This window comes from Kitasatospora sp. NPDC085879 (genome assembly GCF_040686255.1).
Taxonomy (GTDB): domain Bacteria; phylum Actinomycetota; class Actinomycetes; order Streptomycetales; family Streptomycetaceae; genus Kitasatospora.
This window is the reverse complement of the sequence record NZ_JBFBJZ010000011.1, coordinates 1-57429: the sequence shown is the minus strand read 5'-3', so window position 1 is coordinate 57429 and position 57429 is coordinate 1. Positions and strand designations below refer to the sequence as shown.

The 57429-nt window shown below is 72.2% G+C and carries 48 protein-coding genes, 1 pseudogene and 1 riboswitch (1 of these 50 only partly in view); of the genes and pseudogenes, 19 read left to right on the top strand and 30 right to left on the bottom strand.

The features are described 5' to 3' along the window. Both AB0P35_RS11325 and AB0P35_RS11320 read right to left on the bottom strand, forming a co-directional pair. Positions 1-977 carry the 5' portion of a ribonucleotide-diphosphate reductase subunit beta gene (locus tag AB0P35_RS11325; protein WP_095875455.1) on the bottom strand. 19 nt of this gene lie to the left of the window's left edge, so 977 of the gene's 996 nt are visible here — the first part of the coding sequence; it begins with the start codon at positions 975-977; the stop codon falls past the left edge of the window. A gap of 29 nt (positions 978-1006) precedes the next feature. Further along, positions 1007-3397 (bottom strand): ribonucleoside-diphosphate reductase subunit alpha, encoded by a 2391-nt coding sequence (locus AB0P35_RS11320; protein WP_363509608.1) that lies wholly within the window; start codon positions 3395-3397, stop codon positions 1007-1009. Positions 3398-3605: 208 nt separating this feature from the next. Next, positions 3606-3749: riboswitch (cobalamin riboswitch) on the bottom strand. 167 nt (positions 3750-3916) lie between these two features. Here AB0P35_RS11320 and AB0P35_RS11315 point away from each other — a divergent pair. The 9 genes from AB0P35_RS11315 to AB0P35_RS11275 all read left to right on the top strand — a co-directional run bounded on the left by AB0P35_RS11315 (position 3917) and on the right by AB0P35_RS11275 (position 15293). After that, positions 3917-5026, top strand: a complete 1110-nt coding sequence (locus AB0P35_RS11315) for a LamG domain-containing protein (protein WP_363509482.1) — start codon at positions 3917-3919, stop codon at positions 5024-5026. 260 nt (positions 5027-5286) lie between these two features. Then, positions 5287-6060 carry a glycosyltransferase family 2 protein gene (locus tag AB0P35_RS11310; RefSeq protein WP_363509480.1) on the top strand — a complete coding sequence of 258 codons (774 nt, stop codon included), beginning with the start codon at positions 5287-5289 and terminating at the stop codon, positions 6058-6060. Then, complete coding sequence (locus tag AB0P35_RS11305) at positions 6057-6707, top strand: hypothetical protein (RefSeq protein ID WP_363509478.1); 651 nt, start codon at positions 6057-6059, stop codon at positions 6705-6707. The genes AB0P35_RS11310 and AB0P35_RS11305 overlap by 4 nt, the downstream gene beginning before the upstream one ends. 43 nt (positions 6708-6750) lie before the next feature. After that, positions 6751-7839 (top strand): glycosyltransferase family 4 protein, encoded by a 1089-nt coding sequence (locus AB0P35_RS11300; RefSeq protein WP_363509476.1) that lies wholly within the window; start codon positions 6751-6753, stop codon positions 7837-7839. After that, positions 7836-10130, top strand: coding sequence for a DUF6541 family protein (locus AB0P35_RS11295; protein ID WP_363509474.1), 2295 nt, complete (start codon positions 7836-7838; stop codon positions 10128-10130). Before AB0P35_RS11300 ends, AB0P35_RS11295 begins: the two co-directional genes overlap by 4 nt. Continuing rightward, positions 10127-11305, top strand: a complete 1179-nt coding sequence (locus AB0P35_RS11290; protein WP_363509472.1) for a glycosyltransferase family 4 protein — start codon at positions 10127-10129, stop codon at positions 11303-11305. Before AB0P35_RS11295 ends, AB0P35_RS11290 begins: the two co-directional genes overlap by 4 nt. A gap of 39 nt (positions 11306-11344) precedes the next feature. Continuing rightward, positions 11345-12841 (top strand): lipopolysaccharide biosynthesis protein, encoded by a 1497-nt coding sequence (locus AB0P35_RS11285; RefSeq protein ID WP_363509470.1) that lies wholly within the window; start codon positions 11345-11347, stop codon positions 12839-12841. Then, a complete protein-coding gene (locus AB0P35_RS11280) occupies positions 12838-14139 on the top strand; it encodes a polysaccharide pyruvyl transferase family protein (RefSeq protein ID WP_363509468.1) in 1302 nt (433 codons plus the stop codon). Before AB0P35_RS11285 ends, AB0P35_RS11280 begins: the two co-directional genes overlap by 4 nt. Beyond that, positions 14139-15293 carry a glycosyltransferase family 4 protein gene (locus AB0P35_RS11275; RefSeq protein ID WP_363509466.1) on the top strand — a complete coding sequence of 385 codons (1155 nt, stop codon included), beginning with the start codon at positions 14139-14141 and terminating at the stop codon, positions 15291-15293. Before AB0P35_RS11280 ends, AB0P35_RS11275 begins: the two co-directional genes overlap by 1 nt. Before the next feature lie 22 nt (positions 15294-15315). On the opposite strand, the gene AB0P35_RS11270 is transcribed toward AB0P35_RS11275, so the two are convergent. Both AB0P35_RS11270 and AB0P35_RS11265 read right to left on the bottom strand, forming a co-directional pair. Further along, positions 15316-16527 (bottom strand): cellulase family glycosylhydrolase, encoded by a 1212-nt coding sequence (locus AB0P35_RS11270; RefSeq protein WP_363509464.1) that lies wholly within the window; start codon positions 16525-16527, stop codon positions 15316-15318. Between the two features lie 35 nt (positions 16528-16562). Continuing rightward, positions 16563-17057 carry a GNAT family N-acetyltransferase gene (locus tag AB0P35_RS11265; RefSeq protein ID WP_095873223.1) on the bottom strand — a complete coding sequence of 165 codons (495 nt, stop codon included), beginning with the start codon at positions 17055-17057 and terminating at the stop codon, positions 16563-16565. A 308-nt stretch (positions 17058-17365) separates the two neighbouring features. Here AB0P35_RS11265 and AB0P35_RS11260 point away from each other — a divergent pair, with 308 nt between their 5' ends. Continuing rightward, the gene (locus AB0P35_RS11260) at positions 17366-18334 is read left to right on the top strand and encodes a helix-turn-helix domain-containing protein (protein ID WP_363509462.1); all 969 of its coding nucleotides are present in this window, start codon (positions 17366-17368) and stop codon (positions 18332-18334) included. Between the two features lie 91 nt (positions 18335-18425). Here the strand turns inward: AB0P35_RS11260 and AB0P35_RS11255 are convergent, their stop codons facing one another. Then, on the bottom strand, positions 18426-18986 hold the full coding sequence (locus AB0P35_RS11255) for a heme-binding protein (RefSeq protein ID WP_363509460.1): 561 nt from the start codon (positions 18984-18986) through the stop codon (positions 18426-18428). 273 nt (positions 18987-19259) lie between these two features. On the opposite strand from AB0P35_RS11255, the gene AB0P35_RS11250 reads away from it, so the two are divergent. Beyond that, positions 19260-20588 (top strand): sensor histidine kinase, encoded by a 1329-nt coding sequence (locus AB0P35_RS11250; protein ID WP_363509458.1) that lies wholly within the window; start codon positions 19260-19262, stop codon positions 20586-20588. Further along, on the top strand, positions 20585-21214 hold the full coding sequence (locus AB0P35_RS11245) for a response regulator transcription factor (RefSeq protein WP_363509456.1): 630 nt from the start codon (positions 20585-20587) through the stop codon (positions 21212-21214). The genes AB0P35_RS11250 and AB0P35_RS11245 overlap by 4 nt, the downstream gene beginning before the upstream one ends. Positions 21215-21270: 56 nt before the next feature. Here the strand turns inward: AB0P35_RS11245 and AB0P35_RS11240 are convergent, their stop codons facing one another. The 8 genes from AB0P35_RS11240 to AB0P35_RS11205 form a co-directional block, all read right to left on the bottom strand. Continuing rightward, positions 21271-22035, bottom strand: a complete 765-nt coding sequence (locus AB0P35_RS11240) for a histidine phosphatase family protein (RefSeq protein WP_363509454.1) — start codon at positions 22033-22035, stop codon at positions 21271-21273. 185 nt (positions 22036-22220) lie between these two features. Beyond that, positions 22221-23846 (bottom strand): monocarboxylate uptake permease MctP, encoded by a 1626-nt coding sequence (mctP, locus tag AB0P35_RS11235; RefSeq protein ID WP_363509452.1) that lies wholly within the window; start codon positions 23844-23846, stop codon positions 22221-22223. Continuing rightward, positions 23846-24130: a DUF3311 domain-containing protein gene (locus tag AB0P35_RS11230; protein ID WP_095873218.1), complete on the bottom strand. Its 285-nt coding sequence runs from the start codon at positions 24128-24130 to the stop codon at positions 23846-23848. Before AB0P35_RS11230 ends, mctP begins: the two co-directional genes overlap by 1 nt. A 219-nt stretch (positions 24131-24349) precedes the next feature. After that, positions 24350-25150 (bottom strand): GntR family transcriptional regulator, encoded by an 801-nt coding sequence (locus tag AB0P35_RS11225; RefSeq protein WP_095873217.1) that lies wholly within the window; start codon positions 25148-25150, stop codon positions 24350-24352. A 204-nt stretch (positions 25151-25354) separates the two neighbouring features. Continuing rightward, positions 25355-26932: a glycoside hydrolase family 3 protein gene (locus tag AB0P35_RS11220; protein ID WP_363509447.1), complete on the bottom strand. Its 1578-nt coding sequence runs from the start codon at positions 26930-26932 to the stop codon at positions 25355-25357. A 50-nt stretch (positions 26933-26982) separates the two neighbouring features. Then, positions 26983-27885, bottom strand: a complete 903-nt coding sequence (locus AB0P35_RS11215; RefSeq protein WP_363509445.1) for a carbohydrate ABC transporter permease — start codon at positions 27883-27885, stop codon at positions 26983-26985. Continuing rightward, on the bottom strand, positions 27882-28865 hold the full coding sequence (locus AB0P35_RS11210) for a sugar ABC transporter permease (RefSeq protein ID WP_363509443.1): 984 nt from the start codon (positions 28863-28865) through the stop codon (positions 27882-27884). Before AB0P35_RS11210 ends, AB0P35_RS11215 begins: the two co-directional genes overlap by 4 nt. A 98-nt stretch (positions 28866-28963) precedes the next feature. Further along, complete coding sequence (locus tag AB0P35_RS11205; RefSeq protein ID WP_363509441.1) at positions 28964-30277, bottom strand: extracellular solute-binding protein; 1314 nt, start codon at positions 30275-30277, stop codon at positions 28964-28966. A 555-nt stretch (positions 30278-30832) separates the two neighbouring features. Here AB0P35_RS11205 and AB0P35_RS11200 point away from each other — a divergent pair. The 3 genes from AB0P35_RS11200 (at position 30833) to AB0P35_RS11190 (ending at position 35284) form a co-directional block, all read left to right on the top strand. Beyond that, on the top strand, positions 30833-32134 hold the full coding sequence (locus AB0P35_RS11200) for an extracellular solute-binding protein (RefSeq protein WP_363509439.1): 1302 nt from the start codon (positions 30833-30835) through the stop codon (positions 32132-32134). 156 nt (positions 32135-32290) lie between these two features. Continuing rightward, on the top strand, positions 32291-33343 hold the full coding sequence (locus AB0P35_RS11195; RefSeq protein ID WP_095873211.1) for an SIS domain-containing protein: 1053 nt from the start codon (positions 32291-32293) through the stop codon (positions 33341-33343). A gap of 423 nt (positions 33344-33766) precedes the next feature. Beyond that, positions 33767-35284, top strand: a complete 1518-nt coding sequence (locus AB0P35_RS11190) for a PAS domain-containing sensor histidine kinase (RefSeq protein ID WP_363509436.1) — start codon at positions 33767-33769, stop codon at positions 35282-35284. A 316-nt stretch (positions 35285-35600) separates the two neighbouring features. Here the strand turns inward: AB0P35_RS11190 and AB0P35_RS11185 are convergent, their stop codons facing one another. Both AB0P35_RS11185 and AB0P35_RS11180 read right to left on the bottom strand, forming a co-directional pair. Continuing rightward, complete coding sequence (locus AB0P35_RS11185) at positions 35601-35852, bottom strand: WhiB family transcriptional regulator (RefSeq protein ID WP_030267905.1); 252 nt, start codon at positions 35850-35852, stop codon at positions 35601-35603. 344 nt (positions 35853-36196) lie between these two features. After that, complete coding sequence (locus tag AB0P35_RS11180; RefSeq protein WP_363509434.1) at positions 36197-37168, bottom strand: diacylglycerol kinase family protein; 972 nt, start codon at positions 37166-37168, stop codon at positions 36197-36199. A gap of 51 nt (positions 37169-37219) precedes the next feature. On the opposite strand from AB0P35_RS11180, the gene AB0P35_RS11175 reads away from it, so the two are divergent. After that, positions 37220-37675, top strand: coding sequence for a hypothetical protein (locus AB0P35_RS11175; protein WP_363509432.1), 456 nt, complete (start codon positions 37220-37222; stop codon positions 37673-37675). Between the two features lie 83 nt (positions 37676-37758). Here AB0P35_RS11175 and AB0P35_RS11170 read toward each other — a convergent pair whose 3' ends face one another. The 4 genes from AB0P35_RS11170 to sodN form a co-directional block, all read right to left on the bottom strand. Continuing rightward, on the bottom strand, positions 37759-38778 hold the full coding sequence (locus AB0P35_RS11170) for a SigB/SigF/SigG family RNA polymerase sigma factor (protein ID WP_363509430.1): 1020 nt from the start codon (positions 38776-38778) through the stop codon (positions 37759-37761). A 134-nt stretch (positions 38779-38912) separates the two neighbouring features. Further along, the gene (locus tag AB0P35_RS11165; RefSeq protein WP_095873207.1) at positions 38913-39326 is read right to left on the bottom strand and encodes an anti-sigma regulatory factor; all 414 of its coding nucleotides are present in this window, start codon (positions 39324-39326) and stop codon (positions 38913-38915) included. A 231-nt stretch (positions 39327-39557) separates the two neighbouring features. After that, the gene (locus AB0P35_RS11160) at positions 39558-40043 is read right to left on the bottom strand and encodes a GNAT family N-acetyltransferase (protein WP_095873206.1); all 486 of its coding nucleotides are present in this window, start codon (positions 40041-40043) and stop codon (positions 39558-39560) included. Between the two features lie 343 nt (positions 40044-40386). Further along, on the bottom strand, positions 40387-40785 hold the full coding sequence (gene sodN, locus AB0P35_RS11155) for a superoxide dismutase, Ni (RefSeq protein WP_030267960.1): 399 nt from the start codon (positions 40783-40785) through the stop codon (positions 40387-40389). 180 nt (positions 40786-40965) lie between these two features. On the opposite strand from sodN, the gene sodX reads away from it, so the two are divergent. Continuing rightward, positions 40966-41424, top strand: a complete 459-nt coding sequence (sodX, locus tag AB0P35_RS11150; protein ID WP_363509427.1) for a nickel-type superoxide dismutase maturation protease — start codon at positions 40966-40968, stop codon at positions 41422-41424. Between the two features lie 37 nt (positions 41425-41461). Here sodX and AB0P35_RS11145 read toward each other — a convergent pair whose 3' ends face one another. The 5 genes from AB0P35_RS11145 to AB0P35_RS11125 all read right to left on the bottom strand — a co-directional run bounded on the left by AB0P35_RS11145 (position 41462) and on the right by AB0P35_RS11125 (position 46212). Continuing rightward, on the bottom strand, positions 41462-42052 hold the full coding sequence (locus tag AB0P35_RS11145) for a CGNR zinc finger domain-containing protein (protein WP_095873204.1): 591 nt from the start codon (positions 42050-42052) through the stop codon (positions 41462-41464). A gap of 114 nt (positions 42053-42166) precedes the next feature. After that, on the bottom strand, positions 42167-42919 hold the full coding sequence (locus AB0P35_RS11140) for an amino acid ABC transporter ATP-binding protein (RefSeq protein ID WP_363509606.1): 753 nt from the start codon (positions 42917-42919) through the stop codon (positions 42167-42169). Positions 42920-42957: 38 nt separating this feature from the next. After that, positions 42958-43932: an amino acid ABC transporter permease gene (locus AB0P35_RS11135; RefSeq protein WP_363509423.1), complete on the bottom strand. Its 975-nt coding sequence runs from the start codon at positions 43930-43932 to the stop codon at positions 42958-42960. A 33-nt stretch (positions 43933-43965) separates the two neighbouring features. Next, positions 43966-44895, bottom strand: a complete 930-nt coding sequence (locus AB0P35_RS11130) for an ABC transporter substrate-binding protein (RefSeq protein ID WP_363509420.1) — start codon at positions 44893-44895, stop codon at positions 43966-43968. A 393-nt stretch (positions 44896-45288) separates the two neighbouring features. Next, positions 45289-46212 (bottom strand): ABC transporter substrate-binding protein, encoded by a 924-nt coding sequence (locus AB0P35_RS11125; protein WP_363509417.1) that lies wholly within the window; start codon positions 46210-46212, stop codon positions 45289-45291. Positions 46213-46902: 690 nt separating this feature from the next. Here AB0P35_RS11125 and AB0P35_RS11120 point away from each other — a divergent pair. Together AB0P35_RS11120 and AB0P35_RS11115 are read left to right on the top strand one after the other, a co-directional pair. Further along, a complete protein-coding gene (locus tag AB0P35_RS11120) occupies positions 46903-48099 on the top strand; it encodes an NADP-dependent malic enzyme (RefSeq protein WP_363509414.1) in 1197 nt (398 codons plus the stop codon). Positions 48100-48239: 140 nt separating this feature from the next. Continuing rightward, entirely contained in the window at positions 48240-49202 is a 963-nt protein-coding gene (locus AB0P35_RS11115) for a zinc-binding dehydrogenase (RefSeq protein WP_363509411.1), read from the top strand. Positions 49203-49257: 55 nt separating this feature from the next. Here the strand turns inward: AB0P35_RS11115 and AB0P35_RS11110 are convergent, their stop codons facing one another. The 6 genes and pseudogenes from AB0P35_RS11110 to kgd form a co-directional block, all read right to left on the bottom strand. Then, a complete protein-coding gene (locus AB0P35_RS11110; protein ID WP_363509408.1) occupies positions 49258-51567 on the bottom strand; it encodes a right-handed parallel beta-helix repeat-containing protein in 2310 nt (769 codons plus the stop codon). Between the two features lie 173 nt (positions 51568-51740). Beyond that, on the bottom strand, positions 51741-52757 hold the full coding sequence (locus tag AB0P35_RS11105; RefSeq protein WP_363509405.1) for a PadR family transcriptional regulator: 1017 nt from the start codon (positions 52755-52757) through the stop codon (positions 51741-51743). A gap of 3 nt (positions 52758-52760) precedes the next feature. Continuing rightward, a complete protein-coding gene (locus tag AB0P35_RS11100; protein WP_363509402.1) occupies positions 52761-53657 on the bottom strand; it encodes a DUF4097 family beta strand repeat-containing protein in 897 nt (298 codons plus the stop codon). 201 nt (positions 53658-53858) lie between these two features. Continuing rightward, positions 53859-54044 carry a DUF6104 family protein gene (locus AB0P35_RS11095; RefSeq protein WP_363509399.1) on the bottom strand — a complete coding sequence of 62 codons (186 nt, stop codon included), beginning with the start codon at positions 54042-54044 and terminating at the stop codon, positions 53859-53861. 51 nt (positions 54045-54095) lie between these two features. Then, positions 54096-55910 (bottom strand): protein kinase, encoded by a 1815-nt coding sequence (locus AB0P35_RS11090; protein ID WP_363509396.1) that lies wholly within the window; start codon positions 55908-55910, stop codon positions 54096-54098. 168 nt (positions 55911-56078) lie between these two features. After that, positions 56079-57429 (bottom strand): annotated as a pseudogene (gene kgd / locus AB0P35_RS11085) (multifunctional oxoglutarate decarboxylase/oxoglutarate dehydrogenase thiamine pyrophosphate-binding subunit/dihydrolipoyllysine-residue succinyltransferase subunit); the annotation flags it as partial.

The window sequence follows — 57429 nt, the reverse complement described above, 5'->3', positions numbered from 1 at the left end:
GAGACCGAACCCTCGACGGCGACCTGGTACGCGGAGACCCGGCGCTCGAAGAAGTTGGTCAGCTCCTGGACGTTCTGCAGCTCCATGAAACCGAACGGGTTGGTGGACCCGTAGCGGATCGGCATGCCCAGGCGGGCCAGGCGCTGGTCGGCGACGGCCTCCAGGTACTGACGCATCGACGCGGTGTTCATGCCGGGCAGGCCGTCGCCGCACAGGTCCTGGGCGAACTGGAGCTCGGCCTCGACAGCCTCCTCCAGCATCTCGGTGACCTGCTTGGCCATCTCGTCGTCGAAGAGGTCGGGCTCCTCGTCGCGGACGGTGTCGACCACCGACATGGCGAAGTCCATGTGCATAGACTCGTCGCGGAACACCCAGTTGGTGCCGGTCGCCAGGCCGTGCAGCAGGCCGCGGCTGCGGAACCAGTACACGTACGCGAAGGCGCCGTAGAAGAACAGGCCCTCGACGCAGGCTGCGAAGCAGATCAGGTTCAGCAGGAACGCGCGGCGGTCCGCCTTGGTCTGCAGCGAGTCGATGTGGTCGACGGCGTTCATGTACTTGAAGCAGAACTGCGCCTTCTGGTGGATGGAGGGGATGTTCTCCACCGCCGCGAAGGCCGCCGCGCGGTCGTCCGGGTCGGGCAGGTAGGTGTCGAGCAGCGTCAGGTAGAACTGGACGTGCACGGCCTCCTCGAACAGCTGCCGGGACAGGTAGAGCCGGGCCTCGGGGGAGTTGATGTGCTTGTAGAGGCTCAGCACCACGTTGTTGGCGACGATCGAGTCACCGGTCGCGAAGAAGGCGACCAGCCGGCCGATCATGTGCCGCTCGCCCTCGCTGAGCTTGGCGAGATCGGCGACGTCGGAGTGCAGGTCCACCTCCTCGACCGTCCAGGTGTTCTTGATCGCGTCCCGGTAGCGGTCGTAGAACGACGGGTACCGCATCGGGCGCAGCGTCAGCTCGAAGCCCGGGTCGAGCAGCATCTTCTGACGGTCGGCGTCGGTCGGGGTGCTCACTGGCAGGCCTCGCAGGACTCGGGGTTCTCCAGGGAGCAGGCGATGGCGTCCTGCTCCTCCTGGCTCATGGTCGGGGCGGGCACCGGCACGGCGGTGGCGGCGCGGGCGCCGGTGGCGGCCTGCGCGATGCGGGTGGCCGGGCGCGACCGCAGGTAGTACGTGGTCTTCAGGCCGACCTTCCACGCGTACGCGTACATCGAGCTGAGCTTGCCGATGGTCGGCGCCGCCATGAAGAGGTTCAGCGACTGGCTCTGGTCGATGTACGGCATGCGGGCCGCGGCCAGGTCGATCAGCGCGCGCTGGGGCAGCTCCCAGGCCGTGCGGTACAGCGAACGGACCTCGGCGGGCAGCCAGTTGAGGTCCTGCACCGAGCCGTTGGTCTCGCGCAGCGCGTCCCGGGTCTGCTGGTCCCAGACGCCGAGCTCCTTGAGCTCGCGCACCAGGTACGGGTTGACCTGGAGGAACTCGCCGGAGAGCGTCTCGCGCTTGAACAGGTTGGACACCTGCGGCTCGATGCACTCGTACACGCCGGCGATCGAGGCGATGGTCGCGGTCGGGGCGATCGCCAGCAGCAGCGAGTTGCGCAGGCCGGTCTCGGCGATCCGGGCGCGCAGCGCCTCCCAGCGCGCCTCCCACTGCGGAGCGGCCGAGGCGAAGTGGTCGATGTGCAGCTCGCCGCGGGCCGCGCGGGTCTCGCCGTACGCCTCGTGGCGGCCGAACTGCTCGGCCAGGTCGGCGGAGCGCTCGTACGCGGTGAGCATGATGCGCTCGGAGATCAGGGTGGAGAGGGCCGCCGCCTCGGCGGAGTCGAAGTCGATCCGCAGCTTGAAGAAGACGTCCTGCAGGCCCATGATGCCCAGACCCACCGGCCGCCAGCGGGAGTTGGAGGTGCCGGCCTCGGTGGTCGGGTAGAAGTTGATGTCGATGACCCGGTCCAGGAAGGTCACCGCGGTGCGCACGGTGGCGTCCAGGCGGTCCCAGTCCATGGCGTTCAGCAGGTCGGCGGCGGTGGCGCCGGCCGCCACGTGGGCGCCCAGGTTGACCGAGCCGAGGTTGCAGACCGCGGTCTCCGAGTCGTCGGTGACCTCCAGGATCTCGGTGCACAGGTTGGAGGAGTGCACCGTGCGGCCCGGCAGGGCGGTCTGGTTGGCGGCCCGGTTGGAGGCGTCCTTGAAGGTCATCCAGCCGTTGCCGGTCTGCGCCAGGGTGCGCATCATCCGGGCGTACAGGGTCTGCGCGGGGATCGTGCGCACGGCCTTGCCGGCCTGCTCGGCCTTGCGGTACGCCTCGTCGAAGTCGGCGCCCCACAGGTCGACCAGCTCGGGGACGTCGGCCGGGGAGAACAGCGACCAGTCCGCGTTGGCGTTCACCCGGCGCATGAACTCGTCCGGGATCCAGTGCGCCAGGTTGAGGTTGTGGGTGCGCCGGGCCTCCTCGCCGGTGTTGTCGCGGAGCTCCAGGAACTCCTCGATGTCGGCGTGCCAGGTCTCCAGGTACACGCAGGCGGCACCCTTGCGGCGGCCGCCCTGGTTGACCGCGGCGACCGAGGAGTCCAGGGTCCGCAGGAACGGCACGATGCCGTTGGACTGGCCGTTGGTGCCGCGGATCAGGCTGCCGCGCGAACGGATGCGCGAGTAGGACAGGCCGATGCCGCCGGCGTGCTTGGACAGCCTGGCGATCTGCGCGTAGCGGCTGTAGATCGAGTCCAGGTTGTCCAGCGGCGAGTCCAGCAGGTAGCAGGAGGACATCTGCGGGTGCTTGGTGCCGGAGTTGAACAGCGTCGGAGAGGACGTCAGGTACTCCAGACGGCTCATCAGCCGGTACAGCTCGGCGACCTCGGCCACCGACTGCTCGGAGTCACCGACCGCGAGGCCCGCCGCCACGCGGAGCAGGAAGTACTGCGGGGTCTCGACCACCTTGCGGGTGATCGGGTGGCGCAGCAGGTAGCGGGACTGCACGGTGCGCAGGCCGAAGTACTCGAAACGGTCGTCGCCCTGCAGGTCGACCAGCGCGTCGAAGGCGGCCGCGTGCTTGGCCACGAACGCGGCGGTGGTGTCGCCGATCAGGCCCTCGGCGTGGCCGACGGCGATCGAGGCGGCGAAGGAGACCGCGCCCTGGGAGACCGCCTCGTCGCTGATCTCCAGCGCGAGCAGCCGGGCGGCGAGCTTCGAGTACTGCGGGTCCTCGGCGATCATCGACGCGGCGGCCTCCACGGCCAGCCCGCGCAGCTCGGCGAAGTCCGAACCGGCGTGGCGGCCGCGCAGCGCGGCGGCGGCGACGTGGCCGGGGTCCACCTGGGGGAGGTCGGTGCTGCGGTCGGTGAGCAGCCGAAGCAGCGCGGCACCGGGGTCGGGCCGGTCGTTGTCGGCGGATCCCTGGGAGGGCAGGGTGACTGAGGCAGCGACGGTCAAGGCGCACTCTCTCCTGTGGCGGCAGCGGACGCTTCGGACACCCCCGGGCCGAGGGCCGGGGGAGCGTCAGGGCATGCGTGTGGCAGGGGAGACGGGCACACCCGACCTCGTCGGGGAGTGCGTCGTAACCCGGCCCACCCGCGAGGCCCGGACGTACAGCTGTGCTTCATGGCATCTGCGGGGAAGCCTGTGGCACACCGTCGGCAGGCCCTCGGACTGCGCGGGCCCGGGCGTTCACGGGCCTGCTCACCGTTGCGGGGCAGTCCCGGACTCGCACCGGGTTCCCCTGCGTCGACAGCGAGAGTGAGCATACATGTTGTGGTGTCTCCCTGAAGTACCCCCATATCTTGTGCACGCTGCGTGTCGCGTCCGTGGCTCGGGAGGCCTCCCCGGACGCATCGCGCACATCCGATCCGCCCCTCGCCCACGCGGCGTGCTCACGGAATGGTCACCACCCGAGACCTGGCCGGGGCCCATGGCCTACGATCTCTGGCCATGAGTGACGGAACGGGTGCACCGCCCGGTTGGACCGGTCGGCCCGAGTCCCAGGAGGGACCGGGGAATCCCTCGGAGCAGGCGTCCCAGGCCCCTGCCGGCCAGCCCTTCCCGCCGCAGGCCGGCTTCGGCGCCGCGGCCGGATTCCCGTCACAGGCCGCGCCGCAGCAGCAGTGGCAGTTCCAGCCGCCCGCGGCGTCCTCCGAGCCCGACTGGGAGGCGCTCGCCAGCCAGCACGAGGCCAGTTCGCGCCGGAAGAAGCTGATCTGGACCGGTGCGATCGTGGCCGGTGCCTGCGTGCTCGGCGGCGCGGTCGGCCTGGTGGTGATGAACGGCGTGCACAAGGGCGACCCGCAGGCCGGCCCCTCGGCGAGCGCCTCCGCCTCGCCGCGCCCGTCCGGGTCCGGGGCGGCCTCCGCGGCGGCCAACTCGCCCACCGTGCCCGGCCAGCCGGAGCTGCTGGCGGACAAATCCGGCCAGTCGAACATAGCGATGGGCCCGGACGCCCAGGTCAGTGAGGTCCAGGGCGGATACGCGCTGCGCCTGCGGAGCAACGGCAACTCCTTCGCCCAGTCGGCGAACCAGGTCATCGACGTCACCAAGAGCTTCTCGATCTCGGCCTGGGTCTACAACGAGGCGCCGGGCGGCTCCCGCACCGCGATCAGCGAGGGCGACGGCATCTCGTACTCCTTCGACCTGGCCCGTGACGACGCCAACGGCAAGAAGGCCTGGGTGTTCCGGGTGCAGACCGCCGACGGCGGCGCCGACGGCACGGTCGTGCAGGCGGTGGCTCCGGACACTGTGCCGACGGTGGGTCAGTGGGCGCTGCTCACCGGTGTGTACGACGCGGGCCAGAAGAGCATCACGCTCTACGTGAACGGCGCCCAGGCCGCCACCGCGAAGCTGAACGGCGGCATCTGGGCCGGCCCCGGCCCGCTGCAGCTGGGCCGCAGCCGCCACCACGGCATATGGGGCGGCAGCTGGGCCGGCGTGATCGGCCGGATCCTCGTCTGGGACGAGCCGCTGAACCCCCAGCAGGTCGCAAGCCTCAAGACCGGCGGCACCGGCCTGAGCGCCAAGCCCGCCGGATCCTGGCTCGTCGGCGGCTGATCGGCCGCCCGTTCGCGAGGGCACTGCCACGGGCCGTGCCCTCGCTCACACCTGCCGTGGTGTCACCGGCGATTCGCGTGTGAAAAGATGACGCCCGAGCGAACGGGGACGGCGGCATTCCGGCCGGGGCGGGGCACATTGGTTTCGGAGATGTGCGAACGCGCCCACCGGAACCCCGGAAAGGTTCGTCCGACACCCGACCCCTGACCGGCCGCGCAGCCTGGGGCGGGCACGCAGTTGCTTTCCAGGGGGAATAGAGCGTGAACACTCTGTCCATCGTGATTCCCGCGCTCAACGAGGCGTCGAACCTTCCGGCGGTGATGAGCACGGTACCGGTGGCGGAGCTGGCGGACGCCGGCTGGCGCACCGAGATCGTCGTCGTCGACAATGCCTCGACGGACGACACCGCGGCGGTCGCCACCGCCCTCGGTGCGCGGGTCGTCTCGCAGCCCGAGCGCGGTTACGGCAACGCCTACCTTGCCGGGTTCGACGTGGCCACCGGTGATGTGATCGCCACCGGTGACGCGGACTGCACGTATCCGTTCGACGCGCTGCCCGATCTGTTGCGCACTCTGGTCGAGCACGAGGTCGAGTTCCTGACGACCGATCGTCTCCACCGGCGCAACCGCCGGGCCATGAAGGCCTCGCACTTCGTCGCCAACCACGCCCTCAGCGTGCTCAGCCGCACGCTCTTCCGCAACGGCCTGCGGGACTCCCAGTCCGGCATGTGGATCTTCCGGCGGTACATCTGGGACGGCCTGGACGTGCGCTCCCGCGGCATGGCGTTCTCGCAGGAGATCAAGAACGCCGCGACCACGGCCGGCTACCGCTTCATGGAGGTGCCGATCGAGTACCGCACCCGCGGCGGCGAGGTGAAGCTGAATGCCCTGCCGGACGGTGTGGCGAACCTCCGTCAGCTCTTCAACCACCGGTTCCGCCGCGGCGACGGTCCGCCGCCCGTCCCCGTCGCAGCCCGCCGGCAGGCCCGCATCCCCGCCCAGAAGCCGCGCAACGAACGCATCGAGGCGGTGTGAGCAGGAGGTCCGGGCGCGCCCCGAACGAGGACGCGCCCACCGCGGACGACCTCGGCGGTCCGGCGTCCGCCGACCGGGCGCCCGCCGAGGAGACGTCCGTCGAGGGGGAGGCGGAGGAGGGCACGTCCGACGACGCCGTGTCCACCGAGGACGCGTCGGACGCGGACCGGGGCGTCCGCGGGCGCCGCCGCCGCGCCTCCGCCGGCCGCGGCCCGGTGCTTCGCTCCCGGCCGGTCGCCGTCCTCGCCGGCCTGCTCGCGGCGGCAGTCGCCGGATGGGCGCTGTGGACGGTGCCCGTCACCCGCGAGGTGCTGCTCGACTCCTTCACCGAGCGCCCCCGGACCTACGCCGAGCTGTTCTTCACCGCCACCCCCGGCTTCGAGGGCTCCACCGTGGTCGTCCCGATCGCGGTCACCGACCACGGCGAGGGCTCCGAGGGCTACCAGGTGCGCGTCACCCTGGAGTCGCCGTCCGGGCAGGTCCTCGCCACCTCGACCACCGCCGTCACCCCCCGCTACGGCGCACCCGTGCCCCTGGTCGCCAAGCTGCAGACCAACGCCGACGTCGCCCTCGTCCGGGTCGCCCTGGTGGGGCATCCGCAGAGCCTGTACTTCCGCTTCGGGAAGTCCCAGACCACCCATGGCTGAGGCACTGCGCACACCCCTGACGAGCCGACGCCCTGGAACACCGATGCGTACGATCCTGCAGGTCACCCCGTACTATCCGCCCCACCTGGGCGGTCTCGAACGGGTGGTGGAGAACCTCTCCGGCCAACTGGCGCGCCGCCACGACGTCCGCGTGGTCACCACCGCACTGGGCGCCGGGGGAGCGCCGCGGCACACCGCGGGCCCGGTCGCCGTCCGTCGCCACCGCGCCGTCGAGGTCGCCCACACGGCGCTGGCCCCCGGATTGCCGTTCTCGCTGCTGCGCGCGCCTCGCGGCGCCGTGCTGCACCTGCACTGCGCGCACGCCCTGATGCCCGAACTCGTCGCCGTCGCCGCACGTCTGCGCGGGCAGCGCTTCGTGCTCCACTTCCACCTCGACGTCGACGCCTCCGGCCGGCTGGGCCGACTGCTGCCCGCGTACAAGAAGCACGTGCTGGCCCGGGTGATGCGGGCCGCGGCCGCCGTGATCGCGCTGACCGAGGAACAGGCCGCCTTCCTCCGGGACACCTACCGGGTGCCCGCCGAGCGGGTCTTCGTCGTCCCCAACGGTGTCGGGGGCCAGTACTTCATGCCCGTCCGGCAGCTCGCTGACCGGCCGCTCCACCTGCTGTACGTCGGCCGGCTCAGCGCCCAGAAGAACGTCGCGCGGCTGCTCGACGCGATGGCCCTGGCCGGCCGTCCGGTGCGGCTGAGGATCGTCGGCGACGGCGAACTCCGGCCCCGCCTGGAGGAACAGGCCCGGCGCCTCGGGCTGTCCTCGGTCGAGTTCGCCGGCGGGCTGCTGGGAGCGGACCTCGTCGCCGCCTACGCCGGTGCCGACGCCCTCGTCCTGCCCTCCGACCGGGAGGGCATGCCGCTGGTCGCCCTGGAGGCCATGGCCGCGGCGCTCCCCGTGCTCGCGACCGACGTCCCGGGCAGCCGCGAACTCCTCGACGGCGTCGGCCTGCTGTCGGCACCCGAGCCCGCGGCGCTCGCCGCGGCGATCGACCGGCTCGCCGCCGACCCGGCGCTGCGGCTGCGGTTGTCCGAGAGGAGCGCGGAAGCGGCGCGGGCGTACGCCTGGGAGAACGTCGCCACCCGGGTCGAAGAGGTCTACGAGGAGGTCGGGCTGTGAACGCGCGCACCCTCCTGCGGGGCCGCTCCGCGGTGATACTGGGAAGCGCCGTCGCCTGCGTGGTCGAGACCCTGCCCGGCGTTCCGGGCGCCGTGCTCACCGCGGCCGGGCTGTGGCTGCTGATCGGCGCACCCGTGGCACTCTGGCGCGGCACCGCCGCCAAGGCGGTGTCCACCCGGGACGCTGCCCTGATGGTCGCCGTGGGCCTCGCCGTCGTCACCGACCTCCTCGTCGCCCTCGCCGTCAACACCCTGCTGCCGCCGTTCGGCATCGACGAACCGCTCACCCGCGCCAACCTCGCCGGGGCGAGCGCCATGGTCGTCGCCGTCCTCGGCGCCTTCCTGCCCGAGGCGCCGCGGCCCGCCCGCCGCTTCGGCCTGCCCGCCGGCACGGCGACCCTGGCCGGCCTCGGCGCTCTGACCCTGGTGCTCTCCGTGGCTGGCCCGATCCGGCTGAACAACGGGCTCAGCGGCACCGTCAGCACCGCCGCCCTGGTCGCCGTCGCCGCCCTCCTGCTGCTGCTGATGGTCCGCCGACGCCGCTACCCCGTGCCGCTGCTGGAGGGCGGCCTGTACGTGGCGGCCGCCGCCCTGCTGCTGCTGAACTCGCTGCGCGGCTGGGGCATCGCCGGCCACGACATCCAGCGCGAGTACGAGTACTTCCGGCTCGCCCTCGGCGGCTCGTACTGGAACGTCGAGCTGTACCCCGACGCCTACAACGCCTGTCTCAGCATCACCCTCCTCCCGGTGTCCGTCGCCCGGCTCACCGCCATCCCCGGGATCTACGTCTTCAAGGTCGTCCTGCCGCTGCTGTTCGCGCTGACCCCGGTGCTCGTCCACCGCGCGGTGCGCAACGTCGCGCCCCAGTTCGTCGCGCTGCTGTCGGCCGTCTACTTCATGCTGTTCCCGACCTTCTTCACCGACATGACCTTCCTCGGCCGGCAGGAGATCGCCTTCCTGCTGCTGGGATGCGCCATGGCCGTGCTCACCGACGCGGGCCGGCCGATGCGGGCCCGCCGCGTGGCCGTCCTCGCGCTGCTCGTCGGCTGCGTGCTCTCGCACTACTCGACCACCTACGTGGTGGTGGCGACCCTCGCCGTCGGGTACGCCGTCGAACTGCTGTGGCGGCTCGCCGCCTCCCGTGGCCGGACCCGGCTGCGGCGCCGCAGCCGGGTCGCCGGGACGGGCACCCTGATCACCTGGTGGCTGGTGCTCGTCCCCGCGGTACTGGCGGTCGTCTGGGCCGGGCCGGTCACCCACACCAGCGTGCAGCTCAAGTCCACCCTCGGCATCGTCGTCCAGGAGGTCCTGCACCCGGGCCAGGGCAAGGGCGGCTCCTCCGACACCGCGTACAGCCTGTTCGGCGGCGCGAAGGCCGGCCCGCAGCAGCGCCTCGACGAGTTCCGCGCCGAGACGGTCGCCGCCACCGACGCCAAGCGCGCCGTCGGCGACTACTTCCCGCTGCAGGCCGTCGAGGGCTACCGGACGGTCGCGGTGCCGCAGGCCGACATGCCGCTCACTCCGCTCGGCCGTGCCCTCGACACCGCCGGACTCAGCGTCACCGGCCTCAACGGCGCACTCCGCCAGGGAGCCGCGCTGCTGCTGCAGGTCCTGGTGCTGGTCGGTTTCGTCGCCGTGCTGCGTGCCCGGCGCCGTTCCTTCCGGCCGCTGCGCGACCAGGTCACCCTGACCGTCGGCGCCCTCGCCATGGTCGCGCTGTTCACCCTGCTGCCCCAGCTGTCCGTGGACTACAGCGTGCTCCGCGCCTTCCAACAGGGCCTGTTCTTCTACGCGCCGTTCCTCGCCGCGGGCACCCTGTGGCTGCTGCGCTGGGCCGGCCGCCGGACCGTCCCGGTCGCCTGCGCACTCACCCTCGCGCTGTTCCTCGACCTGACCGGTGTCGTCCCCAAACTCCTCGGCGGCTACCCCGCCCAGCTCCAGCTCAGCAACGCCGGCCGCTCCTTCGACATCTACTACCCGCACGTCGAGGAGCAGATGGCCGTTTACTGGCTGGAGAAGCAGATCGCCACCGACAAGCGACAGGTGCTGCAGACGGACCGCTACACCTTCAGCCGGCTGCAGACCCTGATCACCGGCCCCGCCCAGGCCGACGTCCAACCCGTCGTCATACGCCCCAACTCGTACGTGCTGCTGGGCGCCACCACCGTGCGCAAGGGTGAGGTGACCGTCTTCTACCGTGGAGACCTCGTCACCTACAAGTATCCGACGGCACTGCTGAGCACGACCAAGAACCGGATCTACAGCAGTGAAGGAGCCGTGATCTACCGATGAGCACACCCGAGCGGCCGCCGCGCGTGCTGATGGTCAGCCACTACTACCCGCCGCACCTCGGCGGCATCGAGAACGTCGCCCGCCAGGAGGCCCGCCACCTGGCCGCCGCCGGCGCCGAGGTCACCGTGCTGACCAGCGCCGACCGCAGCAGCGTCCGCGACGAGGACGGCGTCCGCGTGGTGCGGATCGCCGCCTGGAACGGCGCCGAACGGGCCGGCGTGCCCTTCCCGGTGCTGTCGCCCCGCGTGCTCACCGCCGCGTTCCGGCACGCCCGGCGGGCCGACGTGGTGCACATCCACGACTGCCTCTACCTCACCTCCTGGGCCGCCGGACTGGCCGCCGTGCTCACCCGGACCCCGCACGTCCTCACCCAGCACGTCGCCCTGGTCGCCCACCCCTCCGCGCTGGTCCGCGCCGTCCAGCACGCCGTGTACGCCGTCGCCGGCCGCGCCCTGCTGCGCCGCGCCCGCCGCGTGATCACCCTGAACGCCTCCGTCGCCGACTTCGCCGTCCGCGGCGGGGCCCGCCCGGACCGGCTGCGCCACCTCGCCAACGGCGTCGACACCGTGCTCTTCCGCCCGGCCGCCGCGCCCGGCGAGCGGGCCGCCGCCCGCACCCGCCTCGGCCTGCCGCAGGACCGGGTGCTCGCCCTCTTCGCCGGCCGCCTCGTGCCCAAGAAGGGCCACGACCTGCTGCTCGCCGCACACCGCCCCGAGGACGGCTACGACCTGGTCTTCGCCGGCGACGGCGACGTCCGGGCCCTCGCCGGCCGCCCCGGCGTGCACGGCCTCGGAACCCTGTCGCCCGAGGACCTCGCCGACGCCTACCGTGCCTGCGACCTCTTCGTCCTGCCGTCCACCGCCGAGGGCTTCCCGCTCACCGTCCAGGAGGCCATGGCCTCCGGCCTGCCCGTGATCACCACGGACGACCCCGGGTACGCGCCGTACCGGCTCGACCGCAGCAGTGTCCGCCTGCTGCCCCGCGACCCCGGGCAGCTGGGCGACGCCCTCGCCGAACTCGCCGCAGACCCCGCCCTGCGCGCCCGGATGGGCGGCTACTCCCGGCAGTACGCCGCCGACGCCTTCTCCTGGCACCGGCACACCACCGCACTGACCGAGCACTACCGGGGCCGCGACGGGCACGAGCACGTTCAGCACGAGCAGGCCCACGCATGATCACCGGCACCCCGCGCCGCAGAGCCGGCGCACCTCCCCGTGGCTAGGCACCGGGGCCGGCACGCCCGGCCGCCGGACCAGGTGTACCGCAGCTCCTTCTTCCTGCTCGCGTCCTCCGTCACCACCGCCGGGCTCGGTTTCCTGTTCTGGGTGGTCGTCGCCCGCTTCTACACCCCCGAGCAGGTCGGCCTGGCGACCTCGCTGATCTCGGCGACCTCGCTGCTCGCCTACCTCAGCATGTTCGGCCTCAACAGCACCCTCGTCCGCTTCCCGGCACCGGCACCCGCCCGCAACGGGCAGATCACCCAGGCGATCGCCCTGGTGGCGACCGTGTCCGGCGCCGCCGCGCTGGTCTACCTGGCGGGCCTGCCGCTGTACGGGCCCAAGCTGCTGTTCGTCCGAGGCGACCTGCTGCAGGCCGGCGCCTTCGTCCTGTTCTGCGTCTGCGCGGCGGTCAACGCCCTGACCGACTCGGTCTTCGTCAGCGCCCGCCTGCCACAGCTCAACGTGCTGGTCGACGGCCTGATCCAGGGCCTCGCCAAGCTCGCCCTGCCGGTCGCCCTGGTCGCCCTCGGCCCGTTCGGTGTCGTCGCCTCCACCGGCGGCGGCTACCTCGTCGCCGTCCTCGCCTCCCTGCTCCTGATGCACCGCCGGATCGGCTACCGGTTCGACTTCCGCACCCGGGGCACCCGCCTGCGCGAGCAACTCGGCTACTCCGCAGCCAGCTACACCTCCAGCCTGCTCAACCTGCTGCCGCTGATGATCGTCCCGCTGATCGTGCTGGAACGCCTCGGCACCGCCGCAGCCGGCTACTACTACGTCGCCTTCCAGATCGCCGGCATGCTGCACGCCGTCTCCGGGGCCGTCGGCGAGGCCCTGTTCGCCGAGGTCTCCTCGGACGAGTCCCGCTTCGGCGAACTGCTGCGCCGCTCCGCCCGCATCATCGCCGCCGTCCAGGTGCCCGCCGTCATCGCCGTCGCCGCCGGCAGCACCCTGCTGCTCAGGATCTTCGGCCCCTCCTACGCCGCCCGCAGCAGCGGCCTGCTCACCGTGCTCGCGCTCTGCGCCCTCGCGGTGGCCCTCAACACCTGGGCCAGCTTCGGCCTGAAGGCCGCCCGCAGCATGACCCACCTGATCCTCAGCAACGTCCTCTTCGCCGCGGTGACCATCGGCCTCACCGCGTTCTGGGCGCCGCGCGGACTGATCTGGGTGGGCCTCGCCTGGGGCGTCGGCAACCTGCTCTCCGGGCTCTACGCGACCGCCGCCCTGCTCGCCCGACGCACCTCCGCCCGACGCACACCCGAACGACCCGTACCCGCGTCGCCGTACCCTGCCCCTCCCCACCCCGTCGCGCCGTACCCCGCTCCGCCGCACCCTGCCGCGTCGTACCCCTCCCCTCCGTACCCCGCCGGGCCGTATGCGGCCCCGCCGCACTCCGCCCCGCCTCACCACCCGCAGCCCGGGACGGGTGCATCTGCGCACGCCGTCCCCCCGCAGCACTTCCGCACCGTCCGACCCGAGGAACACCGCCGATGAGGATCGTCGTCGTCAACGCCTACGTCCGCGGCAACGCCGGGGACGCAGCCCTGCTCTCCGTCTGCGTGCGGCACGTCCGGGAGGCCTTCCCGTACGCCCGGACGGTCATCGCCGGTATGGAGGACGCCGCCGTCCACCCCGACTTCGAGGGCGTCGAGAACATCGGGTCGATCCGCCGCTGGGTCGCCGACGGCGAGGTCTCGTTGCTGCGCCGCGTCCTGCGCAAGCTCCTCGTCGCACCGCTCGCCGTCCTCGCCCTGCTGCTGCCCGGGCCCGCCGGCCGCGCACTGCTGCGCCTGCTCCCTGCGGAGGCCCGCCGCGAGGCCGACGCGGTCTCCCGGGCCGACCTGGTCGTCTCCATGGGCGGCGGTTACCTCAACGCCCGCCCCGGTCTGAACGGGCACCAGAACGTCTTCTTCGTCCTCCTCCCCGCCCTCCTCGCCCAGCGCGCCGGGGTGCCGGTGGTGTTCGCGCCGCAGTCCTTCGGCCCGTTCCCCGCCCGCCTCCAGCGGCGACTCGTCCGGCGCGCGCTGCGCCGCTCGCCGCTCGTGCTGGCCCGTGAGGCCCTCAGCGCGGCGATGCTGGAGGAGTGCGGCCTGCCCGCGGACCGGATCGGCCGGGCCGTCGACTCCGGCTTCGCCTACGCCCCCGAGGCGCAGCCCGACTGGCGGGCCCGTCTCGACACCGACCCCGGGCAGCCGCTGGTCGGGCTCACCGCCCGGCGCTGGCTGGAGCCGGCCGCCCAGGACGGCTACGAGCGGGCCCTCGCCGAGGTCGTGGACCGGATCCAGGCCGCCGGCCACCGGGTCGTCCTGATCCCCCAGGTCAGCACCGGCTACCTCGGCGACGACGACATCCTCGTCGAACGCCGGATCGCCGCCCACTGCACCACACCGCCGCTGCAGCTCGACGAACGCGTCGACTACCGCGAACTGCGCTCCCTCTACGGCGAATGCTCGCTGCTCGTCGGCACCCGCTTCCACTCGGTGATCTTCGCGCTCACCAGCGGCGTCCCGTGCGTGGCCATCGGCTACGAGCACAAGACCGCCGGCATCATGGCCGAACTCGGCCTCTCCGCGAAGGTGGTGCCGATCGAGGAGGTGACCGCGGACCGCCTGTGGACGCTGGTCGAGCCGCTGCTCGGCCCCGGCGCCGAGGAGTACCGCGCGCTGCTCCGCGACCGCGTCCCCGGCTACGTCGCCCGCGCCGAGGAGTTCCCCGCCATGCTCCGGGCCCTCCTGCCGGCCACCGCCCAGGACACGGCCCGGGCAGTGGCCCAGCCACAGGTGTCGGCCTGATGCCGGCCCGCGACCGCGTGCCCGCGGCCGGCCCGCGGACGGTGGCCGTCGTCACGCCCTACTACCCGCCCAAGATCGGCGGCGTGGAGAACTACACCGCACGCCTCGCCCGCGCCCTCGCCGACGACCCGGAGCTGCGGCCGGTCGTCATCACCACCCGGTCCGACGGGCTGCGCACCACCGACACCGTCGAGAACGGCGTCCGGATCGTCCGCCTCGGCGCCTGGCTCCGGCTCTCCAACACCCCGCTGAGCCCGCTCTGGCCACTGCAGTTGAGGCGCTGGCTGCGCCGCACCGGCGCTGCCGTGGTCAACGCGCACGGCCCGGTGCCCGGTCTGGCCGACCTCGCGGTCGCCGTCGCCGGCCGGCGGTACACCGTGCTGACGTACCACGCGGGCTCGATGCACAAGGGCGAGCCCGGCAGCGGCGCCGCCGACCGTCTGATCGGCCTCTACGAGACGCATGTGCTGCCCCGGGTGTTCCGCCGGGCCGCGGCACTCGTCGCGGTCTCCCCGGTCTCGCTGGCCTCCGGCCTGCCCCACGCCGTCGAGATCAGCCCTGGCGTCGACCTCGACCGGTTCACCCCGGGCCCACCGCCCTCGACCCGCCCCCGCACCGTCCTGTACGTCGGCCGGATGGACCGCACCTCGGCATGGAAGGGCGTGGACGTGCTGCTGCACGCCCTGGCCCGCCCGGCCGGCCCGGACACCGCGCGGTTGCGCCTGATCGGCGGCGGCGACGCCGTACCGGACCACCTGGCGCTGGCCGGCCGCCTCGGCATCGCCGACCGGGTGGAGGCCGCAGGCGAACTGACGGGGCAGGACCTGGTCGAGGCGGTGCGCACCGCGGCCGTCGTCGTCCTGCCGTCCCGCACCGAGGCCGAGTCCTTCGGGATGGCGCTGGTCGAGGCGATGGCCTGCGGCACACCGGTGATCGGATCCGCGGTCGGCGGCGTGCCGGGGGTGGTCGCCGACGGAGAGACCGGCCTGCTCGTCCCGCCCGGCGATCCGGACGCGCTCGCGGCCGCCTGCCGCCGCCTGCTCGACGACGGCGCGCTCGCCGACCGGATGGGGAGAGCGGGTCGGCTCCGCGCCGAGGAGCACTACGACTGGCGGCGACTGACAGCACGCCACCTCGACCTGTTCCGCGGCTGACGCGGGCGCGCGCCGCGGGCCGCTACTGCGGCTGCGGGCGGCGGTAGTAGGCGGCGGCCGCGTCCTTGAACGCCTGGAAGGCGGGCTTGCGCGAACCGTCGTAGCGGCGGAGGCCGTAGAACAGCGAACGCCGCTTCTTGTCCTTGGCCGTGCCGGCGTCCTGCTCGGCGAACCAGAACACCGCGGTGACATGCGGGTTGGCGGCCGCGGCGGGGATCGTGTCGCTGGCGATGTCGGCCTGGAAGCCCTCGGTCACGTGCGAGGCGTTCGGCGGGATCGTCCGCCCGTCCGCGGCGCCACCCGGGCCGTTGGTGGGTGCGCCGGTCTCGGTGATCCAGATCGGCATGTTCGGAGTGCCGTACTTGTCGAGCACCGCGACCAGGTTGTCCTTCGCGCTGCTGATCTCCTCCATCGCCGTGCCGAACTCCGTCTTGGCACTCGGCAGATGGGGATAGGTGTAGGGGTGGTAGCTCAGCGCGTCCACCAGCTTATTGCCGCCGAGCCTGCAGACCTGCTCCAGGAACTCGGTGTGCGAGATGTGCCCCGCCGACGGGTCGGTGGACACCGCCGCCAGACCGCCCAGCAGCAGGTACGCCTTCGGGTCGGCCCCGCGCAGCGCCTTGGACGTGACGGTGAGGAGCCGGGTGTAGGCGGCCGCGTCGGGCTTGGGGGCCCAGAACGGGATGTTCGGCTCGTTCCAGATCTCCCAGACGTGGATGCCCATCGGGGCGTACCGCTGCGCGGCGTCCCGGGCGAAGGCGGCGAACACGTCCGGCTTCGCCGGCGGGCAGGACGGGTCATCGGTGCAGCCGGCCGTGCGGGCCCAGCCCGGGGTGTAGCCGATGGTGGGCAGCACCTCCAGCTTGCGCGCGTGGGCGGCCTTCACGACCCGGTCGAAGCGCTGCCACAGGTAGCTCTTCGGGCTGTCCGGCTGGATGTTGTTCCAGGACAGGTCGACCCGGATCCAGGTCGCGCCCAGCTCCACCGCGTTGTCCAGGCCGATCGCCAGGTCCTGGTCCGACTTCCAGGTCAGGGTGTCCCCGAACGCGAGGCCGATGCGGAGCTGCTTGCCGTTCTGCGGTGCCGTGGGGGAGGGCACGGCGATCGGTGTCTCGGCCGAGGCGGACGAGGAGGACCGTGTGAAGACGCCTGCCACCACGGTCGCCACCAGCGAGATCACGAAGGCCAAGGCCGCCACCAACAGTCGCTGCCGTCCGGCCCATTGCATCCCCATGCGGTACAGCCTAGGCCAGGTCCGAAAGAGATCTGTCAGAAGGTCAGGGCGTAGACCATCAGGTCGAGGCCGGGCAGGGGGGCCCAGTCCCGCTCGGGCGCCCGGCGGAAGCCGAGCCGTTCGTACACCCGGTGGGCGTCCGTCATCTCCGGCCGGGTGGAGAACGCCATGCCGGCCAGGCCGAGTTCGCGGCTGCGGTCCATCGCGGCCCGCACCAGGGCGGCGCCGACGCCGCGGCCGCGGGCGGCCCGGCCGACGGCCAGCATCCGGATCTCGCCCTCGTCCGGCTGCGAGATGTCGGCCCAGGCCGAACCGCCGACCGCGAACGTCACGCAGCCGAGCACATGCTCGTCCCGGGCGTCGACGGCGACGAGGAGTTCGGCCTCCTCATTGCGGCGGCGGGCGTCACGGAGGAGCCCGGCGTAGGGCCCGTCGGCGAGGCTGAAGCCGTCGCCGACGAAGACCTCGACCGAGAGTTCGCCGGCCGGGTCGAGGTCCCGTTCGCGGGCGCGGCGGATGACGACGTCCATCCGTCCAGTCTGCCCTCCACGGCGGTGGCCCCGGCGGTCGGGGGGCGGTGCAGTCGGTCGGGCACGGACGGGTCGGGGGGATAGCCGCCGGGGCGGTGCCAGTTGTCGCGGCCGTGCCGGCCGGTGCGGTCGCGCTCCCGGCCGACCACGGCCCCGACCAGGGCGAACACACCGATGACGACGGACAGGACGGCGGTGTTCTCGAACACGGTGGAAGTCATGGCACCACTCTCCCGGCCGGCCGCCGCCCGAACGAGTGGCAGGAATGCCCTCTTGCATCGAATTACTGCCAACGGCATCCTGGAGCCATGCTGAAGAACGTGGTCGCCGTCGTCCTGGAGGACGTCCACCCCTTCGAACTCGGGGTCGCCTGCGAGGTGTTCGGCCTCGACCGCAGCGAAGAGGGCCTCCCCGTCTACGAGTTCGCGCTCGCCTCCGACACGCCCGGCCCCAAGCGCACCCACGCCGGCTTCACCGTGGACGTCCCGTACGGGCCCGAACGCCTCGCCGGGGCCGACCTGGTGATCCTCACCGCGACCGGTCTGCGCGACGAGTACCCGCCCGCCCTCCTCGCCGCCCTCCGCGCGGCCGTCGAGGGCGGCGCCCGCGCGCTGTCCATCTGCAGCGGCAGCTTCCTGCTCGGCGCCGCGGGACTGCTCGACGGCCGCCGCTCCACCACCCACTGGAAGCACGCCGCCGAAATGGCCCGGCGCTTCCCGCTCACCACCGTCGAACCCGACGTGCTCTACGTCGACGACGACCCGGTCATCACCTCCGCCGGCACCGCCTCCGGGATCGACGCCTGCCTGCACCTCGTCCGCAAGGTCCAGGGCGCCGAGGTCGCCCGCGGCATCGCCCGCCGGATGGTCGTCGCCCCGCACCGGGACGGCGGCCAGGCCCAGTTCGTCAACCGCCCGCTGCCCGAACCCGGCGTCGACTCGCTCGCCCCCGTCCTGGACTGGATGCGCCACCACCTCGACGAGGAGGCCACCGTCGAACGGCTCGCCGCCCTCGCCCACATGTCCCCGCGCACCTTCGCCCGCCGTTTCCAGCAGGAGACCGGCACCACCCCGCACCGCTGGCTCACCGGCCAGCGCCTGCTGCTCGCCCAGCGGCTCCTCGAAGGCACCGCCGAGCCGATCGACGCCGTCGCCGCCCGCTGCGGCTTCGGGAACGCCGCCACCCTCCGCCACCACTTCGCCCGCCGCCTCGGCACCACTCCGCAGGCCTACCGCCGCGCCTTCGCCAGCCCCGAGATCGCGGCGGCAGGGGTGTAGCGGCGGAGGTGTAGCGGCGGCGGGGGCTCGGGGTGCGGCGCGGGGGGCAACTCCCCTCCCCCGTCGCCGGGAGGGGAGGACGGGCGGCCCGCTACCGGCCGAGCGCCGCGACACCCGCCTGCGCGAACTGCTCGTCCAGGTCGCCGCTCGCGGCGCCCGCGACACCGACCGCCGCCACCGGCGCGCCCTTGACCTGCACCGGGGCGCCGCCGCCCAGGAACAGCGTGCCCGGGATGTCCTTGAGGTTCGGGGTCTGCGCCAGGCGCTTCGCCAGCTCCGAGGTCGGGGCGTTCCAGGACACCGCCGTGAAGGCCTTGCGCTCCGCCGACTCCGGCGACTGCGGGCCGGCGCCGTCGCCGCGCAGCGCGACGATCGTGTTGCCGTTCCGGTCGACCACGGCGACCGAGACCTTGTAGCCGCCCCTGCCGGCCGCGTCGATCGCCGCCAGCGCCGCCCTGGTCGCGGCGTCCACCGACAGGTGCGAGGAGGACACCACGTCCTTGCCGCCGGCCTCGGCACGGACCGCCGCGGGAGCACCGGCCGAACCGGAGGTCTCCGCGCTCGCCGCCACCGCGCCGAAGGTGCCCGCACCCAGCGCGGCCACCGCCACAGCGCCGCCCAGTACCCGTGCCCGCATCGACGTCTTCTTCATTGCGACTCCTCGGCGCTTCACCGGTCCGGCCCCTGCGGCTCGGACTCCACCCCGATCCTGCGGGCCCCGCCCCCTCCCCGGCGTCGGCGTTCCGGCTCGCCTGCGCAGGCATGATGGAGGACGCCGGGGTCAACCGATCGGCCGATGCGCGGCAGCGGCCGACCGGCCAGAATCCGAACCACGGACCGGCCGGCGCCCGCAGCCCGCATCCGGCATCCCACGACACCTGTATCCCGCGCCGGCCGCGGACCCGCGGCAGAAACGGAGACACACGTGCGACCGCCGCAGCGGACCGACGCCGACACCGACGAGCGCCGCCTCGCCCTCGTCCTCGACGCCGCCTTCCTGCTGCTGCTCGCCGGATCGCTCGGCCGCTACCTCACGCACCACCCCGACAGCCCCGCCACCCCCTGGGTGATCGGCCTCTCCACCGCCCTCGCCGCCGCCCAGCTCACGGGCTCCCGCCTGCTCGCCCCGCCCCGCGAGAACACCACGGGCCGGGACACCACGGGCCGGGACACCGTCCACCAGGACACCACCGCGAACGGACCGGACGGACCGGACCGACCCGACGGGCCCGACGGGCCCGACGGGCCCCGGCACGGCAGCCGCCGCAGCCGGACCGCCGCCGGCGCCCTCGCCCTGGTCGTGGCGCTCTGGGTGGTCCTCGTCCTGCTGGCCCCCAGCTTCGCCTGGTGCGCCGTTCCGCTCGTCTACACCGCGCTGCGCACCCTGCCCACCCGGGCGGCCCTCCCGCTGGTCGCCGCGCTCACCGCGCTGGTCACCGTCGGCCAGGCCCGGCTGCCCGGCCCGGCCGACGCCACCCTGCTGATCCTCCCGCCCACCGTCGCGGCCCTCGCGACCGCCGTCTTCCTCACCATGCGGCGGCAGACCGCCCGGCAGCGGGCCCTCGTCGACGACCTGGTCCGCACCCGCCGCGACCTCGCCTCCACCGAGCGCCGCGAGGGCACCCTGGCGGAGCGCGAGCGCCTCGCCATGGAGATCCACGACACCCTCGCCCAGGGCCTGTCCAGCCAGCAGATGCTCCTCCAGGCCGCCGACCGCACCTGGGACACCGACCCGGACACCGCGCGCCGCCACGTCCGCAGCGCCGCCGCCGTCACCGGCCGCAACCTCGCCGAGGCCCGCCGCTTCGTCCACGACCTCGCCCCCGCCGAACTCGCCGACGGCGGCGGCCTCGACCGCGCCCTGCGGGCCCTCGTCGACCGTGAGAGCACCGAGACCGGCCTGCCGGTCCGCTTCCACCTCGACGGCACCCCCGTGCCGCTGCCGCCCGCCACCCAGGCCGCCCTGCTGCGGATCGCCCAGGGCGCCCTCGCCAACGTCCGCGAGCACGCCCGGGCCACGGCCGCCGCCCTCACCCTCTCCTACCTGGGCGACCAGGCCGTCCTCGACATCGCGGACAACGGCCGGGGCCTGCCCCCTGACACCACCGGGCCCACCGCCGCCCGCGGCCACGGACTGCCCGCCATGCGGGCCAGGCTCCGCCAGCTCGGCGGCACCCTCACCGTCGAGAGCACCCCGGGGGAGGGCACCGTGCTCTCCGCCGCCGTACCCCTGCACACCGGGAGGCCGCGATGAACCCGCCGGTTCGGCTGCTCGTCTGCGACGACCACGCGGTCGTCCGGGCGGGCCTGCTCGCGCTGCTCGCCAGCGCCGGCGACATCGACGTGGTCGGCGAGGCCGGCAGCGGCGAGGAGGCCGTCGCGCTCGCCGAGCGGCTCCGGCCGCAGGTGGTCCTCATGGACCTCCAGCTGGGCAGCGGCATCGACGGTGTCGAGGCCACCCGGCGGATCACCGCGGCCGGGGGCGGCCCGCACGTCCTCGTCCTCACCACCTACGACACCGACGCCGACATCACCCGCGCCATCGACGCCGGCGCCACCGGCTACCTGCTGAAGGCCGAGCGCCCGGAGGAGCTGTTCGCCGCCGTGCACGCGGCGGCCGCCGGTCGCACGGTGCTCTCGCCGCCGGTCGCCAGCCGGGTGATGGCCCAGATGCGCGCCCCGGCGCCCAGGCTCACCGGCCGCGAGCAGGAGATCCTCGGCCGGCTCTCCGAGGGCCTCGGCAACCGGGAGATCGCCCGCGCCCTGTTCATCAGCGAGGCCACCGTCAAGACCCATCTCGGCCGCATCTACGACAAGCTCGGCGTCGACACCCGGGCCGGCGCCGTCGCGGTCGCCAAGGAGCGCCGCCTGCTGCGCTGAGGCCCGCGGCCCGTCGGGCCGGCTCTCCGGCCCGTCAGTACGGCTACCCGGGCCGGCTACCCGGCCCCGCCGCCCGGCAGGTGGCCGGTGGTGTTCCAGAAGTCGGGGCGGAGCCGGTCGTCGGCGGCCCGCCACAGACTCGTCGAGCAGTTGCGGACGGGCTCCAGGGCGAGCAGCTGCGGCTCGGTGAGGCGGTCCAGGACGTGCCGCAGCATCAGCACCGTGCAGTCGTGCGCGACCACGAGCACCGGCCGGCCCCTCTCCTCCTCGCAGAGGTCCCGCAGCACTCCCCGCACCCGCAGCGCCACGTCCAGCCAGGACTCCCCGCCCGGCGGCCGGTAGTACAGCTCGCCCATCCGCCTGCGCCGGGCGGCCTCCGCCGGGTGCTCCTTGTCGATGGCGGCCCGGGTCAGCATCTCCAGCACGCCGAGCTCTCTGTCCCGCAGCCGCTCGTCGTACCGCACCGGCACCCCCACCGGCACCGCCCCCAGCCCGGAGGCCTGCGCGACGGCGATCCGCGCCGTCTCGGCCGTCCGCACGTACGGGGAGCACCACACCGCGCGCGGCCGGTCCGCGGCGGGCAGGCCGGCCCACCAGCGCCCCAGTGCCTGGGCCTGCGCCTGGCCGTGCAGCGAGAGCGGGATGTCGGCGTCCCGGCTGCTGATCGGGACGGTCAGCGCACCCGTCTCCTCGGCCAGCCGGAACTCGACGTTGGCGACGGACTCGCCGTGCCGGGTGGCGATCAGCACCGAGGGCAGCGGCCGGCCGCCGCCCTCGCGTTCGGTGCGGTGCCCGTTCAGGATGGTGCCGGCCTCTGCCATCGCCCGTCTCCCCGTCTCGGTGTCTCGCGCTGCGCCCAGCGCGGCGGCGGCCCTGGGTGGTGAGGGAGGGCGCGCCCGTGGGGAGCCGCGCCCGGACACGATGATCGCGCCGCCACCACCAGTGTTGACGGTGGTGGCGGCGCGAGCACAGGGCGCACGATGTCAGGTGCTGTGCGCCCCTCGCCTCAGTGCGCCGCTGCGGGCTGCGGGGCCTTGGTGACGGCCTCGTCGCCGGCTTCGGCGGAGTAGTCGGTGCTGCTGGTCTCGTCCGCGCCCTCCGGGGCCTTGACGGCCTTGAGGACGAGGGTGAGCACCACCGCGACCGCGAGGTTCAGCACGAAGGCGGTGAGGCCGATGAAGCCGATCTCGCCGATGAACGGGATCTCCGCGGTGTTGCCGCCGAAGTGCTTGGTGGCCGGTGAGGAGATCCCGTAGGCCTTCCAGGTGCCGTAGGCCATGCCGGCCGCCCAGCCGGCCAGCAGCGCCCAGCGGTGGAACCACCGGGTGAACAGGCCGCCGACGACGGTGACGAAGGTCTGCAGGATCCACAGACCGCCGAGCAGCTGCAGGTTGATCGCGAACTGCTTGTCCATCGCCAGGACGAAGGCCAGCGCGCCGACCTTCACCAGCAGCGAGGCGATCTTGGCGATCCGGGTCTCGTCCGCCGGCGTGGCGTCGGGCTTGAGGAACTCCTTGTAGATGTTGCGGGTGAAGAGGTTCGCCGCGGCGATCGACATGATCGCGGCGGGCACCAGGGCGCCGATGCCGATCGCGGCGAAGGCCACGCCGGTGAACCAGTCCGGGAACATGTTCTCGAACAGCTGCGGCACCGAGAGCTGCGCGTTGAAGCCCTTCACACCCTTGCCGACGCCGGCCGCGATCGCCATGAAGCCCAGCAGCGCGAGCAGGCCGAGCATCAGCGAGTACGCCGGCATGATCGCCATGTTGCGGCGCACCGTGTTCCGCGACTTGGAGGCCAGCACGCCGGTCACCGAGTGCGGGTACATGAAGAGCGCCAGCGCCGAGCCGAGGGCCAGCGTGGCGTACGTCCAGTGCGCCTTCGGGCCGAGCACCAGCGAGCCGCTGGGCTTGCCGGTGGCCGGGTTGACGGTGGAGAACTTCTGCGCGGCCGCGTCGAAGATGTGGCCGTACCCGCCGAGCCGCATCGGGATGTAGATCACCGCGACGATGATCACGATGTAGACCAGGGTGTCCTTGACGAAGGCGATCAGCGCCGGGGCCCGCAGGCCCGAGGAGTAGGTGTAGGCCGCGAGCACCGCGAAGGCCAGGAACAGCGGCAGGTCCTTCATGAACCAGTTGCCCGAGCCGCCGACGCCCAGCACGTCCAGCACCGCCTGGATGCCGACCAGCTGCAGCGCGATGTACGGCATGGTCGCGAGGATGCCGGTGAGCGCCACCACCAGCGACAGCGACTTGGAGCCGTACCGGCCGCGCACGAAGTCGGCCGGGGTGACGTACCCGTGCACCCGGGAGACCGACCAGAGCCGCGGCAGGAACAGGAACACCAGCGGGTAGGCGATGATCGTGTACGGCACGGCGAAGAAGCCCGCCGCACCGGTGCCGTAGATCGCCGCCGGCACGGCGACGAAGGTGTACGCGGTGTAGAGGTCGCCGCCCAGGAGGAACCAGGTCACCCAGGTGCCGAAGCTGCGGCCGCCCAGGCCCCACTCGTGCAGGTGCAGGGAGTCCTCGGCGCGCCGCCACCGGGAGGCCAGGAAGCCCATCACGGTGACCAGCGCGAAGAACAGCAGGAATACGGTCAGTGCGGTGACGTTGACGCCGGTGTGCATCACGCCTCACCGCCCCGGGCGGCCTTGCGGGCCTTCTCGTCGCGCTTGATCAGCAGGTAGGCGCCGACCGTGAACAGTGCCGAGACCGGCACCCACAGCAGCTGGTACCAGTAGAAGAACGGCATCCCGCCGAGCTCGGGCTCCGCCTTGGTGTACGAGGACACCCAGAGCGTCGCCACGATCGGTACGGCGAGGCAGAATCCGGCCAGCACACGGGCCGGGGTGACGGCGGGGAGGGGCTCGGCAGCCCCGTCCGCGGTGGGGGGTTGCACTTCTGACGACATGTCGCGGCTCCGGCTGAAGTGGGCTCACCTCGTCGGCGCCGCAGCGCCCGGAGCTTCCCCCGTGCGCCCGCCGAGCAGCACCCTTGGTGATCGGCAGTCAGTACGGGAGCGAAATGTAGGGCACGGACGTGACCTGTGTCACCGGTCCGCGCAGAAAAGGCCTGATCCGGTCGGCGGGGAGCCGACCGGACCAGGCCGTCACGAGCGGGCGGGAGGCGCTCAGGCCGGCGGCTGCTCGGGCCGCTGCAGGCGGGTGATGAACTTGTACCGGTCGCCGCGGTAGATCGAGCGCACCCACTCCACCGGGGCGCCCTCCGCGTCGAAGGAGTGCCGGGAGAGCTGGAGCATCGGCAGGCCCAGGTCGGAGCCGAGCAGCCCGGCCTCGCGCGGGTTGGCGAGGGTGGTCTCGATGGTCTCCTCGGCCTCGGCCACGGTGACCCCGTACACCTCGCGCAGCGCGGTGTAGAGCGAGTTGTGCTTGACCAGGTTGCGGCGCAGCGCCGGGAAGCGCTTGGCGGACAGGTGCGCCACCTCGATCGCCATCGGGTCGCCGTTGGCCAGGCGCAGGCGCTCGATCCGCAGCACCCGGCTGCCGGGCTTGATGTCCAGCAGCGGGGCGAGCCGCTCGTCGGCGCTGATGTAGCCGACCTCGATCAGCCGGGAGGTCGGCTCCAGGCCCTGGGCGCGCATGTCCTCGGTGTACGAGGTGAGCTGCAGCGCCTGGGCGACCTTGGGCTTGGCGACGAAGGTGCCCTTGCCCTGGATGCGCTCCAGCCGGCCCTCGACGACCAGCTCCTGCAGGGCCTGCCGGACGGTGGTGCGCGAGGTGTCGAACTGGGCCGCCAGCGCCCGCTCCGGCGGCACCGGGGTGCCGGCCGGCTGGGTCTCGGTCAGCTGCAGCAGGTGGCGCTTGAGCCCGTAGTACTTGGGCACCCGCGCGGCCGTACCGGTGGCTGCCGTGGACTGCGCCGGCACCGTGGTGCCCTCCGGGAGGGCCGCCGTGCCTCTGTCGCCGCTCATGGCCGCTCTCACTCCTCGCCCTGCCGCCGTCACCGGCTCCTCCGTCGTTGTATCAGCACATGGTCGCACGCGGGGGCCGCCGAGTGTGAGCTCCCGCGGTGCCCGGTTCGGCCGGACGCCGTCCCCGGTTCGGTCCGGGGCCCGTCCGGGGCCCGGGCCGGGAAGGCCGGCGGACGCTCGCCCGCCCGGCGGACACCGGGCCCGTCAGACGGACGCCGCGCCCAGCACCAGCCCGGCCAGCGCCTCGGCGGCGGCCACACCGCAGACCCGGGCCCCGCCGTGGGTGGCGAGGACGGTCGTGCCGCGGCCGCCGAAGCTCTCGGCCAGGCCGTGCGCCGTCCCGATCTCCACGACCACCGCGTCGGGGCGGGCGGTGGTCATCGCGAGCGCGGCGTGCAGCATCCACGGGTGCCGGTGGACGTCGCGGACGACGATCACCAGCGGGCGGTTGACCGCGGCGCCGAGCAGCGGCCGCACGTCGACGTCCGCGCCCTCGGCGGCGACCGCCACGTGCAGCAGGCCGGAGCCCTCGATCCGGGTGGCGGGGGCGCCGACCCGGGTGTGCGTGGTGCCGGGGACGAGCTCGGTGAGCGGGCCGGAGACGCCCCACGGGGTCTGGTCGCCGACCGCGATGTTGGCACCGGGGGAGAACTCCACCACGTGCGGCACACCCTCCAGCGGGCGCAGGTCGCCGTGGATGCGCAGCGCGCGGCGGGCGGCGGCCAGGCCGATGCCGACCTCGCCGTGGGTGCCGGCCAGGGCGGCCCGCTCGGCGGCGGACCAGCGGGCGACGGCCCGGTTCCGCTCGGCGGCCTCGTGCAGCCGCTCGGCGGAGAGCCGGCCCTCGCGGACGGCCCAGACCAGGGCGTCGCGCAGGTAGACGAAGGCCGCCTCGTCCTGCAGGCCGCCGCCGACGCAGATGGTGTCGGCGCCGGCCGCGACGGCGCGGACCGAGCCGGCGGCGACGCCGTGGGTGCCGGAGATGGCGCCCATCTCGATGCCGTCGGTGACGATCAGGCCGGTGTAGCCGAGCTCCCCGCGGAGCAGGCCGGTGAGGATCTCCCGCGACATGGTGGCGGGCAACTGCGCGTCGTACGCGGGGAAGAGGATGTGCGCCGTCATGATCGACTTCACGCCGGCCGCGATGGCGGCGCGGAACGGCTTGAGGTGCTCCTGCACCTGCTCCGAGCTGAGGTCGATCCGCGGCAGCCCGAGGTGGGAGTCGCCGGAGGTGTCGCCGTGGCCGGGGAAGTGCTTGGCGCAGGCGGCCACGCCGGCGGACTGCAGGCCGCGGACCCACGCGGCGGTGTGCCGGGCGGCGAGGTCGCCGTCGGCGCCGAAGGAGCGGACGCCGATCACCGGGTTGTCGGGGTTGGAGTTGACGTCCGCGTCGGGGGCGTAGTCGAGGTTGATGCCCACCGAGGAGAGGTCCAGGCCGATCGAGCGGGCTACCCGCTCGGTGAGGTCGGTGTCGTCGACCTCGCCGAGCGCCAGGTTGCCGGGGTAGGAGGAGCCGCTGGCGACCTCCAGCCGGGTGACGTCGCCGCCCTCCTCGTCGGTGGCGATCAGCAGGTCCGGGTTGAGCGCGTACATCTCGGCGGTCAGCGCGGCGACCTGCTGCGGGGTACGGATGTTGCGGCCGAACAGCGCGACGCCGCCCAGCTCGCCCGAGCCCAGTCTGCGGCGCAGCCATTCGGGGGCGGTGAGTCCGGTGAAGCCCGGCTGGAGCACCGCGCCGGCGTCCGTGAGCAGTTCGACGCTTTCCGTACCGGGAGTCGCCATGGTTCCTTCCCTGGGTGGGTGGGGAGCAGGGGTGCGGGGGAGGGGCGGGGTCAGCCCTTGACCGCACCGGCGGTCAGGCCCGCCGACACCTTCTTCTGGAAGATCACGAAGAGCACGATCACGGGCAGCGAGACCAGCAGGGCGCCGGCCATCTGCGAGCCGTAGTCGGCGCCGCGGGTGGGGGTGGTGGCGTAGAAGGTCAGCCAGATCATCGAGGTCTTCTGGCCGCCGGTGGAGAGCAGCGTGTTGGCGACGATGAACTCGTTCCACGCCTGGATCCAGCTGTACACGCCGGTGGTGATCAGGCCGGGCAGGGTGAGCGGGAGGATGACCCGGAAGAAGGCGCCCCACTGCGTGCAGCCGTCGACCATGGCGGCCTCGTCGAGCTCGGCCGGGATGTTGACGATGAACGAGCGCAGCGTCCACACCACGTAGGGCACGGTGAAGACCAGGTAGGCCAGCATCACGCCGAAGAGCGTGCCGGTCATGCCGGCCTTGTTCATGACCACGAAGAGCGGGACGATGATCGCCAGCAGCGGCACCATCTGGACCACCAGCATGGTGACGATGAAGAAGTTGCGGCCGCGGAAGCCGAACCGGGCGACGGCGACGGCGGCCAGGAAGCCGACGGCCAGGCCGAGCACGACCGCGCCGAGCGTGATGACGACGGTGTTCTGGAGCCCCGGCAGGAACTCCTTGTCGTCGAAGATGGTCTTGTAGCTGTCGAAGGAGAACGCCTGCGGCCAGAACGTCGGGTCCTTGGCGATCAGGTCCTTGTTGGTCTTGAAGGTGGTGATGACCATCCAGTAGATCGGGAATCCCATCACCACCGCGAAGCCGAGGCCGAGGGTGTTCCAGACCCAGGTCATCACCGGGTTCTGGCCGGTGGCGCGGACCTTGGCCCGGACCTTCGGCGCGGCGGCCGTGGCGGCCGTGGTGTCGACGGTGGTCATCGGTCCTGGGCTCCGATCTTGAGCATCTGGCGGATGTAGAAGACGAGCACCGCCAGCATGAGGACGATCATGGCGATCGAGATCACCGAGCTGTCGCTGTACTTCGAGGCGACGATGCCCTTCTGGTACAGGTAGGTGCCGATCGTCCAGTACTCGGGCTCGGGCGAGGTGTTGCGCAGCGAGAAGATCTGCGCGAAGACCTGGAAGTCCCAGATGAAGCTGAGCGCGGTGCTGATCATCAGGAACGGCTTGATGACCGGGATCACCACGTGCCGGAAGGCCTGCAGGTTGCTGGCGCCGTCCAGCTTGGCGGCCTCCATCAGCTCCTTGGGCACCTGGGTGAGGGCGGCGTTCAGGCCGAGCACCAGGAAGGGCAGCGCGCCCCAGACGATGACCGCGGCGCCGACGACGTACAGGCCGACGGTGGGGTCGGCGAACCAGTCGTAGTGCTTGGTCCTCTCGTCGCCGGTGAACAGGTAGCCGATGTAGTCGACGACACCGCCGTTGGAGGCGAACAGCCAGCGGAAGATGGTGCCGGTGACGAGCGCGGGGATGGCCCAGACGAACATCATCACGGTGATGCAGACGACCCTCACCCAGCCGGAGACCCGGTTGAGCAGCAGGGCGAAGAGCATGCCCAGCACCATCGAGAGGACGACCAGCTCCACGGTGAAGTAGACCGAGCGGAGCACGACCTCCCAGAACTGGTCGTCGCCGAGGACCTTGCTGTAGCCCTCGAACCCGATGTGCTTCGCCAGTGCCGGGTTGACCAGGTACGAGTACCGGTTGATGTTCTGGAACGACAGGTCGAACAGCTGGTACAGCGGATACGCCAGAACGCCCACCAGGGCCGCGACGGCCGGCAGGATCATGGCGTACGGGATGTAGTGGCCGCCCGCGAGGAAGCCGCGCCTGCGCGGCGGCGGGGCCACGGCGGCCGCGGTCTCCTCGACCGCCACCGGCGTTTCGTTCGTTGTCACGCTCATCAGGGTCCTTCCCGGCCCGCGGAACTGATCGGTACCTGCGCGGGTGGGCAGTCCGCGCTCTCGCACGGACTGCCCACCCTCTGCACGCTTCGTCAGCCGTTCAGGTCCTTGAGGACGGTCTCCTCGACCTTCTTGAGCTCGGCGGCCGGGTCGCCGCCGGCGGCGATCGCGCCGAAGGCGTTCTTCAGCGCGGTCTCGTCGGCGCCGGACCACATCGGCGAGTTCGGGATGAACCAGGTCTGGCCCTCGGCGGCGTCACCGGTCGCCTTGTTGGCCGGCGCGGCGGCCTTGTAGGCGGCGACCAGGTTCTTGGCGTTCGGGATCGCGAACTTCGCCAGCTCGGTCTGCTGCTTGGTGTTGGTGAAGATCTGCAGGAAGGTCGCGCCCAGGCCCGGGTTGGCGGACTTGGCCGGGACGGCCAGGTCGGAGCCGCCGAGGAAGGCGGGGGTGGGCTGGCCGGCCGCGACACCCGGGAGGGCGATGCTGCCGAGCTTGTCCTTGAGCGACGGGTCGCCGGTCTTCGGGTCGGCGACGGAGCCGAGCTCCCAGCCGTTGCCGACGATGGCGGCGATGTTGCCCTTGGCCATCAGGGCGTCCTGGGTGGCCTCGTCGGTGGTGGTGCCGCCGACCGAGAACTGCTTCTGCAGGTCGTTCCAGACCTTGACGCCCTCGACGAACTTCGGGTCGGTCAGGGTGCCGGTCCACTTGTCGCCGGCGCTCTTGGCGACGATGTTCTTCACGCCGAAGGTGCCGGCGCCGAAGGAGGCGGCGGTGTACCAGTTCTGGCCCGGCAGGTACAGGGCGGAGAAGTTCGGCACGGAGGCGTTGGCGGCCTTCACCTTGGTGAGGGCGTCCTTCAGCTCGGCCAGGGTGGTGGGCGGGTTGGCGACACCGGCCGCGGCGAACAGGTCCTTGCGGTAGATCAGGACGCGGGCGCCGGCGTAGTACGGCAGGGCGTAGGTCTTGGAGCCGTCCGGGGTCTGGCCCGAGGCGGCCAGCGAGTCCAGGTACTTGTCCGAGTTCTCGAACTGGGACTTCACGCCGGTCAGGTCGAGGAAGGAGCCGGCCTCGATGTACTTGGCGGTCTGGGTGTTGCCGAGCTCGATGACCTCGGGGGCGTTGCCGGAGAGGAGGGCGGTGTCGAGCTTGGTGGTGTAGTTGGTCCAGGTCTGCCACTGGATGTCGACGTCGGCGCCGGTCTCGTCCTTGAACTGCTTCTTGGCAGCCTCGACGACCGACGGCCAGCCCTTCTGGGCGTCGTCCATCAGCCAGACCGTGATCTTCTTGCCCTTGCCGTCCTTGCTGAGGGTGGCCTGCTTGGCGTCGCCGGAGGACCCGGACGAGGAGCAGGCGGACGCGACGAGAACGGTGGCAATGGCGGCCACGGCGGCGAGCTTGCGGTTCAAACCATCCTCCAGAGGGATGAGCAAGGTGTGGCACCGGGCTGTGGGGGCGTGGCCCTGAAGCGTCGTGCCGGGGGGAATGTCACCGGTGATTGCGAGGGGGAACAGCAGGGATGGAGCGGCAACCGGCCTGGTGGAGTAGACCATTGGTGTAGACCAACTGCCCTGGAGATTGGCACGTACCAAAGAACACCGTCAAGGGTTCGCGAGGGCTCGGGTCACACCGTTATCAACGCTTGACACAGCCGTGCGCATCTGGTGGTCCGCGAGCCTTGGACTGGACCATCCCGGCGGGGAAATCGGGCGAATGCCCCATGAACAGTCATAGATGGCGAACGATCCGTCCAGGGACCTAACCAGCCCTCAAGTGGACCTTAAGCAGGCCCTAATGGAGCGTGTGGTGAGTGTGTGCTCACCTTGCGTGTTCGCATGACAACGGCTCTGCAACGACTGGCGCGTAGCCCCCCGTGCGCCGTTGACTCGGCCATTGGTCTGGTCCAGTCTCGGCGAACTGGTCTGTACCAATACGCAGACCTTCCCCGACCCTCCGGAGGAAGCGTGAAGCGGCAGTTGACGGCGGCGATCGGTATGGCGGCCCTGCTGGCCACTGCGGTGGGCTGCGGCAGCGGCAAGGGCCCCGGCCAGGACCAGGCCGCCTCCGCGGCCGCCGCCACCGGCACCATGACCGTCTGGCTGATGGGCGAGGCCCAGACCAGCTGGCCCGAGCTGGTGCAGCAGGTGAACGACGAGTTCGCCGCCAAGTACCCGAAGGTCGAGCTCCGGCTGCGGTACCAGGCCTGGAAGGACAAGATCGCCAACCTGGACGCGGCGCTGCAGACCGAGCGCGTCCCCGACGTGGTCGAACTCGGCAACACCGAGACGATGAAGTACATCCTCAACGGCTCGCTCGCCCCGGTGGACCGCACGACCTTCGACAACAACCAGACCTGGATCCGCGGCCTGGTCAACACCTGCACCTACCAGGACAAGCTCTTCTGCGTGCCGTACTACGCGGGCGCCCGCGTCGCCATCTACAACTCGGCGATGTTCCAGCAGGCCACCGGCAGCGCCACCGTCCCGGCCACCGAGGACGAGCTGCTCTCCGCCCTGGACCGGATCCAGGCGCAGAACCGCGGCACGAAGGGCTTCTCGCCCCTCTACCTGCCCGGCCCCTACTGGTACGCCGCGATGTCCTACGTCGCCGCGTACGGCGGCGCGATCGCGCGCTTCGACGACGGCGGCCGCTGGCACGGCACCCTCAGCGACGAGAAGTCCCAGCAGGGCGTCCAGCACTTCGTCGACCTGGTGAAGCGGTACAACCACGGCGACCTGACGGAGAACGAGCTCGACCAGGCCGCCGTGCTCGGCAAGCACCGCACCGCGATGCTCTACGGCAACGGCTGGGAGGCCGCCTCCGCGCTGGAGCCGCTCTCCGGCGACCCCAAGCTCAAGGACGTCGTCAAGGTCGCCGGCATGCCCGGCCCGAACGGCAAGCCGCTGCCCTCCTTCATCGGCGGCTCGGACCTGGCGGTCACCGCCAAGTCGCAGGTCCAGGACCTCGCCAAGGACTGGGTCCGGATGTTCACCAGCGCCAAGTCGCAGCAGGTGCTCGCCGACAAGGACACCCTGCCGAACAACCTCACCCAGCTCGCCCCGCTGAAGAACAAGCCGGCCACCGCGGCCGCCGCCAACGCCGTCCCGGACGCCTGGTTCACCCCGGTCGCGCCCGGCTGGTCCGCGATCGAGAAGCAGAACGTCCTCGTGGACATGCTGAACGACATCTTCCAGGGCACCTCGGTGGCGGCCGCGACCAAGGCCGCCGACGCCCGGATCGACGAGCTGATCAACAACCCGTCCTGAGCCGCCGGGCCGGGTTCCGGAGTTCGCTCCGGAGCCCGGACACCGTAGGATCGAGCGGCAGACACCCTTGCAGCGAGTGTGCGGACTCGCCGCCGTGAGGACCCCGCCGGGCAGGCGCCCGCCGCGGGGCAGAACCATCTCAACGGAGGCACACCGATGTCCGACCCGCAGACCGTCCCCGGCAGGATCATGGCGGCGGAGATGGCCGAGCAGCCGGCCGTCCTGCAGCGCATCCTCGACGAGGGCGCCCCCAAGATCCGCGAGATCGCCGGCGAGATCGCCGCCCGCAACCCCCGCTTCGTGCTGCTGACCGCCCGCGGCACCTCCGACAACGCGGCGCTGTACGCGAAGTACCTGATCGAGGTCCTGCTCGGCAAGCCCGCCGGCCTCACCTCGATGTCCACCACCACCGCCTACGGCGCCAGGCCCGACCTCACCGACTGCCTGGTCGTCACGGTCAGCCAGTCCGGCGGCTCGCCCGACCTGGTGGCCTCCACCAAGGCCGCCCGCGAGGCCGGCGCCATCACCCTCGCGGTGACCAACAACGCGAGCTCCCCGCTGGCCGAGGTCTCCGAGTTCCACATCGACGTGCTGGCCGGCCCCGAGAAGGCGCTGCCCGCCACCAAGACCTACACCGCCGAGCTCCTCGCGCTGTACCTGTTCGTCGAGGGCCTGCGCGGCGGCGACGGCTCGGCCGCCAAGGAGCTGCCGGCCCTGGCCGCCGGCATCCTGGAGCGCCAGGCCGAGGTCAAGGCCCTCGCCGAGCGCTACCGCTTCGCCCAGCGCCTGGTCATCACCTCGCGCGGCTACGGCTACCCGACCGCCCGCGAGGCGGCGCTGAAGCTCATGGAGACCACCTACATCCCGGCCTCGCCGTTCTCCGGTGCCGACCTGCTGCACGGCCCGCTGGCCATGGTGGACAACGTCTCCCCGGTCATCGCCATCGTCCCGGACGGCAAGGGCGGCGAGGCGCTCCAGCCGGTCCTCGACCGGCTGCGCGGCCGCGGCGCCGACCTCGTCGTCGTCGGCCAGCAGTCCCAGGTGGAGGCGGCCTCCGCCGGCTTCGCGCTGCCGGCCGGCGTACCCGAGGAGGTGCAGCCGATCCTGGAGATCCTGCCGCTGCAGCTGCTCGCCTACGAGGTGACCATCGCCCGCGGCCAGGACCCGGACGCGCCGCGCGCCCTGGCCAAGGTCACCGAGACCCACTGACGCCGGGAACGCGACGAAGGGGCGTGTGGCGGCACCCCCGGCCGAAGCCGGGAGGTGCCGCCACACGCCCCTTCTGCTGCCCCGAGATGCGCGAGGCACCCGGACACGCGAGGCACCGGACACACGAGCATCTGGAAAGCACTACGGGCCACGGCGCCGACACAGGACCCTCAACCCGTGCGGCACCGCAGCCCGGAGCTGTCGTCGGCGGCCGGTGTGGCCGGGAGTTGTGCGGGACTCCCGGGCCACCGGTGCGCCGACCGAGGAGCGGCCTCGCGCGGTCAGGGCAGTGTGCGCGGGGGCCTCTCCTTGGTGCGTTTCCCATTGTGGACTAGACCAATTGCGGTTGTCCAGGGGTCCGCCGGGATTGGTCTGGACAACTGCGGGAAGGTCCCGCGGGGCCGTTTTCGTTAGGCTCGCCCTGTGCCCTCGCTGAACGAACTCGTCCGCCGCCACACCACCCTCACCGGTGCCGACGTGGAGTGGCTGCACCTGCTGGTCTCGGAGTGGCAGCTGCTCTCCGACCTCTCCTTCGCCGACCTGGTGCTGTGGATCCCCACCTGGGACGGCATCCGGTACGTCTCGGTGGCCCAGATGCGGCCGAACACCGGGCCGACCTCCTACCAGGACGACATGGTCGGCCACCTGGTGCCGCGCGGCCGCCGGCCACTGCTGGACGCCGCCTACGACGAGGGCCGGATCGTGCGCGAGGGCGACCCGGAGTGGCGCGAGGAAGTGCCCGTCCGGGTCGAGTCCATCCCCGTCCGCCGGGAGGGCCGGGTGCTGGGCGTGATCGCCCGCAACACCAACCTGCTGACCGTCCGCACCCCCAGCCGGCTGGAGCTCACCTACCTGCAGAGCGCCTCCGACCTCGCCCAGATGATCGCTGCAGGAACGTTCCCCTACCCGGCCGAGCAGACCGACATGGACACGGCGCCGCGGGTCGGCGACGGCCTGATCAGGCTCGACGCCGACGGCGTCGTCACCTACGCCAGCCCCAACGCGCTCTCCGCCTACCACCGGATCGGCCTCACCACCGACCTGGTCGGCAGTCATCTCGGCCGTGCCACCGCCGAGTTGGCGCCCCCCTCGCGCTCCGCGGTGCACGAGGCGCTGGTGAAGATGGCCAGCGGCTGGGCCCCGCGGCAGACCGAGGTCGAGGCCCAGGGCGGGGTGGTCATCATCCGCTCCATCCCGCTCAAGCCCAAGGGCACCCTCACCGGCTCGCTCGTCCTCTGCCGCGACGTCACCGAACTGCGCCGCCGCGACCGCGAGCTGATGACCAAGGACGCCACCATCCGGGAGATCCACCACCGGGTGAAGAACAACCTGCAGACGGTCGCCGCACTGCTGCGGCTGCAGTCCCGCCGGATGGACTCGGACGCAGGCCGGGCCGCCCTGGACGAGGCGGTGCGCCGGGTCGGCTCGATCGCCATCGTCCACGAGACGCTCTCGCAGACGCTCGACGAGCAGGTGGCCTTCGACGAGATCGCGGACCGGGTGCTCGCCATGGTGATGGAGCTCTCCCAGGACGGACTGGTCGGCACCAAGCGCACCGGCAGCTTCGGCATCCTGAGCGCCGAGATCGCCACCCCGCTCGCGATGATCCTCACCGAACTGCTGCAGAACGCCCTGGAACACGCCTTCGGCCCGAAGGCGGCGGGCAACCTGGAGGTCAGCGCGCTGCGCGGGCGGGCCCCGGCGACCGGCAAGGGCTGGTCCGACAGCTGGAACGGCGGCGCCAAGCCGGAGGAGTTCCTGCTGATCACCGTCCAGGACGACGGCCGCGGCATGCCCGAGGGCTTCGACCCGCAGCAGGCCGGCAACCTCGGCCTGCAGATCGTCCGCACCCTGCTCACCGGCGAACTCGGCGGCACCTTCGACATGGTCGCGGCTCCGGACGGCGGCACCAAGGTGATCCTGGAGATCCCGGTGAAGTAGCGGCACCGGGCCGGAAAACGCCACGAGGCCCTGCCGACCGGGGGGGTGGGTCGGCAGGGCCTCTCAACCCGTTCCGGCCGTCGGGGGGAGTCGGCCGGAACGGGGGCTCTGTGGGTGCGACGCGTCCTCCCGTGTGTTGCACACGGTGAACGGCCCAGGTCCACGATATTGCTCTCAGTGAGCAGTATCAAGGCCCCTGGCGGCTCGGCGTCGTCCGGGTCGCGCCGTGGTGCGCGACCCATCGTGCGGAAGGCCCTGGGAACACTGGGAGACAGGGCCTTTGATCATGGGTTGATCAGGTGTTGCTGGCGGCGTGTCAGGCGGTGCGGGCGCGGTTGCGGGCGGCGCGGCGCTTCATCGCACGACGCTCGTCCTCGCTCATACCGCCCCAGACGCCGGCGTCCTGGCCGGTCTCGAGCGCCCACTGCAGGCACTGGTCCATGACGGGACAGCGGCGGCACACGGCCTTGGCTTCCTCGATCTGCAGCAGAGCAGGACCGGTGTTCCCGATCGGGAAGAACAGCTCCGGGTCCTCTTCGCGGCAGACAGCGCGGTGGCGCCAGTCCATGGTCGTCCAACTCCTCCGGTCGGCGGGCGATGGCCCGGCCGACACAATCGACGGCTTGTGAATGTGAACGCTTTCACGAATCCCGCAACAGCAAAAGGGACCAAAAGCCCATCGGGCCCGGGTGGTCTGTGCTGGGGTGGGGTTCGGGCGATTCGAGGGAGTTCCGCGTGTCCCGCTGCGGCCCGTCCCGATCGCCATGTAGAGGTTCGCAAACCTGCGGCCCGGATACAACCCCCTTCGGCAAGGAATTTTTGATTCTTCGGTGTCGCATAGCTCACAGCCCGTACTTCCATGGGGTGAAGGGGGCTAGCGCGTTCGAGAAGAAGGGTGGGACCCCCTTCCGGTCACACAATCACACGCAGTGCCCGCCGAACGCCTGTGAAACTGACGCGACTCCTGTCTCCAAGGTGGTCCCCGTCCACCTGAAACGGGGCCGGTTCCTGTGAAACCAAGGTGAAGTGCCGGACGTCGTGATAGGAGACGGTGTGCTTCCCGGTCGGTCCGGAGGCCGCCACGGCGCCGTCCGCAGAGGTGTGCGACCGCAGAATCTGACGGACCGTTCGAGCCGTGCCGAACGCCGTCATTCGAGTGATGCCGAAGATGTCAAGGTGCGTCTCGAAGGACGCGGACGGCGAAGGGAGGACCGGCCGGCCCCCCAGATAGGTCCACGGCGAGGTGTTGCTGACTATCGACAGCACCAGCCCCGGCACCGGCTCCTGCCCGCTGATCTCCAGGGTGATGGGGCCGTTCCGGCGGTGCTCACGCTCGGTGACGTAGTGCCGGAGCGCCTGGTTGACGTAGAGGGCGTGCGTGGAGCGCCGCCCCGCCCGCCGCTGCTCCTCCACGCGCCCGACCACGCCGGCGTCGAAGCCCAGCCCCGCGGTGAAGGTGAACCAGCGGTCCGGCTGCCCCTCCGAGAAGGCCTTGCCCAGACCGATGGCGCGCTCCCGCCGCACGGCCAGCGCGTCCAGCAACGCACCCGTCGCCTCCACCGGGTCGTTCGGCAGCCCCAGCGCGCGGGCGAAGACATTGGTCGACCCTCCCGGCACCACCGCCAGCCGCGGCACCCGGTCGGACGGGCCGTGGGCGAGTAGCCCGTTCACCACCTCGTTGACCGTGCCGTCCCCACCGAGGGCCACCACCAGGTCCACCCCGCCGTCGTCGGCGGCGGCCCGCGCAAGGTCCCCCGCGTGCCCCCGGTACTGGGTCTGCGCGACCTCCAGCTTGAGGTCGCTGCGCAGGGCGTGGATCAGCACGTCGCGGGTGCGGCCACTGGTGGTGGTCGCCATCGGGTTCACGACCAGGAGAGCGCGCATGAACGCCAGCCTACGGGTCGGTACGGGAGGAGCGACGGTTACCCTGCTGGAGTGACCGCGAAGACCGCCCGCACCTCGCCCGCCCCCGCCCCCGGCCAGGAGCCCGCTCCGAGCCCCGCCGGGGCCCGCCCGGCCCCCCTGCTGGCGGGTGCCGCGATCACCCTCCTGGAGGGCGCCGCGCTGGCCGGATGGGGCCTCTACGACGTCGTCTCCTCCCTCGCCGGCGACCAGGCCGCGGCCGGCCGCAGCGCCGCCGGCGCCGCCGTGCTGCTGCTGATGGGCCTCCTCCCGCTGCTGGCCGGCCGGGCACTGCTGCGGCTGCGCCGCTGGGGTCGCAGCCCCGCGGTGCTCACCAACTCGATCTGCCTGCCGGTCGCCTACTACATGTGGCAGGGCGGCGGCGCCGTCCGGGTCGCCGCGGTGGCCGTCGGCCTGCTCGGCCTGGCCGGCATCGTCTCGCTGCTGAACCCGAAGGTCACCACCGCCCTCTACGGCGAGCGCGACTGACGCACGGGCCCGGACACGGCTGAGGGGCGCGGTCTGCACCGCGCCCCTCAGCCGTGTCCGGGCCCGTGCCCCGGCGCCGGGCCTCACTCCTCGACGAGGAGCTTCTCCCGCAGCTGGGCCAGCGTGCGGGCGAGCAGCCGCGAGACGTGCATCTGCGAGATGCCCACCTCGGCCGCGATCTGCGACTGCGTCATGTTGCGGAAGAACCGCAGCACCAGGATCTTCTGCTCGCGCGGCGGCAGCTGGGCGAGCAGCGGCTTCAGCGACTCCCGGTACTCGACGCCCTCCAGCGCCTCGTCGGTCGCGCCGAGAGTGTCCGCCACGGCGGGCGACTCGTCGTCGCTGTCCGGCACGTCCAGCGAGAGCGTGGAGTACGCGTTGGCGGACTCCAGGCCCTCCAGCACGTCCTCCTCGGAGATCCCGAGGTGCTCGGCCAGCTCGTGCACGGTGGGGGAGCGCCCGTGCCGCTGCGAGAGCTCGCTCGTCGCCGTGGTCAGCGACAGCCGGAGCTCCTGCAGCCGGCGCGGCACCCGGACCGCCCAGCCCTTGTCACGGAAGTGCCGCTTGATCTCGCCCACGATCGTCGGCGTCGCATAGGTGGAGAACTCCACCCCGCGCTCGTGGTCGAAGCGGTCCACCGACTTGATCAGGCCGATGGTGGCGACCTGGGTCAGGTCGTCCAGCGGCTCGCCGCGGTTGCGGAAGCGCCGGGCCAGGTGCTCCACCAGCGGGATGTGCATCCGTACCAGCTGGTTGCGGATCTCCACCCGCTCCGGAGAGCCCTCCGGCAGCCCGGCCAGCCGCACGAACAGCGCCCGGGCGGCCTCGCGGTCCGGCGCCGCCGAGCGGTGGCCCTGCGCGGGCACCGCACCGCGCACCGCGGTCGCGGCGGACGGCACCTCCTCCGCCGCGGGCGCGTCCGCCACGGCGGGCTGCTCCGGTGTCGGATCGGTCGGCTGGGTCATCCGCTGGGCGTCCTTCGGGTACGCGTCGTCGGTCGGGGAGGCGTCGGCGATGCGGGCAGCGCTCGCCTGGGGCGGTACGGCCACGTCTGCGGTGGCCGCCGGCACCGCCGGGGCCCCTGTGCGGTCCAGATCACTCACGGCGATCACCCGTTCCGTTCCGGGAGCACTTCTCACTGGCTGTACCGCAGCGGACTGCGGTACGGGGGAGCCGCACGCGCGGGACGCCGGCCCCGCCGGGCGGCACCTGCGCGTACGGCCCGAGGCGCACGGCGCTACGGCTGGGCAGGAGACCCGCCGCGCTTCTTGTGCAGGCTGATGCTGACGGTGTTGTCCTCGCCCACGGACGAGTCCACCTCGCCGGCCAGCGCGGAGAGCACCGTCCAGGCGAAGGTGTCCCGCTCGGGGGCGCGGCCGTCGGTCGTCGGCGCCGACACCGTCACCTTGAGCGAGTCTCCGACCAGCCGGAACTCGCAGCTCAGGACCGAACCCGGCACCGCCTGCTGGAGCAGGATGGCGCAGGCCTCGTCCACCGCGATGCGGAGGTCCTCGATCTCGTCCAGGGTGAAGTCCAAGCGGGCCGCCAGGCCCGCCGTCGCTGTTCGCAGCACCGAGAGGTAGGCCCCCGCCGCGGGCAGCCGGACCTCCACGAAGTCCTTCACGTCGGGCTCACCGTCGATCTGGGACACCCTCACCTCCTGGGTGACGCGCGGTGCTTGCGGCCGGACGGCCGCGGCACTTCCTCTTGCTTCGCTCAACTGCTTCGCCCCAACTCGTCCGAGGGGTGGTGCGGTACGTACCGGTTCATACCCACCCGGGAGAGCCGGAACGCTGCGCATCCGCCCGAGACGTTACCGCTATCGGAGGGCCGATGTCGCGATCTCCGACCACGATCACGGGAACGGGCGACGGACGGCAGGTCACCGCCCCGCCGGGGCGCCCAGCTCGGCCAACGCGTCGTCGGTCAGCCGGAACACCGTCCATTCGTCCATCGGCACCGCGCCCAGGGACTTGTAGAAGCCGATCGACGGCTCGTTCCAGTCGAGCACCGACCACTCCAGCCGGGAGTATCCGCGCTCCACGCAGATCCGTGCCAGCTCCGCCAGCAGCGCCCTGCCGTGGCCGCCGCCCCGGGAGGCGGGCCGGACGTACAGGTCCTCCAGGTAGATCCCGTGGGTGCCGCGCCAGGTGGAGAAGTTGCGGAACCACAGGGCGAAGCCGACCGGCTCGCCGGTGGCGTCGTCCTCGGCGATCAGCCCGAACACCGCCGGGTGCTCGCCGAACAGCGCGTCGCGCAGCTGCTCCTGCGTCGCCCGCGCCTCGTGCGGCGCCCGCTCGTACTCGGCGAGCTCGCGGATCATGGCGTGGATGACGGGGACGTCGGTGGCCAGGGCGGTGCGGATCATACGGCGAGGGTACTCGGACGGACCGGCCGGGCGGAAAGGTTAATTCCGGACACCCGCTCCGACCTGCGGATCCTCCGGCGCCGTCGCGCGGAGCGGTGGCCCCGACCTGGGCCCGGTCGGCGAACCGGACCTGGGGCGGGTGGCCCGCCGGGGCTGCCGGCGCCCGGGTGCCGCCGTGGTGCGCATCGCGGCCTCCCTCGCTCGGGGCGGCGGACCGGCCGGGGCGGCCCGGCCCGTGCCACGAGCCTACGCCGACGGCCGCCGGGCGACCTGCCGAAGGGGCGGACACGCCGGGGGCCCGGCCGCGGTGTGCGCGGCCGGGCCCCGGGTTACTGACGTGTGATCAGGCGGCCTTCTTGGTCTCCCAGAAGATGCGGTCGATCTCGGCGATCAGGTCGAGCAGGGCCTGGCCGGTGGCCGGGTCCGTGGAGGCCTTGGCGGCCGAGGCGGCCTTGCCGGCCTTGTTGAACAGGTCGTGCAGCTGCGGGTAGGCCTCGAAGTGCGGGGCCTTGAAGTAGTCGGTGTGCAGCACGGAGAGGTGGTGCTTGACCAGCTCGGCGCGCTCCTCCTTGATGACGATGGCGCGCGCACGGAAGTGCGGGTCCTCGTTGGCCTGGTACTTCTCCTGAGTGGCCTTCACGGACTCGGCCTCGATACGGGCCTGGGCCGGGTCGTACACGCCGCAGGGCAGGTCGCAGTGGGCGTGCGCGGTGGCTCGCGGAGCAAACAGACGAGAGAACATGGGAGTCCTTCCTTAGATCGTCTTCCCGCGAGCGAGATTACCCCGCCCTCCCCGTTGATTCGCGATTGGCCCGGGGGCCTAGGGCAAAAGGCGGAGGCACAACCGGTCGATATCGGGCGGGCGCCGGGCGTGCCGCCATGCTGGAGACTGGACGGCGACGCGCGGGCAGGGGAGAGGCGGATGGCCGAGGAGCAGGAGCCGGGCGGCGGCGGACCGCTGCCGCTCGGGGTGATCGACGTGGCGGGTCCTTCGATGCGGCCCACGCTGCGCGACGGCGACCGGGTGCTCGTCCGGTACGGGGCCCGGATCCGGCCGGGGGCCGTGGTGGTGGTGCGCCACCCGCTGCGGCAGGACCTGCTGGTGGTGAAGCGGGCGGTCGGGCGCCGCGCCGGCGGCTGGTGGCTGCTCTCAGACAACCCGCTGGTGACCTCGGACAGCCGGGAGTACGGGCCGGTGCCGGCCGAGCTGGTGCTCGGCCGGGTGCTGCTGAGGCTGCGGCCGAGCCCGGCCTGGCTGGCGCCGGCCCGCGGTCTGGAACGGGCGCTGAACGGCGCGGTGCTGGAGCGCCTTCCGGCGCTCGCGGAGCGCTTCGGCGTGCATCGCCCGTTGGACCTGGGACCGCTGGACGCCGAGCCGTAGAGCGGAGGGAGATCGGCTGCCCGCCTGCCCCCGGGCCTCAGTCGCGGGCGGCGAGGGCGGCGCGGGCCGCCTCCTCGCGCTTGCGGGCGCGGTACGCGGCGACGTTGGCCCGGGTCGCGCAGCGGTCGGAGCAGTAGCGGCGCGAGCGGTTGGTCGAGGTGTCGAGGTAGGCGTTGCGGCAGGGCGCGGCCTGGCAGATGCCGAGCCGGTCGGCGCCGAGCTCGGTGAGGTGGATGGCCAGGCCCATGCAGGCCACGGCGGTGTAGTTGGCGGTGGCGGTGGCCGCGTTGTCGGCCAGGTGCAGGTGCCAGCGAGGCCGGCCGGCCTCGTCGAGGTAGTCGTGGCCGGAGACCAGCGGGCTGACCGGGTACTCGACCATGAGGCTGTTGAGCAGGTCGACGGCCCGGATCTCGTCGCCCTCGGCGGCCGCCTCGAAGACGCCGCGCAGCCGGGTGCGGACGGCCCGCAGCCGGGGCAGGTCGGCCTCGTCGGCGAGGGCGGCGGCCCGGCCGGCCGTCCCGAACAGGCCGCGGACGGCGTCCACCGAGGTGAGCGCGTCCCGGCCGCGCTCCGGCTCCTCGGTGTTGACCAGCCGGACGGCGTAGTCGGCGTACGAGGCGAGCTCCACGGATGGTCCTCCAGGGCCGGTAACGGGCAAGCTGCCCCAAGGGTATTACCTGGGAGCCCGGACGCGAAGACGCCCGCCGCCCTCGGGGGCGGCGGGCGTCCTGCGGAGCCGGGGTCAGAGCACCTTGGACAGGAACAGCTTGGTCCGCTCGTGCTGCGGGTTGGAGAGCACCTCGCGCGGGTCGCCGGACTCGACGACCACGCCGGCGTCCATGAAGACCAGCGCGTCGCCGACCTCGCGGGCGAAGCCCATCTCGTGGGTGACCACGACCATGGTCATGCCCTCCTCGGCGAGGCCGCGCATGACGTCGAGGACCTCGCCGACCAGCTCGGGGTCGAGCGCCGAGGTGGGCTCGTCGAACAGCATCAGCTTGGGCTGCATGGCGAGCGCGCGGGCGATCGCGACGCGCTGCTGCTGGCCGCCGGAGAGCTGGGACGGGTAGCTGGCGGCCTTGCCGGCCAGGCCGACCCGCTCCAGCAGGGCCAGGCCCCGCTCCTTGGCGGCGGACTTGGACTCGCCCTTGACCTGCACCGGGGCCTCGACGACGTTCTCGAGCGCCGTCATGTGCGGGAAGAGGTTGAAGTGCTGGAAGACCATGCCGATGTCAGCGCGCTGGCGCGCGACCTCGCTGTCCTTCAGCTCGTAGAGCCTCTCGCCCTTCTGCCGGTAGCCGACCAGGTCGCCGTCGACGTAGAGCCGGCCGGCGTTGATCTTCTCCAGGTGGTTGATGCAGCGCAGGAAGGTGGACTTGCCGGAGCCCGACGGGCCGACCAGCACGAACACCTCGCCCGTCTTGACCTCCAGGTCGATGCCCTTGAGCACCTCGACCAGGCCGTAGGACTTGTGCACGCTCTCCGCCCGGACCATCGCGCGGGTCGCGTCGGCGGGGGTCTTCGCCAGATCGCTCACAGGTGACCGCCTCCTTCCAGACCCGGGACGACGTCGTGCGTGGTGGCCGGCTTGCGGCGGCCGGTGAACATGCCCCGCAGGCGCTGCAGCGGGGTCGGCGGCAGGGTGCGGTTGGCGCCGCGGGCGTAGTGCCGCTCGATGTAGTACTGACCGACGGTGAGGATCGAGGTCAGGATCAGGTACCAGATGCTGACCGCGATCAGGACCGGGATGGTCTGGAACGTGCGGGAGAAGATGTTGTGGCCGGCCTGGTAGAGCTCCTCCAGGGCGATGACGCTCGCCAGGGACGAGGTCTTCAGCATCGAGATGGTCTCGTTGCCGGTCGGCGGGATGATCACCCGCATCGCCTGCGGGAGGACGATCCGCTTCATCGTCTGGAACCGGCTCATGCCGAGGGCGTGCGCGGCCTCGGTCTGGCCCTCGCTCACCGACTGCAGACCGCCGCGGACGATCTCGGCCATGTAGGCCGCCTCGTTGAGGCCGAGGCCCAGCAGCGCGGCGACGAAGACCGGGATCAGGGTGTTGGTCGAGCCCGAGACGAACTCGGGGCCGAACGGGATGCCGATCGAGAGGTTCGGCCAGATCGCGGCGAGGAAGTTCCAGAAGACCAGCTGCACCAGCACGGGGGTGCCGCGGAAGACCCAGATGTAGACCCAGGCCACTCCGGACAGCAGCGGGTTCGGCGAGAGCCGCATCACCGCGAGGACGATGCCGCCGACCACGCCCATGACCATCGCGAGGGCGGTCAGTTCGAGGGTGACGAGCAGGCCGTGCAGGATCTGGTCGTTGAAGAGGGTGTCTCCGACGACCGACCACTGGAAGGCCGGGTTGGTCACCAGGGCGTGGATCAGCATCGCCGCGAGGAGTGCGACGACGACGGCTCCGGCCCAGCGTCCGGGGTGGCGGACCGGGACGGCCTTGATGGTCTCAGGCCGTCCCGTCTTCACCGGCCCCTGATCGATAGGGTTCACGTTGAGTAGCCTCAGGGGGTTGGTAGCGGAACGTCAGCTCTTGGCGGCGTTGATCTCGGACGTGGTGATCGCGCCCGCCGAGACACCCCACTTGTCGAGGATCTGCTTGTACGTGCCGTCGGCGATCAGAGACTGGACGGCGCCCTGGACGGCCTTGCTCAGGTCCGAGCCCTTGGCGATGACGATGCCGTAGGGGGCGCTGTCGTAGGTGTCGCCGATCTTCTCCAGCTGCCCGTTGGTCTGCTTCAGCGCGTAGTCGACGACCGGGGAGTCGGCCATCATGACCTGGTCGCGGCCGGCCACCAGGGCCTGGGTGACGTCCGTCTGCAGCGAGAACTTGTCGCCGTCACCCGGGATCGGGGGCTTGCCGGCCTTCACGCAGTCGGGGTTGCGGACGTCCTTGATCTCGTCGGCCTGGGTGGTGCCGGTCTGGACGGCGACCTTCTTGCCGCAGAGGTCCTTGGCGTCGATCTTGTCCGGGTTGCCCTTCTTCACGGCGATGGCGCTGCCGGCCGAGAAGTAGGTGACCATGTCGACCGTCTGCTCGCGCTCCTTGGTGTCCGTGAAGGAGCTCATGCCGACCTGGTACTTCTTGGCCGCGATGCCCGGAATGATCGAGGTGAAGTCGGCGTTCTGGACGTCCGCGGTCAGCCCCAGCTTCGCTGCGATGGCCTTGGCCAGGTCGACGTCCATGCCGACGATGGCGCCCTTGTCGTCCTTGAACTCGTTCGGGGCGTACGAGGCATCGGTGGCGACGGTGATCTTGCCGGCGGACTTCACGTCCGCAGGGACGAGCGCGGCGAGCGACGGGTCGGCGGAAGCGGCCTTGACGGAGCTCGTCGGGGTCGCGGCACCAGAGCCGGAGCTGCTCGACGACGAGCTGCACGCGGTGAGGAACAGGGTGCCGGCCGCGAGGGCGGCGCCGGCCGCGACGAGACGGGGGCGCAGGGTGCGAGCGGTCATGAGGGGGATCTCCTCCTGGGGGAGAGACGAGCGGAGCGCTCCGCCGGGGGGTGGCGGTCGCCCGGCCGTCGGCTGCACTGCGTCGTGCCGCCCCGGGCCGGTCGTTCACTTGTTCGAGAATTCAAGCCGTGCATGTCGCCACCCTCCGCCGAGGTGGGCGCACGTCGGACCGCCTCGCAGAGAGGGGCACCTCCGGGGGGAGGCGTGTTCGATCCGAGTTGGGTGGAATCCTGCCACTCACGGACGGTGAACGGGCCCCTATTCAGATCAAAATCGGATAACGGGGGGCCTTCTTGTCCGCTATCCGGACGAATTCCGACCCCCTGTCACCCTGCGTATAAGTATGCAGACTTGGCGGCGTCCGGCCGGGAAACCCGGCCGGAGCGTCCCGACTCAGAAGCCGCCGTTGACCACGGCGTTCTGCACCGCGCCGGCGGCGACCCCCCACTTCTGCAGGATGTTCTCGTAGGAGCCGTCCCGGATCATCTGGTTCAGCGCCTTCACCAGAACGTCGCGCAGCTCGGTGTTCTTCTTGTCGACCGCGATTCCGTACGGTGACGGCTGAAGCTGGGCTCCGGCCACGTCGAACTTGGCGCCGTTCGGGCCGCCCTTCGCGGCGACGTACGCGGCCACCGGGTAGTCGTTCAGGTCGGCGTCGGCGTGGCCGGCGGCCAGTTCGGCGAGCGCCTGGCTGTCGTTGTCGAACAGCTTCACCGTCAGCGGCTTGTGCGCCCGGGTGCAGGCGCCGACCTGCCGCTCGATGATCGCGGCCTGGGTGGTGCCGCGCTGCAGCGCCACGGTGTGGCCGCACAGGTCGTCCAGCTTGCCGATCTTCTCCGGGTTGTCCTTGGGGACGAGCATCTGGGTGCCGGCGATGAAGTAGTCGACGAAGTCGACGCCGGGGTTCACCACCTTGCCGTTGTCGTCGGTGCCCTCCCGGCGCTGCCGGTTGTCCGTCATCGCCGACATCGCCAGGTCGAACTCGCCGGCCTGCAGGCCCGGTATCAGCTTGTCGAACGCGGTGTCGGTGAACTCCACCTTCACGCCGAGCTGCTTGCCGAGCTCCGTCGCGATGTCCGGGTCGATGCCGACCGGGGAGCCGTCCGAGGCCTTGAACTCCACCGGCGCGTAGTTCAGGTCGGAGGCGATCTTCAGGACCCCCTTGGACTTGACGCTCTCCGGCAGCCGGGCGTGCAGGTCGTCCTCACTGGTCTTGGCCGAACCGGAGCTGCCGCACGCGGTCAGCAAGAGGGTTCCCGCGACGAGCGCCGCCCCCGCGGCGAGGGTGCGGGCGGGACGGGGCGCGAAGGCGTGCATGCGTTGGGTCCTCCTGTGGGAGCGGTGGTGCAGGCGAGGGTGGGCGCTGCTGGGAAGGTACCGTCCGCGAGCGGAACGGAAGCGTCCGGATGTCGGTGTGGGAAATGTGATCCTGCCATCCCACCCTCCTGTCCCAGGTCGCGGGTATGTCAGAATCTGGTATCGGGTAACCCCCGACGAACGAAGGCAGACCGCCGGATTCCGCTGCTCACAATCGAGCGGGGCGGATCCGGGGTGCGCAGGACCGGAAGTCGACGACGCCGACTCCGTAGCCGAGGCACCAGCTCCCCTCCGTGTCTGCGTTCACTCCTGCGGGTGCGTGTACCGTCCCGCCGCAGGTCGGCCAGGGCCGTCGGATTCCACCGGAATCCCGGCGGTGTCAAGGGCCGCCGTGCGGTGAACGGCGCACGACGAGGACGAAAAGGCACAGGTGCGGTGCCTTCGTCCGGCCTAGGCTCGACCGGTGTGCGTCATTGTCCGTCCTGATGCGGATGCGCCCGGGCACGAGCCGGAACCACAGCGCAGAACACCCAAAACCCTCAATCGAGGGCGTCGCCCGACGGCCGCGCCCCGACCCCGGACTCCGGGTACGCCTCGCGTACCCGGCGTCGCCGTCCCTCCGGCGGCGGCCCCGGTGCCGAACGACCGTCGGTCCGAGCGTCCTCGCTGATCATTGACGAAGAGGTCAACGTGGCAGCGGAGATCATCCACCCCAACACCCAGGACACCGACGATCCGGTCGACGCCGTCTTCGCGCTGCACCGCGGCGGCAAGATGGAGGTCCGGGCCACGGTTCCGGTGCGCGACGCGGACGATCTGTCCCTCGCCTACACCCCCGGTGTCGCCCGGGTCTGCACCGCGATCGCCGAGCAGCCCGAGCTGGTCAACGACTACACCTGGAAGTCCAACACCGTCGCCGTCGTCACCGACGGCACCGCCGTGCTCGGCCTCGGCGACATCGGCCCCGAGGCCTCGCTGCCCGTCATGGAGGGCAAGGCGATCCTCTTCAAGCAGTTCGGCGGCGTCGACGCCGTCCCGATCGCGCTCGCCTGCACCGAGGTGGACGAGATCGTCGAGACCGTCGTCCGGCTGGCCCCGTCCTTCGGCGGCGTCAACCTGGAGGACATCTCCGCCCCGCGCTGCTTCGAGATCGAGCGCCGGCTGCAGGACGCCCTGGACATCCCGGTCTTCCACGACGACCAGCACGGCACCGCGATCGTCACCACCGCCGCCCTGTGGAACGCCGCCAAGGTGACCGGCCGGGAGATCGGCGCCCTGCGGGCCGTCATCTCCGGCGCCGGTGCCGCCGGCATCGCCATCGCCAAGATGCTGCTCGCCGCCGGCATCGGCGACGTCGCCGTCTGTGACCGCCGCGGCGTCGTCCACGAGGGCCGCGGCGACCTCACCGACGTCAAGGCCGAGATCGCCGCGCTGACCAACCGCACCGGGATCAAGGGCTCGCTGGCCGACGCGCTGGCCGGCGCCGACGTCTTCATCGGCGTCTCCGGCGGCACCGTGCCCGAGGACGTCGTCGCGACCATGGCCGAGGGCTGCTTCGTCTTCGCCATGGCCAACCCGAACCCGGAGATCCACCCCGAGGTCGCGCACAAGTACGCGGCGGTCGTCGCCACCGGCCGCAGCGACTTCCCGAACCAGATCAACAACGTGCTGGCCTTCCCCGGCATCTTCGCCGGCGCCCTGCAGGTCCGGGCCACCCGGATCACCGAGGGCATGAAGCTCGCCGCCGCCAAGGCGCTCGCCGCCGTGGTCGCCGACGAGCTGACCCCGCAGAAGGTCATCCCGTCGCCGTTCGACGACCGGGTCGCGCCGGCGGTCTCCAAGGCCGTCGCCGAGGCCGCCCGCACCGAGGGCGTCGCCCGCGCCTGACGGCCCGTCGCCCGGGCCGGACACCCAGGGGGCGCGCGGAGGCACCGGCCTCCACGCGCCCCCGGTGCGTTCCCCCGGTAGTGCAGGTCACACCGTTGCGTGGTACCGGCCGCCCGGCCCGCGCCGATATCGTCCGAACCATGTTCGCTGCCTACGCCGCCCGCATCGACCAGGACGACCCGCTGAGCGCACTGGAGTTGGGCGAACTCCCGGAGCCCGAGGCCCGCGAGGGCTGGAGCGTCGTCACCGTCAGGGCCGCCACCCTCAACCACCACGACCTCTGGTCGCTGCGCGGCGTCGGCCTGCCCGCCGAGCGCCTGCCGATGATCCTCGGCTGCGACGCCGCCGGCGTCGACGAGCACGGCAACGAGGTCGTCATCCACTCCGTCGTCGGCCAGAGCGGCCACGGGGTCGGCCCGAACGAGCCGCGCTCCATCCTCACCGAGCGCTATCAGGGCACCTTCGCCACCAAGGTCGCCGTCCCGACCTGGAACCTGCTGCCCAAGCCCGCCGAGCTCACCTTCGAACAGGCCGCCTGCCTGCCCACCGCGTGGCTGACGGCCTACCGGATGCTCTTCACCAACGCCGGCGTCAAGCCCGGCGACACCGTCCTCGTCCAGGGCGCCGGCGGCGGCGTCTCCACTGCACTGGTCGTCCTCGCCAAGGCCGCCGGCCTGCGGGTATGGGTCACCGGCCGGGACGAGGCCAAGCGGGCCCGCGCCGTCGAGCTCGGTGCGGACGCCGCCTTCGAGAGCGGCGCCCGGCTGCCCGAGCGGGTGGACGCCGTCATGGAGACCGTCGGCGCCGCCACGTGGTCGCACTCGGTGAAGTCGCTGCGGCCCGGCGGAACCATCGTCATCTCCGGCGCGACCTCCGGCCCGAACCCGAAGGCCGCCGAGCTGAACCGGATCTTCTTCCTGGAACTCAAGGTGGTCGGCTCCACCATGGGCACCAAGGAGGAGCTCGCCGGCCTGCTCGCGCTCTGCGCCAACACCGGGGTTCGGCCGGTGATCGACTCCGTGCTGCCGCTCACCGAGGCCCGCGACGGCTTCGCCCGGCTCGCCAAGGGCGACGTCTTCGGCAAGATCGTGCTGACGCCCTGACACGTGCGAAGGCCCCGGCGGACGACGTCCGCCGGGGCCTCAGGGCACTGTCAGGTCACCAGGTCTGGTAACCGAACCAGTCGACGACCATGTCCGCGCCGCCGCTGCTGCCGTTGTACAGCACGACCTTGCCGTCGGCGCCGACCGGCACGACGACCTGGTTCGGGACGGTCCGGCCCGGCGTCCAGTTCAGGTTGGACGCCAGCGGACGGGCGGTGCCGCTCGGATAGGCGGTCAGGAAGCCGTTGGCCGCGGGCTGGGTGACCGTCACGTTGAGGGTGACGATCCGGGCCCGGGACTCGCCGAAGTCGAGGGTGATGCTGCCGCCCGCCGGGACGGGCCCGGCCGGCCGCTTGGTGCCGTTGCCGTCGTACCGGTCCTGGCGGGTGTCCATCATCCGCCAGGGGCCCGTCGGGTTGTAGGTGGTGTAGCCCTCGGCCGAGTAGTAGCCGGCCAGGTCGGCCACCACGTCGACACTGCCACCGCCGCCGCCCGCGAAGAAGGTGACCTTGCCGTCGACGACCGGGACGGTGACCAGGTTGGCGACGGTCTGCCCGGTGGTCCAGTTGAGGTTGGACGCGGTGGGGCGCTCCTGGCCGTGCGGGTACACCGTCAGGAAGCCGTTGTCGTTCGGCGCGGTGACGGTCACGTTCATGGTCACCGCGGTGACGCCCGTCGCCGGGACGCCCTTGACACCCGCGACCTGCAGGTCGATCGAGCCGCTCTGCGGGACGCGCGCCTTGGGGGCACCGACGGCCTGGCGGGTGTCCAGCAGGCGGGTGGGACCGGCGGCGGTGAAGACGCTGCCCTTGGTGCTGTAGTAGCCGGCCAGGTCGGCGATCACCTCGACCGTGCCCGGGCCGCCGCCCGCGAAGAAGGTGGCCCTGCCGTCGACGACCGGGACGGTGACCAGGTTGGCGACGGTCTGCCCGGTGGTCCAGTTGAGGTTGGACGCGGTGGGGCGCTCCTGGCCGTGCGGGTACACCGTCAGGAGGCCCGGGGAGGTGGGTGCCGTGACGGTCACGTTCAGCGTCACCGCGGTGACGCCCTCGGCGGGAACGCCGGCCACCCCGGCCAGGTCGAGGTCGATCGAGTGGCCGGATGCGACCGGCGCCCCGGGGGCGCCGAGGGCCTTCCGGGTGTCCAGCACACGGGTCGGCCCGGTCGGCGTGTAGACGCTGCCGAAGTTCGCGAACTCCCAGGCGCCGCGATCGCGGAAGCCGGTGCCGGTGTCCGCGACCACCGGGTCGTCCTTGGCCGGGCGGCCGCCGAGGTCGACGTCCAGCATGCCGGGCGCGTTCACGTCGGCGGAGTCGATCGTCGGGCCGAGCTGCGGCTTGGAGCCGTCCCACGGAACGGTCGGGTCGGCGACCGCGTCGTGCGCGCCCTGCCCGGTGGCGGAGGTGAAGGCCGGCCGGGCGGTGTACGGCGTGCCCGCCCACAGGTAGGCAGGCTTGCCGCTGGTCGGGCTGACGACGTTGTAGTCGACCTTCGTCCCGGCGGCCGCCTCGGCCGCGACCGTGATACCGGTGGCGGAGGCGCCGGCCTGGCACGGCTTCGTCGGGTAGTCGGCGGTGGACCCGGTGTCGACCACGTTGTTCTCGACCACCGCACCGGTCGATGCCCCGGCGAGCACGATGCCGTCGTGGCAGTTGGTGTTGACGGTGTTGGAGACCACCACCGTGCCGGTGGCGCCGGTGGCGCTGACGGCCGCGCTGCTGCCCGGGGAGAGCTCGTTGGTGGTCACCACCGAGTCCTTGACGCCCTGGTCGAGCTGGATCAGCGGTCCGCTGACGTACGAGAACCGGAACCGGCCGACCGTGACCCGGGAGGAGTCCCCGGTCACGCGGACGCCGGCGGCCCGGGTCGACCAGACCTCGCCGCGCATCAGGGTGATGTCGGAGGAGTCCTTGACCAGCACCGCCTCCTCGTTGGCGTAGTCGAACGAGAAGCCGGTGAACTCGACGTGGTGCGCCCCCTCGACGACGAGCGCGTGGGGCACGCCCGACCCGCCGAAGGCGCCGCCGACCTTGGCGTAGGTCCCGTCCGGGCTCGGCGCGTCCTTGCCGCCGACGAACCGGATCGGCGCACCGGACGTGCCGGAGCGGGTGATCCTCACCTGCTCCGGGTAGTCGTTGCCGGCGACGTGGACGGTCTGGCCGGGCAGTGCGGCGTCGGCGGCGGCCTGGACGGTGCAGTACGGCGCGGCCTCCGTCCCGGTGCCGCTGTCGGTGCAGTGCGCCCCGGCGCCGTTGTCGACCCAGAGGTCGGTGGGCGCGGCGCTCGCGCCGGTCGGCAGCGCCAGTGCGCCGAGCAGACTGGTCGCGGCAAGAGCCGCAGTGCGCTTGTTGATGGTGCCCCCCAAGGGCGGAGACGGTGTGCTGTCGCACGTCGACGGCGACCCGGGAGCGCGCGTGAAGCCGCGCTTCGGCCTGGTCCGCGTGCGGATCATTTCACATCGCTCGCACGCCTGTGCAAGGGGGTTTCGCCGGTGGACAGCGGTGTCCCCCCGCCTCGCCGCAGGGGGACACCGCTCGCTCAGCCGAGGCGCCGGGCCGCCGCGGCCAGGGCCGACTGGGCCCTCGTCAGCTGATCGGGGGTCACCCCGCCGTCGCGGGCGGCGTCCCGGACGTGGTCGCGGAAGCGGTCGAGCAGGCGCTCCAGCTCGCGGGCCGGGTCGCCGGCCGGATCGGTGCGCGCCCAGTCGGGCAGGTCCTCGGCCGCGGCGGCGTCGCCCCCGTCGTCCCCGCCGTCCTTGTCGAGGTCGATCCGGGTGATCCGGACGTCCTCGGTGGGCGCCGGGTGGCCCCAGCGGGCGGCGTCGGCGAGCCCGCCGAGACTGCGGGTGAGCTCGGCCAGGCCCTCGGCGAGGCCGGTGGACCAGTCGCCGCGCGAGGCGTGCTCGCGGACCTGCTCCTCGACCCGGCGCTTGATCCGCAGCGCCTCCTGCTGGGTGGCGCTGCGGGCGGCCTTGGACTGCTCGCGCAGCTTGCGGGCCTCCGCCTCGGCGGCCTTGGCCTTGGCCTTGGCCGCGCGCTCCTGCTCCTTGGCGCGTTTGGCCTGGTCCTTGGCCTGGGTCTTGAACCGCTCGTACTCCTCCTTGGCGCGCTGCCAGGCATCCCTGTCCCCCCAGGGGCCGGCCCACGGGTCGCCGGCGGTCTCCGGGCGGGGGGCCTTGCGGGCGGCGCCCCAGAGCTCCTCGCGCAGGTCCTTGGCGGTGTCCCGAACGTCCTCGCGGATCGCGCCGGCGAGCTGGGCGACGGAGTCGCGGATCTCCACCTCCAGCTCGGCGAGCTCGTCCTGACGGGCGGCCAGCTCGGTGCGGCCCGCGTCCGTCAGCCGGTAGACCTTGCGGCCGCCCTCGGTGCTGTGGGTGACCAGGCCCTCCTGCTCCAGCTTGGCGAGCCGCGGGTAGACGGTGCCGGCGGAGGGCGCGTACAGGCCCTGGAAGCGCTCCTCCAACAGGCGGATCACCTCGTAGCCGTGCCGGGGGGACTCGTCGAGCAGCTTGAGCAGGTAGAGCCGGAGCCGGCCGTGGCCGAAGACGGGGGACATCGCTCAGGCCTCCTTGGTGAGGTCGGGGCCGGGGCCGGTGGTGAGCTCCTTGGCGGGCGGCGCGTCCTCGTCCTCCGGACGGTGGAGGACGGTGATCGCGCCGGAGACGGTGGTGACCTGGAGCCGGCCGGTGCCGCTGCCGAGCTGGCCGGCGAGCCGCTTGGCGCCCCAGCTGCCGGCCACCGTCAGCTCGGCGAAGGTGGAGGTGACGTCACCGGTGGTGGTGCCCGCCTCGACCTTGGCGTCGGCGACCGCGGGCAGCCGGACGCCGACCGGGCCGCTGACCGTGGCGACGGTGATGTCGGTGGGCGTCTGCACGTCGAGGTCGAGGGTGACCGCGCCGCTGACGGTCTTGGCCTGCACCTTGTCGGCGGTGCCGGCGACCACGGTGAGCTGCCCGGAGACGGTGTTGACGCGCAGTTCGCCGGAGACCGACTGGGCGTCCACGTCGCCGGAGACGGTGTTGGCCTGGATCCGGCCGGAGAGGCCCACCAGGGTGGCGGCGCCGCTCGCGCCGTGCACGGTGACCGGCCCGGCGATGCCGGAGACGGTGGTGTCCGCGGAGGCGGTGCCGAGCCTGACCTCGGTGCCGGCCGGCACCGCGAGCGAGACGACGGCACGGCGCTTGCGGCGCAGCGAGCCGAGGAAGGCCTTGACGGACTGGAGGGACTTCACGGTCTCGGAGAGCTCGCTCCAGTCGAGGTCCTTGTACGCCACGGTGAGCACACCGTCCCTGAGGTCGACCTGCAGGGGCTCGCCCTCCAGCTCGGTGACCTCCAGGCGGGCCGGGCCGTCGGCGGCCACGACGTTGACGGCACCCCCGATGATCCGGACGTGCAGGCTGCTGACCGGCTCGTCGATGGTGATCTTCTCGGGTCCTTCGACCGTCCACTCGCTCATGATTCCCCGTCCTCCCGTTCGCGATGTATCGCGTCGACTTGATTAACACGATATATCGCGAAGGGGGGAAGTCAACCCCGACCCGACCCCGACGCGACCCCTAGGTCCGGCCCGGGGAACGTGCCCCCCCGAGACACGCGAAGGGCCCGGAAGGCGGGTGCCTTCCGGGCCCTTCGCATGTCGCGCGTGCGGTGCCGCGGATCAGTCCTCGTCCTCGTCCTCGTCGTCGAGCCGGGCCAGCCAGGTGGCCAGCCGCTCGACCGGGATCTCGAAGTCCGGGTTGAGGTCGACGAACTCGCGCAGCCGCTCGGCCAGCCACTCGAAGGTGACCTCCTCGTCGCCGCGACGGCTCTCCAGCTCCTCGATGCCTCGGTCGGTGAAGTACACGCTGTGCTCCGGTCCGGTGGGGTGTGACCCCGTCAGGATAGTCGCGGCCGGTCAGCCGCTGCGGCGCCAGTAGCTGATCGAGACCTTCGCCCCCGAGTTGCTGGTGCCGCCCTGCTCGACCGCCTTGACCACGACGATGCCGCCGTTCTCCCGGTTGCGCAGGCAGAACAGCCCGCCGGCCGGCAGCGCGTCGTACTTCACGTCGGACACCGGCTGCTGCTCGATCCCCGCGGCGCACTCGGCCGGGGTCAGGTGGTTCTCCGCGGCCAGGAAGGCGTCCGAGCCGCTCGACCAGTTGAAGTGGCCGTAGCTCGGCTCCAGCACCCAGGCCGGATTGGTCGAGGAGGACACCACCTTGCCGGTCGTCAGGTCGAAGACGTACGTGTAGTCGGGGCTGGAGAGCACCTGGTCGGTGTAGACCGGGGTGTACCCGCTCGACGGCTTTGCGGTGGCGCCGCCCTTGGCCGTCGGGGCGGCCGAGTCCTGCGATCCGCCGACCGTCGCCTGCCCGGCCGGCCGCGTGCCCGCCGGGCCGGCGGTCTGCGCCGTCTGCCCGCCGGTGCCCGAGTTGGTCCGGGTGGTGCCGCCGCCCCCGGAGGTCAGCGCCACACCGGCACCCGTGCCCACCACGGCCGTCGCCGCAGCGACGGCCAGCAGGGTCTTCCAGGAGACACCCCGTCGGACGGGTGCGGTCGCGGCCTGCGGGCCGGCCGCGACCGGCACGGTCGGGACACCGGCCGGCTGCGGCGGCCCGAACGCGCCCAGCGGCGGCGACACCGCGCCGACCTGTGGCGCGGGGTACTGCGGAGCCGGGTACTGCGGCGACGCGAAGGGCGCCACCGTCGGGGCGCTCGGCGGGGCGGCCGGGACACCGATCGACGGCGCGATCGACGGCGCGGTCGCCGGAACGGTCGGCATCGGCGGCATTGCGGCCGGCAGCGGGGTCGGCGGGGTGCGCGGCAGGTCGGAGCGGCGGGTGATCTCGGTGTTCACCTGGGCGGGCAGCCAGTCGTCGGCGAACCGCAGCTGGCCGCCGACCGCGGGATGGCTGCGGGCGGCCTCGATGATCTCGGCGGGGGTCGGACGCTGCGCCGGGTCCTTGGCCAGGCAGCGGGCCAGCAGCTCCCGCAGGTCGGCCGGGACGGTCGCCAGGTCGGGCTCCTCGTGCACCACCCGGTAGAGCACCGCGGTGTCCGGGCCCTCGCCGAACGGCGGGGTGCCGCCGGCCGCGTACGCCGCCAGGGCGCCCAGCGCGAAGACGTCGGTGGCCGCGGTGACCGGTGCGCCCTGCGCCTGCTCGGGCGACATGAAGGCCGGCGAGCCGATCCGGTAGCCGGTGCCGGTGAGCGCGGTGGCGTCCGCGGCCCGGGCGATACCGAAGTCGATCACCCGCGGGCCGTCCTCGGCGACCAGCACATTGGCCGGCTTGAGGTCCCGGTGCACCACCTGGACGCTGTGGATCGCCTGCAGCGCCTCGGCGATGCCGCCGATCAGCAGCAGCACGGTACGGGTCGGCAGCGCGCCGTGCTCCCGGATCACCTGCTGCAGCGAAGGGCCGGGCACGTACGCGGTGACCAGCCAGGGCGCCACGGCGTCCGGGCCGGAGTCGATCACCTGCGCGGTGTAGAGCCCGTGGATGCGCTGGGCGTTGGCGACCTCCTGCGCGAAGCGCCTCCGGAACTCGCCGTCCTCGGCGAACTCCGCGCGCACCACCTTCAGCGCGACCGGCCGCCCGCCCGGCGTGTACGAGAGGTAGACCCGGCCCATGCCGCCCGCGCCGAGCCGCGCGAAGACCCGGTAGCCACCGACCTCCCTCGGATCCTCCGGCTGCAGCGGCTGGAAGACGGGTGGCAACTGCTCGGACATGGTCGGCTCCCCCTGAGGTGCGGCATGACGCCCCATACGGTAGCGAGCTGACGATCCGTCGCGGTGAGGGGGCGCCGGTCGGTTACCCGGTCGAGACGCGGAAAGCCGGGAGCCCCGGTACCGCCAGCGGGCGGTACCGGGGCTCCCGGAGGTCCTGCGGACCCTGCGTCAGATCGCGAACACCTCGTCCACGATCGCCTGCTGCTCGGCGGCGTGGCGCTTGGCCGAGCCGACGGCGGGGGCCGAGGAGGCCGGGCGGGCGACGCGGCGCAGGCGGGCGCCGTTGGCGTTGCGGCCGATCACGACCTGCAGGTGGTCGACCAGGTTCATGGCGATGAACGGCCAGGCGCCCTGGTTCGCCGGCTCCTCCTGCGCCCAGATGAACTGGACGTTGTCGCCGTAGCGGCCCAGTTCCTCCTGCAGCTCGGAGATCGGCAGCGGGTAGAGCCGCTCGACCCGGACGACGGCGGTGTCGGTGACGCCGCGCTCGGTGCGGGCCGCCTCCAGGTCGTAGTAGAACTTGCCGGAGGTGATGACGACCTTGCGGACCTGCGCCGGGTCCACCGTGCTGTCGCCGATCACCGGCCGGAACGAGCCGGACGTGAACTCGGCGGCGGCCGACGCCGCAGCCTTCAGACGCAGCATCGACTTCGGGGTGAAGACGATGAGCGGCTTGTGGTGCGGGTTGTGCGCCTGCCAGCGGAGCAGGTGGAAGTAGTTCGACGGCGAGGTGGGCATCGCGACCGTCATGTTGTTCTGCGCGCACAGCTGCAGGAAGCGCTCCGGGCGGGCGGACGAGTGGTCCGGGCCCTGGCCCTCGAAGCCGTGCGGCAGGAGCAGGGTGACGCCGGAGTGCTGGCCCCACTTCTGCTCGGCGGAGGCGATGTACTCGTCGACCATGGTCTGCGCGCCGTTGACGAAGTCGCCGAACTGCGCCTCCCACATGACCAGCGCGTTGGGCCGGGTGAGGGAGTAGCCGTACTCGAAGCCCATCGCCGCGTACTCGGACAGCAGGCTGTCGTAGACGGTGAAGCGGGCCTGGTCCTCGGTGAGGTAGAGCAGCGGGGTGTAGTCCTCGCCGGTGTTGCGGTCGATGAGGACGGCGTGGCGCTGGCCGAAGGTGCCGCGGCGGCTGTCCTGGCCGGCGAGGCGGACGGGGTGGCCCTCCATCAGCAGGGAGCCGATGGCGAGGGTCTCGCCCATGGCCCAGTCGATGGTGTTGTCCTCGACGGAGCCGGCGCGACGCTGCAGCTGGGGCAGCAGACGCGGGTGGACGGTCAGCCACTCCGGCAGGTTCACCTGCGAGGCGGCGATCCGCTTCACCATCTCCTCGGAGATACCGGTCTGGATGTTCACCGGGAAGTCCGCGACCGGCTTGCCGTTGGAGGCCGGAGCGGGTGCGCCGGCGGCCTCGCGGACCTCGGCGAAGACCTTCTCCAGCTGGCCCTGGAAGTCCTGCAGGGCCTGCTCGGCCTCTTCCATGGTGATGTCGCCGCGACCGATCAGGCCCTCGGTGTAG

Coding starts and splice junctions, on each gene's coding strand:
- AB0P35_RS11290 (WP_363509472.1), top strand. CDS start 10,127: ATGAGCACACCCGAGCGGCCGCCGCGCGTGCTGATGGTCAGCCACTAC.
- AB0P35_RS11315 (WP_363509482.1), top strand. CDS start 3,917: ATGAGTGACGGAACGGGTGCACCGCCCGGTTGGACCGGTCGGCCCGAG.
- AB0P35_RS11220 (WP_363509447.1), bottom strand. CDS start 26,932: ATGGCGACTCCCGGTACGGAAAGCGTCGAACTGCTCACGGACGCCGGC.
- AB0P35_RS11275 (WP_363509466.1), top strand. CDS start 14,139: ATGCCGGCCCGCGACCGCGTGCCCGCGGCCGGCCCGCGGACGGTGGCC.
- AB0P35_RS11230 (WP_095873218.1), bottom strand. CDS start 24,130: ATGTCGTCAGAAGTGCAACCCCCCACCGCGGACGGGGCTGCCGAGCCC.
- AB0P35_RS11195 (WP_095873211.1), top strand. CDS start 32,291: ATGTCCGACCCGCAGACCGTCCCCGGCAGGATCATGGCGGCGGAGATG.
- AB0P35_RS11255 (WP_363509460.1), bottom strand. CDS start 18,986: ATGAAGAAGACGTCGATGCGGGCACGGGTACTGGGCGGCGCTGTGGCG.
- AB0P35_RS11215 (WP_363509445.1), bottom strand. CDS start 27,885: ATGACCACCGTCGACACCACGGCCGCCACGGCCGCCGCGCCGAAGGTC.
- AB0P35_RS11185 (WP_030267905.1), bottom strand. CDS start 35,852: ATGGACTGGCGCCACCGCGCTGTCTGCCGCGAAGAGGACCCGGAGCTG.
- AB0P35_RS11300 (WP_363509476.1), top strand. CDS start 6,751: ATGCGTACGATCCTGCAGGTCACCCCGTACTATCCGCCCCACCTGGGC.
- AB0P35_RS11130 (WP_363509420.1), bottom strand. CDS start 44,895: ATGACCGCTCGCACCCTGCGCCCCCGTCTCGTCGCGGCCGGCGCCGCC.
- AB0P35_RS11180 (WP_363509434.1), bottom strand. CDS start 37,168: ATGCGCGCTCTCCTGGTCGTGAACCCGATGGCGACCACCACCAGTGGC.
- AB0P35_RS11280 (WP_363509468.1), top strand. CDS start 12,838: ATGAGGATCGTCGTCGTCAACGCCTACGTCCGCGGCAACGCCGGGGAC.
- sodX (WP_363509427.1), top strand. CDS start 40,966: ATGGCCGAGGAGCAGGAGCCGGGCGGCGGCGGACCGCTGCCGCTCGGG.
- AB0P35_RS11245 (WP_363509456.1), top strand. CDS start 20,585: ATGAACCCGCCGGTTCGGCTGCTCGTCTGCGACGACCACGCGGTCGTC.
- AB0P35_RS11240 (WP_363509454.1), bottom strand. CDS start 22,035: ATGGCAGAGGCCGGCACCATCCTGAACGGGCACCGCACCGAACGCGAG.
- AB0P35_RS11105 (WP_363509405.1), bottom strand. CDS start 52,757: ATGTCCCCCGTCTTCGGCCACGGCCGGCTCCGGCTCTACCTGCTCAAG.
- AB0P35_RS11265 (WP_095873223.1), bottom strand. CDS start 17,057: ATGGACGTCGTCATCCGCCGCGCCCGCGAACGGGACCTCGACCCGGCC.
- AB0P35_RS11100 (WP_363509402.1), bottom strand. CDS start 53,657: ATGAGCGAGTGGACGGTCGAAGGACCCGAGAAGATCACCATCGACGAG.
- AB0P35_RS11115 (WP_363509411.1), top strand. CDS start 48,240: ATGTTCGCTGCCTACGCCGCCCGCATCGACCAGGACGACCCGCTGAGC.
- AB0P35_RS11270 (WP_363509464.1), bottom strand. CDS start 16,527: ATGGGGATGCAATGGGCCGGACGGCAGCGACTGTTGGTGGCGGCCTTG.
- AB0P35_RS11260 (WP_363509462.1), top strand. CDS start 17,366: ATGCTGAAGAACGTGGTCGCCGTCGTCCTGGAGGACGTCCACCCCTTC.
- AB0P35_RS11140 (WP_363509606.1), bottom strand. CDS start 42,919: ATGGTCCGGGCGGAGAGCGTGCACAAGTCCTACGGCCTGGTCGAGGTG.
- AB0P35_RS11090 (WP_363509396.1), bottom strand. CDS start 55,910: ATGTCCGAGCAGTTGCCACCCGTCTTCCAGCCGCTGCAGCCGGAGGAT.
- AB0P35_RS11125 (WP_363509417.1), bottom strand. CDS start 46,212: ATGCACGCCTTCGCGCCCCGTCCCGCCCGCACCCTCGCCGCGGGGGCG.
- AB0P35_RS11160 (WP_095873206.1), bottom strand. CDS start 40,043: ATGATCCGCACCGCCCTGGCCACCGACGTCCCCGTCATCCACGCCATG.
- mctP (WP_363509452.1), bottom strand. CDS start 23,846: ATGCACACCGGCGTCAACGTCACCGCACTGACCGTATTCCTGCTGTTC.
- AB0P35_RS11225 (WP_095873217.1), bottom strand. CDS start 25,150: ATGAGCGGCGACAGAGGCACGGCGGCCCTCCCGGAGGGCACCACGGTG.
- sodN (WP_030267960.1), bottom strand. CDS start 40,785: ATGTTCTCTCGTCTGTTTGCTCCGCGAGCCACCGCGCACGCCCACTGC.